The following is a 56,648-nucleotide window of genomic DNA, read 5'->3' on the forward strand; positions in this document are numbered from 1 at the left end:
TGATCGCGAAGGTGGTGCCCTGGATCTCGGTCGGATTGCGCTTGAGGTAGTCGACCAGTGCAGGGAACGAGTGCAGGGTGACTGTGACGATCTTCCCGGTGTCTCGGGAGAGCGCGCGGGCGAGTTGTTCGCTCTTGGCGCCGTGCTTGTCGTCAATCTTGACGACAAGGCCGTCGGTCTGGCTGAAACTGCCGACAGTTTCCCGGAGTTGAGAGTCCAGGTTGCGACGGTCCGTGATGACGATGACCTTGTCGAAGACCGGAGCACCGGGCTTGATGTAACCGGCCTTCAGCGCTTCTTGGTTGAGGATGCGCGGGTCGCTGTCGGCGTGGAGGTCGGACAGCCGGTGGGCGAGCCAGCCGATGGTGTTTGACTTGCCGGAGCCGGCGGACGCCATCACCAGGTAGTTGTGCCCCGTTCCGTTAACGGAAGCATGCGCGGTGAGCTTCTTGACGACGTCCCACTGGTGGAAACGGGGGAAGATCGTCGAGCGGGTGGAGCCACCGCCGGGCGTCTTGTGCTTCTGCTGGTGCACGTAGCGCTGGATGAGGTCGAGCCAGTTGTCCCGCTCCCAAACCTGTTCCCACAGGTAGGAAGTCGCGTACACACCGTAGGTGTTGGGGACGGGGTTGCCCGCGCCGCCGGGACGGCCGGGACCTTCCGAGCCCGTGTTGAAGGGCAGGAAGGCGGTGTTCTTGCCCTTGAGTTGGGTGGCGACGAAGACCAGGTCCGGGTCTATGGCGAAGTTCGCGACGACCCGGTGCTTGAAGATCAGCTCGGTCGGGTCGCGGTCGGTGCGGTACTGCTCCTTGGCGTGCTCGACGCCCTGCCCGGTGAGCGGATTCTTCAACTCGGCGGTGGCGAGGGGGATTCCATTGAGAAAGAGGGTCAGGTCGAGCCGGTTGTCCCAGTCGGCCTGCTTCGTGGCGTAGCGCAGCTCGCGGACGACGGTGAGGCGGTTGGCGCGGTAGTTGTCGAGAATGGAGTCCTCGGCGACGAGGTTCGGCTTGAAGTACGCGACGCGCAGCTTCACACCTCGGTCCTTGACGCCGTTGCGGAGGACGGAGAGCACTCCTTCCTCGGCGATCGCCTTGTCGAGACGGCGCGCGAAACCGTATTGGGCGTCGGCCTGTTCGCCGCCGTACACGTTGACGAGGTCGTGCCACTCCTGGGCCTGGGTCTTGCCGATGAACGTGAACAGTTCATTGGTGTCGAACCCGATGTCGGCCTGATAGTCCTGGGGTCGAGCCTCGCGCCAGCCGTGCTTGGTCAGGGCGGCGACTATGGCGTCGCCGAAGGCGGATTCGTTGTGTACGGCGGCCATAGCCAGTCTCCCCGTTGATCTCTACTTCTGGTTGCTGTTGTCTTGAAGCTTCATGGCTGCACTCCCTCAGTGCTGTTGCGACCGGAGGCAGTGGAGACCTCGAACTGGCCAGTAACGGCAGCGGTGATGATAGCTCGGAGGCGCTCCTTCAGCAGTGCAATCTGCCGGCTCACTTTGTCGGAGACGTTGTCGATTCGCGCATTCTGACTGCGGATTGAGTCAACAATGCTTACCTGTTCGGCCAACGGCGGCAGTGGGATGCGCAGCATCTGAAGATCTGGAACATAGATCGTCTTATGAGTGGACCCCATGGCCAATCGGCCCAGCAGGTCCGGGCGCATAGCGCGGAGGCACCACAGCAAGTAGTACGGGTTGAGGAGCGGTCCACAGGTCCATGTGACGAAGTCCTGGCTCGTGGCCATGTCCAACCCCATGACCCCGGAATACCCTGCGGAAGCGGTTCGGCAGAGGAAAACAGTTCCTGCCGGGTGCGTCTCGGCTGAGGAATTCTCGATCCCTAGTTCGCTGATCTTCTCGCGTGTTTCATACAGATCTTCCAGCCGGTCGTCGCGAACCTGCCTGACCTCACCAGTCGTGATCCACGGAATCGTGCAGTCCGTCCACCACTCTGGGCGAGACCGACTCGGAGTGTGTCCGCTGCCCATGCGAGCCAAGAGCCCAACACTTGCTTCCTTCCAAGCGCTGGGTACTGTTTCCAGCCAAGCGAGCGTCGACGGGCGACGCTCGGGTTTGTTGCCGCCCGAAACGGCATCGATCACGCCTGCTGACCGACGCTCAGAGAGCCGGTCCAGCACTCGCGATTCGACATTCAACAAACGATCAATGCGGGCGGTCTCGGCGTCGAGGTAGTCGGCGATGCGGCGCTGCTCCTCTAGTGGGGGGAGAGGGATTTCTGCGGACCGGAAAACATCCCAAGAAATATCGAACTGGTTGGGAGGCTGATTCTTGCCCAGCCGCTCATACTCCGCCACCATATGCCGAGATCGGAGTAGATGATGAAAGAAACGTGGCTCTCCAAGGTCGGAGTTCACTTTCATAACCCAGTAAGCAGGGCTTGTGATTCCAGCCCATCGAGACATACCCACGGATCCATGCGGCTTACCCAAGCGATTCATGATGATATCGCCAGGCTCAACTACCTTGTACCCGGAGAGGTCTTCGCTCGCAGCCGGACGTCCGTCGTCCACGCCTCGGCGAGTCACACCGGAGTGCAGACTCACCCCGAGCAGCGGGCGATTAGGGCAATTGTCGACCTTTGAATAGGACAGCAGTGAACGCAGCGCAACAGTAGTCCATTCCCGACAGTTTCCGTTAGCGGCAATCGCACCTTGCAGGCTCATTCGGTCACCTCGCCCAACAGCGTCTGGATCTCTGACTCCAGCGCCTTCAGTTCCGCGTCGATCTCTGCCAGCGGGCGCGGTGGCTCGTACACGTAGAAGTAGCGCGTGAACGGGATCTCGTAGCCGATCTTCGTCTTCGTGTGGTCGATCCAGGCATCGGGGACGTGGGGATGGACCTCGCGCTTGAGGTATGCCTCGACGTCTTCGCCGAGAGGGATGTTCTCGTAGTCGCGGAGGTCAGGGTCCGGCTCTGGGGAACCCTTGATGAGCTGGACTTCACCCTGCGGGTCTCGGATGCCGATTGCGTCGCGCAGAGCCTTCTTGAAAGCGGCGCCCTTGGGGAAGGTCAAGCCGGCCTCGGCGGCTGCAGAGGTGAAAGTGACCTGGGCTTCCGAGAGGGTGGGCCAGGTTTGGCCGAGGAGCGGGGTCAGGGCTTCGGTGAAGGGGAGGAGTTTCGCGCCCACCAGCTTCTGAAGTTCTGCTGCTTGTTCGTCCGTCAGCTTGCGGCGTGCTGCTACCAGCTTGGCAGTCTCCGGGAGGGACTTGAGTGCCGCCTCCTCGGCCAGCTTCTGCATCGGCTTCGAGGCGATGAGAGCCGCCAGTGTTCTGTCCGTCAGTTCGAAGCGCAGCTTCAAGGGGCGTTCGACCGTGATGCGCTGGTAGCCAAAGGCGGTGTTGTCGAAGACCTTCACCTTGGCGTGCATCGGGTGGCCCTCGTCCCCGGCCGCTGTGATCGCCTCGCCGTACAGGCGGGTGATGTCGGCGATGTGGTTCGGCTTGCCAGCCGTGCCGTCGCCCAGTTCCTTGCGCTTGTCACCGAGCGACTTGCGCATCTTGACCCACTGGTCGCGTGCATCGAGGAGGACAACCTTGCCCTTGTGATCCTTTGCCTTGCGGTTCGTCAGGATCCAGAAATACGTTGCAATGCCGGTGTTGTAGAAGAGCTGGTCAGGGAGAGCGACGATCGCCTCCAGCCAGTCGTTCTCCAGGATCCACCGGCGGATCTCAGACTCGCCCGAGCCCGCCGCGCCCGTGAACAGCGGTGATCCGTTGAAGACGATGGCCACACGCGAGCCGCCACCCCCGTTGACGTCCACCGGCTTCATCTTCGAGATCATGTGCTGGAGGAAGAGCAGCGACCCATCGTTGATCCGCGGCAGTCCCGCCCCGAATCGGCCGGCGTCCCCAAGCGACTTGTGCTCGTACTCGACGTCCTCCTTGACCTTCTTCCACTCCACGCCGAACGGCGGGTTGGCGAGCAGGTAGTCGAACTTCTCGCGGGCGTGGCCGTCGTCGGAGAAGGAGTTGCCGTACGCGATGTGCTCCGGGTCCTGTCCCTTGATCATCAGGTCGGAACGGCAGATTGCCCAAGACTCGGGGTTGAGTTCCTGCCCGTACACCTCGACGGTCGCGTCGGGGTTGCGGTCCTTGATGTGCTCCTCGGCGGCGCTCAGCATGCCGCCCGTGCCGCACGCCGGGTCCATGACCGTGCGCACCGTTCCCGGGATGGACAGCGCGTCACCGTCCGGCGCGATCAGCAAGTTGACCATGAGCTTGATGACTTCGCGCGGGGTGAAGTGCTCGCCGGCGGTTTCGTTGGACTGCTCCGCGAAGCGGCGGATCAGTTCCTCGAAGACGTAGCCCATGTTGTGGTTGGACACGGTCTCGGGGCGCAGGTCGAGGTCGGTGAACTTGCCGATGACCTGGTAGAGCAGGTTCGCATCGTCGAGCTTACGGATCTGCTGGTTGAACTCGTACTTATCCAGGACCTCGCGGGCGTTCTCCGAGAAGGCTCCCACGTACTTCTGCAGCAAAGTCGCCGCATTCTCCGGGTCACCAGCGATACTGCGCAGCGTGTACGTGCTGGTGTTGTAGAAGGAGTGGCCCGAGGCGCGCCGCAGGAAGTGGGCGGTGTCGATGTCCTGGCCCTTGAAGCGCTCGACAGTCTCGTTGACTTTCTCCCGGGTCGGCTCCAGGACGCACTCGAGGCGGCGCAGCACGGTGAACGGCAGGATGACCTTGCCGTAGTCGGACTGTTTGTAGTCACCGCGGAGGAGGTCGGCGACGGACCAGGCGTGGTTGGCCAGTTCCGTGTGCTTGCTGCTGTTCAAGGGGTCCCCGGTTTCCTTTCGATTCTGTGCGAGCGGGCCTGTGTGGGCGGCTCGGATGCACGTGGGGTGGGCAGAGCCAAGTTTGGTTCAGGAACGGCGACTTTGCTTCGATGGCGGCGAAGTTGGCTCAGTTGGCGTGTCCGTTGGGTGCAGGGCGCCGGAGGTCAGGCCGTCGAGCAGATCCTGTGCGGCCTTCTCGGCAGCATCAGCGGCGCCGCGGGCGGCGATACGAAGATCATGGACTCGGCGGAAGGCCGCGCCGTAACGGCGCTGCTCCGCGAGGGGGAGCAGCGGGACACGAAGCTTCGTGGGCTGAAGATTCGCGACGGTCACGCCTGTTGTGGCTCCGGCGAAGTTCGCCTCCGTGGTCAGGAACCCTGCGAGGAACCAGGCATCGATGCGCCCTGGATCAGGGCGTACGACAACCAAGTGGTGGCCCACTAGCGAGCCCGCGTCGTCCGCGTCCGCGACCCGGGCCAGCAGGCCGCTGCCGCCGCTGATCGTGCGGAGCAGCACATCGCCATCTTTGACGACAGGGGCGGTGGCCGCATGGATCGGCGTGTCGGCGACAGTGCCGGAGGCTCGAGTGCCCATGGCAATGTCTCTGCCGGTGAAGACACTTCGGGTACTCTCGGGCGTCTCGTCGTGCTTGCCCCGCGTTTCCTTCGGGCTGTGCCCCGCACCACGCTGAATGGAGACTGCGCCGCCTCGAGAGAGATCAGAGAGAGTTGCGGTGCGCCAATCCCTGGGAGACTCGACTGCCTGCAGGTCCTCGTAATCAGCCAACCGAGTCAGGGTATTGATGTGACCCAGCAGCGTGGCGCGGCTGCGTGCCGTGCTGTCCGCGGTTCGTTGGGGGTCGATGTCGCCAGGGCTCAGGCGCACCTGGCGGGCCGGAGTCAGGTCGACGTCGTCATCCAGTAGGTCGAGTGCGGCCACGGCCCGTGCCACGCCCGGTTCGTCGGCGAAGGCGGCGGGGGCCTCAGTAAAGGACGACCATGAACGCAATGCGGTTTTGGCCAGCGCATCCCAGGCGACGGAGAGGCGCGCGGAGCCGCGCTTTGCCTTCCAGGTCTCGCCCTCCTCACCCGCCGCCGTGTCGATGAAGAGCACCGAGGGAGGTTGCGCTCCGCCGGGTTCGGGACGCTGAAGAATCCACAGGTGTAGGGGGATGTGAAGTGGTTCTGCCACCCCTGCAGGCAAGCCCACAACGGCGCGCAGGGCTCCGCTGCGTACGAGCTCGGCCCGGATCTGACGACCGGAGCTGCGGGAGGCGATGGTCGGAGTAAGGAGCAGTACCGCGTACCCGGCCGGCTCCAGGTGTGCCAGTGCGTGCTGCACCCAGGCCAGCTCCGAGGCATTGCGCGGCGGGACACCGTACGTCCAGCGCGGGTCGTAGAGCAGTTCCTCGTGACCCCAGTCGCGTACGGCGTGCGGTGGGCTGCACAGGACAGCGTCGACGGTGAGGTCAGGGAAGGCGTCGTCGAGCAGGCTGTCTCCGGCGCGGACCGTTACCTCTGCATCGGAGTCAGTGAGGAGCAGCCGAACTGCGCTGCGCTGGGCCTGTACCGGTAGTAGGTCCTGGCCGTAGAGCTGTCGGGCGCCTCGCTCGGTCGCGGACGCCAGGAGGGTTCCGGCACCGCAGGTGGGGTCCAGCACGCTCTCCGTGGATTCTGGCAGGAACCGTGCCATCAGGTACCCCAGTCCCTCAGGGGTCTCGTAAGTGCCCGGCGCGGCAAGAGTGTCCAGGCCACGCGTGGCCAGCACATCGAGGGCGTCTTTGGCGCCCCCATCTCGTACGCAGCGAATGAGCGCCCGGATCACGGGCGCGTCCGCTTCGCTGAAGCTCGCTTTGTCCGCGTCCGGTACTTGTTCACGGAGCTTCGAGGCAGCCGCGGCAGCACGACGCAGAAGGTCGGCATCGTCCAGCTCGGCGATCTTGGCGAGCTCGTCCGTGGCCTTTCGCGAGGCGGCCAGCACGAGCGGCACCAGTCGCGTCGTGACGTCTTCCTCTGCCGGATGCAGGCGCAGAGTGGTGCGCAGCTCGGCGGATGGGGTTTCCACGGAGGGGTGGTTGCGCGCCTTCAGCCAGGCGCTGACGGCCGCCAGATCGTAGAGCGGACTCGATTCGGTTCCGCCCGCGGGGGCGGGAAAGTCCTCGTAGCGGCGGCGCCAGTTGCTGACGGTTGCGCGCGTGACGTCCGCGATGCGGGAGATCTCGGCAGCCGTCACCTGGGCTGATGACTTGGGCATGTGGTGAGGTCCTGACCTCTCGGGAGTGGACAGTACACACTCTACAACACCGCAGATGAGCGCTGTAGTGTTTGACAGTGCTTTCATGGCCGTGCTTCTCTAATCATGCTTGCCGACGAAGCGGCGCCTGAACCGGGTGTCGCGCCCGGCGGTGCGTCCTTCTGCCCCACCGCTCTATTCCGTCCTGGACCGGCGCAACCACACCCTGGAGGGCACCCATGGCCTCGAACACCGCGAAGCGCACCTTGTACCGGCTCTGCGGCGTCGTACCGACGCGCGAGGGCATGTTCGATGCGCTCGACCACGAACAGCTCGATGCACTGGGTGCTGACATCCGGCCCTGCCCCGACCAGCCCCTGGATGCACCTGCTTTGCTGGTCACGGCAGGTCTGGAAAAGGAGGAGGCCTCTTGGTGTCGGGACGTCGCCCGTACCACCGGGTGCGAGGTCTCCGAGTCCGTACGGCGTACTGCCGCGCTCCTCATGCTCGCGGTCGACGGGCAGGTGTATGCCATCGGCTACGACCAGGGGTATCGGCTGGTGCCCGATCACTTGAAGGACAAGCGCTTCGGCTTGGCCTTCGCGATTCGCCGGGTCGACCCTCAGCGGATCAGGGACCTGGTCGCGAACACCATGGGGCAGGCAAGGACCGACATCACGATCGTGCCCGGCGGCACTCCGATGTTCAGCCTCGGTGTCCGCGAGCATGCGCAGTTCGTACGCCGCCTGGGCGGCTACCTCGACGACGTACGTCTTACCCGCACCCAGAAGGACTCTGGCAACCGGGCCGTCGCCAGCGCCGAGGGCGGGGTCGGCCTGAAGCTGGCGCTCGGGATCGCGGCGCAGGACCTGGTCGCGGACATCCGTGAGATCGAGCGCGTCTGCCAGGAGGAACTGCCCCATGCGGAGCTGGAGTTCGTCGACCACATCGTGCCGGTGAAGGACGCCTCCACGCTCACTGCCCTGGAGCAGGAACTCGACGACATCCTCGGACAGCCCGCGGATGGACGTGTCGCGGCGGCACTCCCTGTGGACATTTGGCAGGACGTCGACGCGGCACGCGCCTATTCCATCAAGATCAACAGCCCTGAGCCGCGGATGACCGCTGACGGCTTCGACCTGGACTATGTCCTCGCTCGCGCTCGCATTCAGCGCCCCGGCCGGCGGGTTGAGGCTTTGAAGCAGGGCACGGTCACCCTCTACCGCCACCCCCGCGCTACGGCGACGGATGCGTTGGCCACCACGAGTACCCTCCGGTGGCTCGAAGCTGCCGTCTCACTCGACGCGCGGCGCTACTGCCTCATGGACGGCGAGTGGTACGAACTCGGCGCCGCCTACTTGGAAGTCATCCGCGTCACCGTCGCCCGGCTCATCGTTGACCAGCCGTCAGTCGACCTCCCCGCCTGGTACTTGGGCCACCGCGAGGGCTACTACAACGAGAAGGTCGTCCCCAGTCTGCGTGCCGGCTACGTCTCTCTCGACCGCAAGAACGTACGCAACCCCCTGAACCGCACCAACGGGGTCGAGATCTGTGACCTGCTGACCCCGGACAACACGCTCGTGATGGTCAAGCGCGCCTACGGCTCCGATCTTCTCAGCCACCTCTTCAACCAGGGAGTTGTCGCCGTCCAGCTGCTCCAGCAGTCGGCTCAGATGCGGGCCGAGTTCGCCGAGCGCGTCCTCAAGCAGAGCAACGGCGAGCGCGTACTCCCCAAGGACTACCAGCCCGAGGGCGTGGTGTTCGCCATCCTGCTCAAGAACGGCACGCCGCTGACCCCGGACACCCTCTTCCCCTTCGCCCAGATCGCGCTCGTCCAGGCCGCCAAGACCCTGGAAGCCAGCGGCGTCGCGGTGGAGGTCGTGGGCATCGAGGCGGACTCGCACCCTGCTACGGCTCTGCCGGGCTTCCGCGAGGCCGCGTAGCCGCAAGCGCTGCATTCAGGGTCGTGCGCCCGCCGCGCAGCATCTCCCGCAGGGGCCCGTTAGTGATTCCCTAGCGAGGGGCCGTCCCACCGCTCTGGACGCCGCCGTGCCCCGCCCTCCCCGTCAGAAGAGGACCCCACTTATGGCCGCTAATCCTAGGTACGACCAGCGCGCCGTGGCGTCGGTTGAACTACGCGGCACCCTAACGGATTTCGAACTGTTTGAGTCGGAACTGGCCACGCGTGATTGGCCAGTGTTGGAACGGAGAGGCGGCACGGCGACTCCCCTCACAGCAGTCCGCGCGTGGTACCTGATCGAAGTGCGCTTTCCCGGTGCACGCTTTCGAGCCTGCACTGGTGCCAGAGAACGTCTGGAAATGCTGGCGGACGAACTCCTGCTGGACCTCAACGTGGAAGTCGTGGATCTGGTTGACCGCGACCCCGAGAATCGTAGGCACTGGTACGTCTATGAGCGGCCCCTGGTGCATCCGCGCACGATTCCGCTTCCGGGCAGGGCGCGATGGCGCGAACGTTATTCACTGTGGACTGCCACCTGGTTCGGAACGCGAGACACCGGTCGCCAGATCACAGCGAGGTACCAAAGCGCCGCACTCCGGCTCGCAACCCGCCCACTTCCGGGCGCAGCACCCGTAGCCTCGCGCACTGCGGTGCGGGGTTTCCTCGGAGCCCCGGCGCCTGGGGTCTCGTCGCAGCCTCGCCCGCGGCGCCGAGCTTCCCAAAGAGACCAGCTCCGAATATTTGTTTTGGTCATACCCATGGGAGTGCTCGGGGCTTGTATCGCGGACCTGTGGGCAGGTGGCGTCGCGGCTTGGTGGCCATTGGGTGTGTTTGTGCTGCTGCTTGCCATGGCGACGGCAAGGAACTTGGACCGGGTCAACCCCGAGCCTCGCCGCAAGAGCATCCTGATGGCCAGCGTATTGAGCGGAATCCTGACACTGTTCGTACTGGGTCTTGGTGCGGGTGCCGCTCTTGCCGCCCCCACCCGCCCATACGGCTCCCGAATATTGCTCGTACTGGCTCTCGCTTTTGCGATGGTCAACGGTCTTCGACTGCTGGTGCGCCAAGTGAGCTGGCGCCATGCCTTGCCGTGGCTGCTGCCCGCTCTACTCCCAGTCGTCCTCGGCTTTGTGCCTGGAATCGGCATGGTTGTCCATTTTGCCTACCTGGATGCCTTCGGCCTGCACGTTGAAGACATCGACGTACCCAAGATCCACCAGTTCCTGGCATTCATGAAGATGATGGCAATGCTGAGCGGTGGACTGTTTCCCCTCTCCCTATGGGGATACGCCAAGCACTTCCACCTGATGCTGAGTGAGCGGACTACGGGATACCTGGTCCTCGCCGTCCTCGCCGTTACGGTCACTGCACAAGTCGTGTGGATCGTGCTCGCGCCGGCCTTTAACGCGGGGGCCCAGGCTGTAGCGGCCGCGGCAGCTGGGCGAACCCCCACTGGGTACTTTGGCATCGAGCCGCAGTGGGTCTGCGCTTCACCGGTCGGCATGGTAGATGAGGTACCGGTGGAGGGTGAGAGTCTTGCCCCCTCACGCCCCTACCTTCTGATCGGGGATTCGGCGGGCACAGCAGCGCTATGGGATAGCCGCAAGAGGGGGGTGATTAAAGCTCCCTTGAGTAAGATCCGCCTATTTCCTAGTGATGCCCCAAGGGGTCGTTGTGGTGGACAGTAGGATCGGGACACCACCTCCCCGAGTCGGGAGGTGCGGGCGGAAGTGCCCAGGCGGAGGCACCGAGCTGGTGTAGCCGAGCTCGGTATGCCTGGGGCGGGGAGCGAAGATGTTCGACGGTCATGCCGCTGCCGTCCCTCGCATGGGCCTTGGTGTCCGGCAGCCGTAACCGCGTGCTGGCGCGATCAGTTGACGGAGTCCAACTGGGCAAGAACCCGCGCGTTCGCCCGGCGCGACCGTGGTGTGCATGGACCGGAGCAGGTTCGCCGCCCCCACTCGGAGCTACGGCACAACAAGATCAAGCTCGGCCGTCAGAGGCGCGATCCGTGGGCCATTGGTCCAACTCCCCCCTCGGACACAACCAGTACACCAGTGGCGCCGATCGATTCGATCGGCGCCACTGGTGTTTTCGCAGGTCCAGGCAGTTCTGGTCCAGGCAGTTCTGGCGATTCCGGTGGGTTCAGCCCGCGGTGCGCGGTTCGATGCGGAAGGCGAAGGGGGCCGCGCCGGGGTCGAGGGCGGTGGCGCCGCCGTCGACGGTGAGGGTGGCGCCGTTGACGAAGGACGCGGCCGGTGACAGGAGCCAGGCGATGGCTTCGGCCACCTCCTCCGGCAGGCCGGGGCGGCCGGCGGGCAGGAGGCGGGTGGCTTCTTCGTAGGCCGCGTCGGCGTCGGCGAGTGCGGCCTCTTCCGCGAAGCGGGTCATACGGGCGTCGGCCATCTCGGTGCGGACCCAGCTCGGGCAGACCGTGTTGGCGCGCAGGCCGAGCGGCCCGTAGTCGACGGCCAGGGAGCTGCACAGCTGCAGCAGGGCGGCCTTGGACGTGGCGTAGGCGGCGTTGCGCAGGCCGTTGCGCAGGGCCGACACCGAGGCGACGGCCACGACCGCACCGCGGCTCTCCAGGAGGTGCGGCAGCGCGGTCCGCAGGAGCAGGAACGGGCCGGTCAGGTTGGTGCGTACGACCTCGTTCCAGGTCTCGTCCGACAGATCGCCGACCGCGCCGCTGCGGCCGATACCCGCGTTCAGGACCACGCCGTCCAGGCGGCCGTGGGCGGCGAGCACCGTGTCCACCAGGGCCTGGACCGCCTCCGGGTCACCGGCGTCGGAGGGCTGGGCCAGGGCTCCGGTCTCCTGGGCGACGCGCTGCAGGGGTTCGGGGCGGCGCCCGGAGATCACCACCTTGTGCCCGGCCGCGCCGAGCAGCCGCGCCGTGGCCGCGCCGATGCCGCTGCCGCCGCCCGTCACGAGGACAACTCGCTGGTCTGTCATGGATGTTCAGCCTCCGTCGGTGGTGAGCGGACGGGCACCTGCGAGCGGGCGCCCGGACCCGCAGCCGCGCCGCTGCGCACCAGCTGTGCACAATGAGCGGCATGTCTCGTCGTACGACCTCACCCTGCCCCTGCGGACGCCCCGCCACCTACGCGGAGTGCTGCGAACCGCTCCACTCCGGGCGGGCCGCCGCGGCCACGCCCGAGGAGCTGATGCGTTCCCGGTACGCCGCGTTCGCCGTCGGGGACGAGGCGTATCTGCTGCGCACCTGGCACCCGCGGACCCGGCCGCCGCGGCTCGGCCTCGGAGAGGGCGGCCGGATGCGCTGGGTGGGCCTGGAGATCCTGGGCACCTCGGAGGGCACCGCCTTCCACAGCACGGGCACGGTGGAGTTCCGCGCCCGCTACACCGAGGGTGGGCGGCCCGGGTCGCTGCACGAGCGCAGCCGGTTCGAGCGGTACGACGGGGCGTGGGTGTACGTCGACGGCGATCTCCACGAGTGAGGGCGGCCACCTCCGCGATGCCGCGTGAGCAGGGGTGCGCGCCGGGCCGGGTCACTGCCAGGCGGGCATGATCTCGTCGTGGATCAGACGCAGTTGGGCCGGTACGCCGGCCACGCCCTCCAGCTCGCGGCCGGTGAAGGCGTTCACCAGGCCCCGGTCGGTGATCGCGCAGATCATGTGGTTGACGCCGCTCGGCTCGATGTCGCGGCGGATCTTCTCCGGGCACTCCTCGGGCGTCCCGGCGACGGAGAGCCTCTCGGCGACCTCCGGTGAGGTCAGTTCGATGCCGCGGGCCAGGTCGCCGGCGCCGATGGCGTCGATGGCGGGCTTGAGCTCGGCCGGGTCGACGCCGTTGCGGCGCAGCTGCTCCTCCGGCATGGAGGCCGCGTAGATGCCGGCCATGGAGCGGGCGGCATCCTTGGTGGTGGCCGAGTCGGGCCCGGTGGCGAAGACCACCCAGGCGCCGATGTCGAGTGTCCGCCAGTGCTTGCCCGCCCGTTCGGTGCCCCGCTTTATGTGCCGCACGGCGTAGTCGTAGGCCTCGCGGGTGTAGCTGAGGGCGTGGTGACAGCCGTCGGACAACTCCCCGCCGCTTCGCAGGACTTGGGGCCCCGCATGGCGCCGAGCTTCGAGGGCAGCCGGTCCTGGACGGGGCGCGCGAAGGTGAACAGACCGTTGTACGTGAAGAACTCGCCGTCGTAGGTGATCGTGCCCTCGTCGAGGAGGGTGCGGACGACGTGGAGCGCTTCCTTGGTCCGCGACAGCGGCTTCTGGCGTGACCAGTCGATGCCGTACTGCGCGAGGAGCCCGAAGTTGCCGCTGGAGAGGACGCCTTCGGCGCGGCCGCCGGAGAGTTCGTCGAGGGTGGCGAGTGCCCGGGCGATGAGAGTGGGCTCACGCAGCACGACGGAGGAGAGGCTCGGGCCGAAGCGGTGTTGTGCGTCTCGCGGGCGGCCGCGGCGAACAGCAGCCACATGTCCTTGTGCCAGGTCTCGTCGGCGGCGTAGCAGGCGTGGAAGCCGAGTTCGTCGGCGAGCCTGATGGCGGTGAGCGACTCCTCGAGCGGGTAGTCGGGGAGCATCACATGGCTGAACTTCAACGGTCGGCCCTTCGTGGCGCGTTCCCCGGAGGGGGCGGCGCCCCCTGCGCCGCGCCCCGCAGCCTGTGCCCTGGCACGCACCTGTCCAGAGCGGTTCCCGGCCAGCGTCCGCGTCTCCGGCATCATGGAGGTGACGTGCGCAAACGCGGAGAGAGCGGGGAATGATGGAGTCCGGTCGGGTCGTAGTGGTGATGGGCGTGACCGGTACGGGGAAGAGCACCGTCGGGGAGCTGATCGCTGCCGGCCTCGCTGTCCCGTACGCGGAGGCGGACGACTTCCACCCGCAGGCCAACGTGGAGAAAATGAGATCCGGCACTCCGCTTGACGACGAGGACCGCCGGCCGTGGCTCGATGCGATCGGTCGCTGGGCGAAGGAGCGTACGGGGCTCGGCGGGGTGGTGAGCTGCTCGGCCCTCAAGCGGGCCTACCGCGACCGGCTGCGGGCCGCCGCACCCGGTCTCGTCTTCGTGCATCTGCACGGCTCGCGTGCGCTGATCACCGAGCGGCAGTCGGCACGCAAGGGGCACTTCATGCCGAGCTCCCTGATCGACTCGCAGTTCGCGACGCTTGAGCCGCTGGCGCCGGACGAGCGGGGGTTCGTGGTGGATGTGACCCCGGAGCCCCCGGTGATCGTCGAGCAGGTGCTGCGGGAGCTGCGGGAGCCGAACGGGGCCGAGTGAAGCCCGAGCCCAGAGGGCTGCTGCCGACAGCGTCAACGGTTACGGACAGCGTCAACAGCTGCGGACGGTGTCAACGGCGCAAGTAGCGCGCCGCCTGCGCCACATGGCCCGCGATCACCACGCCCACCGCCACGGCCAGCCAGTCGTGGACGAAGGTCGCGCCAGTGCGCCAGGACAGCGGGGCGAGGTGGGTGAACCACATCAGCAGACCCGTGCCCAGCATCACCAGGACCGCACCGGCGATCCACCCGGCGTAGAGCTTCTGTCCGGCGTTGAACTTGCCCTGGGGGCGCGGCCCGCGCCGACTCCTGCGCAGCACGGACCGCAGCATGGAACGCACCCAGACACGGTCGTGCGGGCCGAAGCGGTTGAGCCGGCCCACATCGGCCCGGAAGGCGCGGGAGGCGAGGCCCGCCAGGAACGGGACGGGGAGCAGCAGTCCCGACCACTCGTGCAGGGTGACCACCAGGGCACGGCGGCCCACGAGCTGGGCGAGCTGCGGCACGTACAGACAGGCCGCCGTGAGGATGCACAGGCCCATCAGGACAGCTGTGGCCCAGTGGGCGCCCTGCTGGGCCCGGCTGAACCGCTTTACCGGAAGGGGCAGTTCACGCGGCGGGCCAAGCACCGGGTCCGGGGGCGGTTCAGACGGTGGGGGCGTCGTCGCGGCCGTTGGACCGGCCGACCCAGGCGTCCACGTCATAGCCTCGCTCCTCCCAGTAGCCGGGGCGGACCTCGTCGGTCAGGGTGATGCCCGACAGCCATTTCGCCGACTTGTAGAAATACATGGGCGCGACGTACAGCCGCGCGGGCCCGCCGTGGGCGTGGCCAAGTGGCTTGTCCTGCATCCGCAGGGCGACCAACACGTCCTTTCTGCGGGCCTGTTCGAGGGTGAGGCTCTCGCTGTACGCGCCGTCGAAGCAGGTGAAGCGGACGGCCCTGGCTGCTGGACGCACCCCCGCGGCGTCCAGAAGCCGTGCCAGGCGCACACCCTCGAAGGGGGTGTCGGGGACCCGCCAGCCGGTCACGCACTGCACGTCGCGGACCAGTCGCGTCTGGGGCTCGGCGCGGAGCTCCGCGAGGGTGTAGGCGGCCGGGCGCTCGACCAGGCCGTCCACCTTCAGGCGGTAGTCGCGCTCGCCCTTGTGCGGCACGGAAGCGGTCACGGAGTAGTAGCGGAAACCGCCGCCCGCGGGCAGCACTCCGCTCAGGCCCGTGGGGTCCTTCTTCGCGACTGCCTCGACGCCACGCTGCAGGAGCGGCGCGGCGGCGACTCCGGCGACGCCGAGACCGAGCATGCCGAGCACGATGCGGCGGCCCACGGGGGCTCCGCGCTCGTCGTCCGGGTGCTGTGCACCGGTATCTTCCGGGTCTTCTTCGTACGGTGTGGGGCTCACGTCAACGAGTTGAGCACCCGTGGACCGCGCGGGCCAGGGGCCACGGGTGTTCGTCAGCGTTTCGTCATGCTTTCCGTGACGACGGCGACGGCGCCGGCGGCCAGGTCGACAGCTACTGCGACGGCGACGGTACGTCCGCTGCCTCCGTCGCCTTCTGCAGCTGGAACGCCTCGTTGCCCAGACCGATCCGCGCATGCACCTCGGGCCGCCTCGACCGCAGCACGGCGCCGTGTACGAGGCCGATCACCAGAGCGGCGCCGATGATGCCGGGCAGCACCCAGGCGAGGGCGGAGCCGGGGCCGGCGCCGACCAGGACGTCGAAGTCCTTGACCGTGTAGAAGGCGATCACGAGCAGCGCGAGGCCGGCGAGGGACGCGGCGGTCAGGCGCCAGGCCTGGGCGCGGGCGGCGCCCCTGCGGGTGAAGAAGACGATGACGGCGAGGGACGCGACGGCCATCAGGACGATGATGCCGAGCGCGCCGACATTGCCCATCCAGGTGAACAGGTGCAGGACCGGGGCGGTCGGGTCGCCGGCCGGCTTGCCGTCGGTCACCGCGAAGGCCACGACGATCACGACGGAGATCACGGTCTGCAGCAGGGAGCCGGTGCCCGGGGCGCCGCTGGCCCGGTTGGTGCGGCCGAACACTGCGGGCAGCAGTCCCTCACGGCCCATGGCGAAGGCGTATCGCGCGACGACGTTGTGGAAGCTGAGCATCGCCGCGAACATGCCGGTGACGAACAGGACATGGAGGACATCGGTGAAGGTCCCGCCGAGCCGGGACTCGGTCAGGGCGAAGAGCAGCCCGGGTCCCTGCTCCCGCGCGGAGGCGACGATTCCCGAGGGGCCCGCGGCCACCGTGAGCGCCCAGGAGCTCAGCGCGAAGAAGAGCGCGGCGAAACCGACCGCGAGGAACATCACGCGGGAGACGACCACGTGCGGACGGCTGGTCTCCTCCGCGTACACGGGGGCCTGCTCGAAGCCGACGAACGCGGCGATGCAGAAGCACAGGGCCGTGCCGAAGCCCGCGCCGGTGAGGGTGTCCGGGTTGAAGGCCTGCAGGGAGAGTCCGGCGCCTGCGGGTTCGGCTACGGCCGCGATGTCGAAGATGACCACGAGGGCCACCTCGATGAGCAGCAGAACGCCCAGCACGCGCGCGTTGAGGTCGATTTTCAACCAGGCGAGCACGGCGACCAGGAGGACCGCCGCCAACGCCGGGATCCACCAGGCGACTTCGACCCCGAGATAGGTGGCGAGCAGCCCGGAGACCTCGAAGCCGAAGATGCCGTAGATACCGACCTGCATGGCGCTGTAGGCGACCAGGGCGACGAGCGAGGCACCCGCGCCCGCGGTGCCGCCGAGGCCGCGGGATATGTACGCGTAGAAGGCGCCGGCGTTGTGCACATGGCGGCTCATCTCGGCGTATCCGACGCTGAAGAGGGCCAGGACGACACCGAGGATCACGAAGAGCAGCGGCTGGCCGACGATCCCCATCACGCCGAATGTGGTGGGCATGACACCCGCGACGACCATCAGGGGCGCGCTGGCCGCGAGGACCGAGAGGAGCAGCCCCGCGGTTCCGAGCCGGCCCGCGCGCAGGGCCCGTTCCTGGCCCTTATAGGTGCTGATTTCGCTGTGCGGGGCGCCTGGCCCTCTGCTCGTGCCGCGCGTAGTGCTCGAACTGCCCGTCGACATCGTGGAGTCGGGTCCTCTCGGGGTCGGTGCGGTCATGGCGGGGGAAGGGGCGGGACGCGTCCTGGGAGGCGCGTGGGGCACAACAGGAGCATCGCGGGTCAGGCGACTCCCAGGGCCGCCGTGCGTGCGGCGCGGAACGCGTCGGATGGGTCACGGTCCGGGTACGACCAGGGCTCCTTGGTCGCGTACTGCCCGATGCGGTGGAACAGGGCGGCGGCCTCGGCGGCCCGGCCCTCGCAGAACTTGGCGTGCGCGAGGAAGTTGAGGTCGATACGCCCTCGCGGGTGCTCCGCGCCGTCCCACTCCAGCCACCAGTCGAAGGCGGCCTTCATCACCAGGCGCGCCCGGCGCCCGGACCAGTGCCCGGAGCGCTCCGGCTGTGGTGGTTCGCTGCCCGCCTCGGCGAGAACGCGATAGCGCTCGGCGTGCGCGACGACCGGCAGGATCGCCAACGGCGAGTCGGCGGGGGCCTGTTCGGCCGCCCAGGACGCGAAGTCGTACACCTCGTGCAGCGGGTCCTGGCCCATGTCGGCGCGCCGCTCGGCGAGCCGGCCGACCATGAGGTGGTGGGCGTGGTGGTGCTCGGGGTGACGGTGGCGGACCTTGTCGAAGAGCCGGACGACCTCTTCCTCGGTGCCGAGGGTGCGGGCCAGAACGAGCAGGCCGAGCCAGGGCGTGGGGTCGTCGGGGGCGAGTTCGGCGGCGACCCGGCAGGCCTCCTTGGCCCGGTCGGTGCGCTCTTTGCCGCGCATCGCGCGAAAGACGGCGGCGCACGCGGACAGCGCGGCGGCGTCGGCGCTCTCCGGCTCGGCGAGCCGCCACTCCTTGGCCCAGGCGAACGTGGCGGGCGCCTGGCCGAGGACCACGAGACGGTGGCCGCGGCGGTCCCAGTCACGGCCGGTGGCGGCGAGCAGCGAGCGGACCTCGGTCCAGCGGCCGCGGTCCAACGCGGCGCGGGCGGCGGCGAGTTCGGCGTCGTCGAGCGCGGGGTCGAAGAGCCTTGCGGCACGCTTGCGGGAACGCCCGAGGGGAGGCGGCGGTGGGGGCACCTCGGGTAGTCCTTCCCAGCACGGTCGGTCAAGTGGACGGTGTGGACGGTCGGTGAACACTTGGAGCGGTTTCGCGGTCGGCGATGCGGTCCCGGGGTAAATGATCACGCACCGCAGAACACATGATCACGCACAGCTAAGCGGTAGGGGTGAGTCCGAGTCAAGGCCGGAGCCGGTGGCAAGCGCTTGCGCAACTCGCTTTGCGCCATGGCCCGTTCAGGCCCGCGCCGGTGGCTCACGGAGCTTCCGCTTGGGGCTTGCAGAGCTTCCGCTTAGGGCTCCGCCCGAGCTCCTCGGGGCCTGCCCGCATAGGCTCGGCGCCATGGTGAATCCGATCGAAACGCCCGTGCCGCGCGAAGAGCCCACGACGTACGAAGGGCCCGCGTCGCACGAAGAGCCCGCGTCGCGTGAAGAGCCCGCGTCGCCCGCCGGGGCCTCCTCGGCCGACGGTCTGGAGCCGTTCGAGCTGGCCTTTCCCGGGCCGCTGCGCGACGCCCTGGTCGCGGCGGTGCTCGCGGGCGCGAAGACGGCGACCACCGGGCTGCTCGCCGCCCATGAGGCGGAGAACGAGCCACTGCCCACGGCCGGACAGCGGTCCGCCCTGGTGGACTCGGGCGGCCGGCCCGTCGCGATCGTCGAGACCACGGACGTACGCGTGCTGCCGCTCGGCGAGATCGATCTGCGGCACGCGCGCGACGAGGGCGAGGGCTATGAGTCCGTCGGCCAGTGGAGGGCCGCGCACGAGGAGTTCTGGCACAGCGCTGAGCTGCGTGAACTCCTCGGCGATCCGGGGTTCACCGTCGACGACACCACGATGGTCGTGGCCGAGCGGTTCGAGGTCGTACGACGGCTGCACTGACAGCCTGCGCGCCGCCGGCCACCGCGTGGACCGTTCCTGGCACCCGCTCCCGACACCCGCCCCTGACGCCCGCCCCGCTTGCCCCTACCCCACCGCCTTCGCCGCCGCGCGGCCCGCTGCCCGGCCGGAGAACAGGCAGCCGCCCAGGAACGTGCCCTCCAGGGAGCGGTAGCCGTGGACTCCGCCGCCGCCGAAGCCTGCGGCCTCACCGGCCGCGTACACGCCCGGCAGCGGATCGCCGCCCTCGGTGAGGACCCTGGAGCTCAGATCGGTCTCCAGACCGCCGAGGGTCTTGCGGGTCAGGATGTTGAGGCGGACGGCCACCAGCGGGCCCGCCTTCGGGTCGAGGATGCGGTGCGGCGCGACGGTGCGGATCAGCTTGTCGCCGAGGAACTTGCGGGAGCCGCGCATCGCGGTGACCTGCAGGTCCTTGGTGAAGGGGTTGGCGATCTCCCGGTCGCGCGCGACGATTTCACGGCGCAGCTCGGCCTCGTCGATGAGCGGCTCTTTGGTGAGGGCGTTCATGCGGCGCACCAGCGAGGTGAGGTCGCTCTCCACGATGAAGTCGCTGCCGTGGTCCATGAACGACTTCACCGGGCCCGGTACGTCCGCCCGTGCCCGCCCGATGACATCGCGCACCGACTTGCCCGTGAGATCGGGGTTCTGCTCGGAGCCGGAGAGCGTGAACTCCTTGCCGATGATGCGCTTGTTGAGCACGAACCAGGTGTAGTCGTACCCCGAGTGCATGATGTGGTCGAGCGTGCCGAGGGTGTCGAACCCGGGGAACAGCGGCACGGGCAGGCGCTTGCCCCGCGCGTCCAGCCACAGGGACGACGGGCCGGGCAGGATGCGGATGCCGTGCCGGTTCCAGATCGGATTCCAGTTTTCGATGCCCTCGGTGTAGTGCCACATGCGGTCGCGGTTGATGATGCGGCCGCCGGCGTCCTCGGCGATCCCGAGCATCAGGCCGTCGACGTGCGCGGGGACGCCCGAGAGCATCTTGGCGGGCGGAGTACCGAGGCGCTCGGGCCAGTTGGCGCGTACGAGATCGTGGTTGCCGCCGATACCGCCCGAAGTGACGATCACCGCCTGGGCCTTGAGCTCGAACGCGCCGGTGACGGTACGGCTGCTCCCCTGCCCGCGCTCGATGCCGGACGGTTCGAGGACCTCGCCGGAGACCGTGTCGACCGCGCCGGCGCTGCGCGTGAGCCCGGTGACCCGGTGGCGGAACCTCAGCTGCACCAGACCGCGTGCGACGCCCTCCCGCACCCGGCGCTCGAAGGGCGCGACCAGGCCGGGCCCCGTGCCCCAGGTGATGTGGAACCTCGGCACCGAGTTCCCGTGCCCGGTGGCGTCGTAGCCGCCGCGCTCGGCCCAGCCGACGACCGGGAAGAACCGGACGCCCTGGCCGTACAGCCAGGACCGCTTCTCGCCGGCCGCGAAGTTCACATACGCCTCGGCCCACTTGCGGGGCCAGTGGTCCTCCTCGCGGTCGAAGGCAGCCGTGCCCATCCAGTCCTGCAGGGCAAGGGCATGGCTGTCCCTGATCCGCATCCGGCGCTGCTCGGGCGAGTCCACGAAGAACAGACCGCCGAACGACCAGTGCGCCTGGCCGCCGATCGACTGCTCGGGCTCCTGGTCGAGAAGGATCACCTTGCGGCCCGCGTCCACCAGCTCGGCGGTGGCCACCAGACCGGCGAGACCCGCCCCGATCACGATCACATCAGCGTCGTACGCCATGGTCATCCGTCCTGTTCGGCCGCTCGCTCCGGGCCCGGGCCCCGGTGCGCCGTCGGTGAGCTACTGGTGGGTCAGATCTTCGGGACGGATCCGCGGGGCGTCAACCGTCGCGCCCCGCCGGGCGGCGCCCCGTCCGGCTCCTGCGATCCCGTACGCCACACCCCTCCCGGTGGCACCGCGGACGGCCGTCCCGGTTCCGGCGGCGGAGAGGCGATCACAGGGGCACAGCGGCTATCGTCGCCGGGTCCGCCGTCGTCCCCCCTTGAGTCTGCTGCGGATCGTGTCAACTCCCGTGCCACCGAACGGTCTTGAGGTCTGCCCCGTGACCTTGCTCGTCTTCGTCTCCGCCGTGGGTGCGGCCTGCTGCCTCGGCCTCGGCTTCGTCCTGCAGCAGAGCGCCGCTCAGCACGCACCGCTCGGCGACTTCCTCTCCCCGCGCCTTCTGATCGACCTGGTCCGGGTGCCGAGCTGGCTGGCCGGGCTCGCCCTGATGATGTGCGGCACGGCCCTCGGGGCGCTGGCGCTGGCCTGGGGTGAGCTGTCCCTGGTCGAGCCGCTCCTCGCCACCCATCTGCTGTTCGCGATGGCGCTCTCGCGCTGGCGGACCCGGCAGCCGCTCGGCCGCCGTGGCTGGGGCGGCCTCGCGCTGCTCGCGGGCGGTGTGACGGCGTTCATCGTCGCGGGCGAACCGAGCGGCGGCGGCCACGACGCGGGTGCGCTCCGGCGCTGGCTGATCATCGGCGTCGTGGTGGGCGCGGCCCTGCTGCTCACCCTGTGTGCGCGGCGGCTGCGCCTGAGCCTCGGACCGGCCCTCCTCGCGCTCGCCGCCGGGCTGCTCTACGGCCTGCAGGACGCGCTCACCCGGGTCAGCGGGCAGCTGATGGCGGGCGGCGGCTGGTTCGCCCTCGTCTCGCACTGGCAGCCGTACGCCGTGCTCGTCCTCGGCCTGACCGGTCTGCTCCTGGTGCAGAGCGCCTTCGAGACGGCACCGCTGCGCAGCTCGCTGCCCGCCCTCACCGCCGCTCAGCCGCTGGCCGGGATCGCCTGCGGGGTCGGCTTCCTCGGCGACCGGCTGCGCTCCGACGCCGGTGCGATCACCTGGCAGTGCCTCGGGCTCGCGGCCGTCGTGACGGGAATCGTGCTCCTCTGCAGGCACCCGGCGATGCCCACGGGGCCGGCACCTCGCGAGCGTGCCGTGGCGCTCCAGGCGCGCTGAGCGGGCGTTGCCCGGCGAGCGGTCGGCGAACGGTGTCCGCGGCTGGACGCCGCGTGGGCCTTGCGGGTTGCATGGCGGCATGAGCGATGAGGACATCACCGAAGGCCAGAGCACCACCGAGGGCGTCGCGGAGGGTGGCGGAGAGAGCGTCGTGGAGAGCGACGCCTCCGGCAGGAACGCCGACGAGATCCTGGACATCGTCGACGAGCAGGACCGTGTCGTGGGGCAGTCACCGCGCGGTGAGGCCTACGCCAAGGGACTGCGCCATCGCTGCGCCTTCGTGCTCGCGCGCGACGGCGACGGCCGGATCTTCGTCCACCGGCGCACGCCGGAGAAGCTGGTCTTCCCTTCGCTGTACGACATGTTCGTCGGCGGTGTCGTCGGCGCGGGCGAGTCCTACGACACCGCGGCCCTGCGCGAGGCCGAGGAAGAGCTCGGGGTCAGCGGACTCCCGCAGCCCACACCGCTGTTCAAGTTCCTGTACGAGACCGATGAGCACAGCTGGTGGTCGTACGTCTACGAGGTCCGCTGCGAGCTGCCCGTCCACCCGCAGGCCGAGGAGGTCGCCTGGCACGCCTTCCTGCCCGAGGCCGAACTGACCCGCCGTCTCTCGGAGTGGCAGTGGGTACCCGACGGCCTGGCGGCGTACCGGCGGCTGCGGGAGTGGCGCGAGGAGTGAGGGGGCGACGCACGGCCGGCCGGGGGACGGGGGCGGCTGTCGCGCCGGAGGTGCGGGGGCGCCGGTAGGGTTCGGGGGGTGAGTGGGTTCGTTGAGGCGCTGCGGCTGTGGTTGTCGCCGGGGCGGGTACGGGAGCAGGGCGAGACGCCCGACTACCGCTTCTCGCTGGCCAATGAGCGGACCTTTCTCGCCTGGGTCCGCACCGCGCTCGCCCTTGTCGGCGGCGGCTTCGCCGTGGACCAGTTCCTGCCGGACCTGCGCTGGGGCTGGCGTGTGGGCCTTGCCCTCGCGCTGCTCGCGGTGGGTGCGATGTGCGCACTGCGGGCCGTGAACCACTGGGTGCGCTGCGAGCTGGCGATGCGGCGCGGCGAGGACCTTCCGGTGTCGCGCTTTCCCGCACTGCTGAGCCTCGCGGTCGGCGTGGTCGCGTTGATCATGGTCGCGGTGGTGCTCCTGGGGTGGGCCGACACGTGAGGCGCCCGCGGGCGGGGCGTCCATGAGCGGGAACGGGCCTCGGGCCACGGAAGCCGTACGCGATCCGGGACTTCAGCCGGAGCGCACCCGTCTCGCATGGCGGCGTACGACACTGTCGTGCACGGTCGCCGCCGTACTCGCGGGCAAGCAGGCGCTGCACAACGGCGCCACCCCGCTCGGCCTGCTCGCCGCGGCGCTCTCGCTGCTCCTGTGGCTGGCCTTCGTGGCGCTCGCCCACCGGCGCATCAGGGAACTGTCACAGGCCCGTCCGGGATCCATGCACCCGCGCACCGCCCTTGGCGCGGCGGCCTGCACGATCGCGCTCGCGGTCTTCGCGGTGGCCGTGGTGCGCTGAGGCCACCACCAGTGTGAGACGCCACCGCGGTGAGGCGCCACCGTGGTGAGGCGCCACCGCGGTGAGGCGCCACCGTGGTGAGGAGGCCCCGGACGCGGGACGCCACACCGGACTTAACGGGCATTCGGGACTAGCCTGGTGATGTCACCCACCCCGTGGAACCACACCGAAGGTGAGCAGCATGACCACCCTCCACCAGGAGCACCCCACTCACGAGCACACGCACGGTCCCGCCTGCGGCCACACGGAGGTACCGCACGGCGACCACGTCGACTACGCGCACGACGGGCATCTGCACCGCGAGCACTCCGGTCACTGGGACGAGTGCGAGCCCGCCGGGCACAGCACTCACGAGGGGCACGACCACACACACGGCGACGGCTGCGGCCACCCCGCGGTCACGCACGGCGACCATGTCGACTACGTCCACGACGGTCACCGGCACGCCGCCCACGAGGGGCACTGGGACGACCACTGAGTCACCCGCACCGCCCGCGCTTCCCCGGCCCGGGGCCAACTGGCAGGATCTGACCGACCAGTTGGACTCGGGACCCGGGGGGCGTCATGACCGCAGCGGAGCCGTACACCGTCGAGCTGGCCCCCGATGTGCACGCGTACGTCCAGCCGGACGGCGGCTGGTGCCTCAACAATGCGGGCTTCGTCAGCGACGGCAGCTCCACCGTCCTGATCGACACGGCCGCCACCGAGCACCGCGCCCGCGCCCTGAGCCGGGCCCTGACCGGGACCGGCGCCGCCCTGCCCGGCCATGTGATCAACACCCACCATCACGGCGACCACACCTACGGCAACTGCGTGTTCGCCGCCGGGGCGAGCGTCGTCTCGCACACCGACTGCCGCCGCGAGGCCCTGGCCGCCGGTGAGCATCTGCAGCTGGTGTGGCCGCAGACGGACTACGGCGACATACGCCTGCGGCACGCGGATCTGACGTACACCGACCGCATGACCCTGCACCGGGGCGGCACCGAGGTCGAGTTGATCCACCCGGGGCCCGCGCACACCGTCGGCGACTCCATCGTCTGGCTGCCGCACCGGCGGATCGTCTTCACCGGTGACCTGGTCTTCGAGGGCGGTACGCCGTTCGTTTTCATGGGCTCGCTCACCGGCTCCCTGCGCGCCCTCGACCTGCTGCGCGAACTCGGCGCGACCACCGTGGTGCCCGGCCACGGACAGATCACCGACCCCGGGGTGTACGACCGCGTGGAGCGCTATCTGCGCTTCATCGGCGAGACCGCACAGAAGTCGCGTGCCGCCGGGCTCACCCCGCTGCAGGCGGCACAGCGGACCGATCTCGGGGCCTTCGCCGAGCTGCGCGAGAGCGAGCGCCTGGTCGCCAATCTGCATCGCGCGTACGCCGAGCTCGACGGGCTCGCGCCTGGCTCCGGTATCGAACTGGTCGCCGGGTTCGGCGACATGGCCGTGCTCAACGGCGGGCAGATGGTGACCTGCCACGCCTGAGCCGGGTCGGGCGGGCGAGTCCGGTCCGGTCGCTTCGCGTGAGAGAGTCCGCTCGCTTCGAGCGGGAGATTCCGGTCGCTCGAGCGGGAGAGTCCGGTCACTTTCGGTCGGCGGGGTGGACGGCATACCGACTGGTCGGCATGATACTCACCGGAGTCAACACACAGGGAGCGAAGCATGGGCTCAGACCAGCAGCCTCCGGGCCTCGATCTCGACGCACTGCGCGGCCATCTGGAGCGCGAACGGCCCGGACTTGTGCGCGGACCGCTCGAGGGGCGGCTGATCGAGGGCGGGCGTTCGAACCTGACGTACGCCGTGAGTGACGGCACGTCGCGCTGGGTGGTGCGGCGGCCGCCGCTCGGGCACGTCCTGGCCACCGCGCACGACATGAAGCGTGAGCACCGGGTGATCAGCGCGCTGCACCCGACGGCGGTGCCGGTGCCCGAGCCGCTGCTGCTGTGCGAGGACGACTCGGTCGTCGGGGCGCCCTTCTACGTCATGGAGTTCGTGGACGGAACGCCGTACCGCACCGCCGACGAGCTCGCCACGATCGGCCCGGAGCGCACCCGCGCCGCCTGCCTCGGCCTGGTGGACACACTGGTCGAGCTGCACGCGGTGAACCCGGAGGCGGTGGGCCTCGCGGACTTCGGCCGACCCGAGGGCTTCCTCGACCGGCAACTGCGGCGCTGGGGCAAGCAGTTGGACGCCTCCCGCAACCGTGAGCTGGCCGGGATCGACGAGCTGCACGCCGCACTCGGCCGGGATCTGCCGCACTCTCCCGCCGCCACCGTCGTGCACGGCGACTACCGGCTCGACAACGTCCTGGTCGACGGGGACGAGCGGATCACCGCCATCCTCGACTGGGAGATGTCGACGCTCGGCGATCCGCTCACCGACCTGGGCCTGCTCGCGATGTACAGCGCACGCCTCGAGATGCCGGACTCCCCCATCTCCACGACCGCTTCGGCCGCCGGCCACCCCTCGGCACAAGAGCTGATCGAGCGGTACGCGCAGGGCTCGGGGCGCGATGTCTCGGCCGTCTCCTGGTACACGGCGTTCGCCTGGTTCAAGCTCGCCGTGATCCTGGAGGGCATCCACTACCGCTACACGCTCGGGCAGACCGTCGGCGCCGGCTTCGACCGCATCGGGGAGCTGGTCCCGCAGTTCATCGACCACGGCCTGACCACCCTCCAGGAAGGCTGACCCGCCATGGACTTCGCTTTCGACGCCCGTACCGAGGAACTGCGCGCCAAGCTGCTCGCCTTCATGGACGAGCACGTGTATCCCGCGCAGCCCGTCATGCGTGAGCAGCACGCACAGCTCGACTCCCCCTGGCAGACCCCGCAGATCGTCGAGGACCTGAAGGCCGAGGCGCGCAGGCAGGGCCTGTGGAATCTCTTCCTGCCGGACGCGGAGCACGGCGCCGGGCTCACCAATCTGCAGTACGCGCCGCTCGCCGAGATCACCGGGCGCGCACCGCAGCTGGCGCCGACCGCGCTGAACTGCGCGGCGCCCGACACCGGCAACATGGAGGTGCTCGCACAGTTCGGCAGCGAGCAGCAGAAGAAGCAGTGGCTGGAGCCGCTGCTCGCCGGTGAGATCCGCTCGGCGTTCGCGATGACCGAGCCCGAGGTGGCCTCGTCGGACGCGACGAATATCGAGACCCGGATCGCGCGCGACGGCGACGAGTACGTCATCACCGGCCGCAAGTGGTACATCTCCGGCGCGATGAACCCGAACTGCAAGATCTTCATCGTGATGGGCAAGACCGACCCCGAGGGCGCCGACGTACGCCGGCAGCAGTCCATGGTGCTCGTCCCGCGCGACACCCCGGGCGTCGAAGTACGCCGCGCGATGCAGGTGTACGGCTACGAGGACCACTGGCACGGCGGCCACGCCGAGGTCGTCTTCGACCACGCGCGCGTGCCCGTGTCGAACCTCATCGGCGAGGAGGGCGGCGGTTTCGCCATCGCCCAGGCACGGCTCGGCCCCGGCCGGATCCACCACTGCATGCGCCTGATCGGCATGGCCGAGCGCGCCATCGAGCTGATGTGCCGCCGTGCCGTCTCGCGTACGTCGTTCGGCAAGCCGCTCGCCCAGCAGGGGGTCGTACAGGAATGGATCGCGGACGCGCGGGTCGCGGTGGAGCAACTGCGTCTGCTGGTCCTGAAGACCGCCTGGCTGATGGACACCGTCGGCAACAGGGGCGCGCACACCGAGATCCAGGCCATCAAGATCGCGACGCCGCGCACCGTCGTCGACATCATCGACCGCGCGGTGCAGCTGCACGGCGCGGGCGGGGTGAGCCAGGACTTCCCGCTGGCCGAGCTGTGGGCCGGGGCGCGCACCCTGATGCTCGCGGACGGCCCCGACGAGGTGCACCAGCGCTCGCTGGCGCGGCGGGAGTTGAAGCAGTACCTGTGACGCGCCTTGAGGCCTGAGCGGTACGCCGTCAACCGGTAACGGTGTGGCGGGCCGCTCAGGGGCGCAGGGTCCGCAGCAGCAGATCGGCCAGGTGGTCGGCGAGCTGCTGCGGGGCGAGCGGGCCGTCGGGGCGGTACCAGGTGGAGAGGTGGTGGACGGAGCCGAAGTGGTAGTCCACCACCAGGTCGGCCGGTGTCTTCGTGGAGAAGATGCCGGCCTTCTGGCCCTCTTCGACCAGGGCACGGAAGCGCTCGTGGTAGCGGCGCCGCTCGGCGCGCACCTGCTTGTTCTTCTCCGGGCTCAGATGGTGCATGGAGCGGAAGAAGATCGCGGCGTCGTCGAGATTGTCGATGGTGGTCACGACCACGTCGGCGGCCGCGTCCCGCAGCCGCTGCTCCACCGGCGCGTCCGCGCCCGCGAAGGCGTCCAGGCGCTCCTGCTGGAGCCGCAGCACGCGCGCGTAGACCTCGTGCAGGAGGTCTTCCTTGGAGCCGAAGTAGTGGTAGAGCGCACCCTTGGTGACACCCGCCGCCTCGACGATCTCCTGCACCGATGTGCGGTCGTAGCCCTGCTCGGCGAAGAGCCGGGTGGCGGCGGCCAGGAGCCGCTGCGGGACGGGCGTGCTGTCGCCGGAGTCCGTCACCTTGGCCATGGCCGCCACCTTCCTTTCGTGCGTACGCGGTGTTGCCGCGCGGGGAACCGTATGCGATCTACGGGCGGGAGCGCAGCTCCCGACGGAGGATCTTCCCACTGGTCGTCTTGGGCAACTCGGCGAGGACGTCTATCTCGCGCGGGTACTTGTACGCGGCCAGGCGTTCCTTGCAGTACGCGACCAGCTCGGCGGGTTCCGCGGCCGCACCCGGGCGGAGGCTGACGTAGGCCTTCACCGACTCGCCGCGGTAGGCGTCGGGGATGCCCACGACGGCCGCCTCGCGGACCCCGGGGTGGCCGTAGAGGACGTCCTCGACCTCGCGCGGCCACACCTTGAAACCGGACGCGTTGATCATGTCCTTCTTGCGGTCGACGACGTACAGCCAGCCGTCGGAGTCCATGAAGCCGATGTCGCCGGTGCGCAACTCGCCGTCGGGGAAGCCCTCCTGGGTGGCCTCGGGACGGCGCCAGTAGCCGGGCACGACCTGCGGGCCGCGCACGGCGATCTCGCCCTGCTCGCCGAAGGGCACGTCGTGGCCCTTCTCGTCGACGATCCTGACGACCGTCTCGGGGCCGGGCAGACCGACCGAGAGGGTGCCGGACGCCGGGTCGACGGGCGCCTCGTGCTCGGGCGGCACGGAGGCGCAGGGGGCGGTGCACTCGGTCAGGCCGTAGCCATTTCGGATGTACGGGCCGAAGGCGGCGCGGAACTTCTCCACCAGGGCGGGCGGCAGCGGTGCGCCGCCCGAGGAGATCACCAGGAAGGAGGCGAAGTGCTCGCGGGTGGCCGCCGGGTGCGCGGCCAGGGCCATGAAGGCGGTGGACGGGCCCACGGTGTACGCCGGCCGGTGCTCGGCGAAGGCGTCCAGGACGACGCCGGCCTCGAAGCGGTAGGACAGCACGAGCGTGCCCTTGTTCGCCACGCAGGCCGACAGCTGGCAGACCATGCCCGTGATGTGGAAGAGCGGGGCGAGCGCGAAGTACACGGCCCCTTCGGGGAGGGGGTGACCCGCGCGCTGCCGCTCCGCGTTGAACGTGATGTTCCCGTGCCGGTTCATGGCGCCCTTGGGGGTGCCGCTGGTCCCGGAGGTGTAGCTGATCAACGCCACGTCCTCGGCGGCCGGTTCGCGGCCCTCGGGCGCCTTCGTGCCCGCGCGGGCGACGGTCAGCAGATCCTCGGCGTCCGCGGCCTGCGGGAGCCGCTCGAAGCCGAGGACCCGCGCGTCGTTGCGGGTCTGCAGGTCGAGCTCGCAGGCGGTGAGGGTGATCCGCACCGGTGAGTCGGCCGCCGCGTCCCGCAGATAGCTCTCCCAGGCGCGGTCCGAGCAGATCAGGGCGGACACTTCGGCGTCGTGCAGGACGTGCTTGACCTCCCCCGACTTGTACATGGGGTTGACCGGGACGACGGCGGCGCCCGCCTTCCAGGCGCCGAGGAGCGCGAGCACGAAGTGCGGGGAGTTCTGCAGCATGATCGCCACACGGTCGCCCGGGCCGAGGCCGCGGGCGGCCAGATGACCGGCCACCGAGTCGCTCAGGGCGTCCGCCTCCGCGTACCCGAGGCGGCCGTCGAAGTAGGCGAGGGCGGTGCGCTGCGGGGCCTCGGCGGCCGCGGCGCGGAAGGCGTGCACCACGGACGGGGGCGGGTCGACCGGTGCGCGCTGGGCCTCGCTCAGACGCCCGAGCCAGGGCTTGTCGGCATACCTCACCGTCACTGGGCGGCCTCCCACTTCTGCTGGATGTGGTTCATGTTGTCCAGCCAACGATCAGGAGCGGCCGCGCGTGCCCCGTAGTAGTCGGCGACCGCGGGGTGCGGCAGGATCAGGAAGCGGCCCTCCTCGATGCCGTCGAACAGCGCGTCGGCGACGTCCTCGGGCTCGATCGCGGTGGGCGCGAGAACGAGCTCGCCCGCGGAGCCCGCAGCGGTGAGCATGTCGGTGCGCACACCCTGCGGGCAGATCGCGTGCACCTTGATGCCGCGGTGGCGGTAGGTGAGCGAGAGCCACTCGGCGAAGGCGTACGCGCCGTGCTTGGTGACGCTGTAGGGCGCCGCGCCCACCATCGTGAGCAGGCCCGCGGCGGACACCGTCGAGACGAAGCGGCCCTCACCGCGCTCCAGCCAGCCGGGGAGCAGGGCGCGCGCGGCCCGTACGTGGGCCATCACGTTGACGTCCCAGGCGTCGGCCCAGATCTGTTCGTCGGCGGCTTCGGTGCCGCCGGAGGCGAGGCCGGCGTTGGCGCAGTAGATGTCGATATGGCCGCCGAGCGCCACGCGCGCGTGGTCGACGATTTCGGAGGCGTCACCAGGGACGGCGATCCCGTCGATCTCCGCCGCGACGGCCTCCGCCTTCGCGGCGTCCAGGTCGTTGACGACGACCCTGGCCCCTTCGGCGGCGAATCTACGGGCCAGGGCGGCGCCGATGCCGCCGCCCGCTCCGGTGACGACAACTGCCTTGTCCTGCACGGTGTCCACCATCAGTCTCCATTCGAGTCCCGCCTCGACCGTGATCGCAGACTAACCAGTCGGTATGGAGCGGGGGAAGGGGGTGGCTCGGACGCTGTGCACCTGCCCTGTCTCCCGCGGCGCGGCTGTGTGATTTCCGCGGGGCGACCGTCCGGCTCCCGCGGCGCGGCCGACTGTGCCGGGTTCGTTCCCCGAGGCCCGGGGGCGCGCTAGCGTGCGTGCGCATGACAGTCGGTGCGAGCGCGGAGGTTACGTAATGAATGTGTCCAGACGGGTCCTGCTCGCGGCCACCACGGGGGCGCTCGCCGCGACCACCGCCGCCACGCCGGCCACGGCGGGCACGGGCCGAAGCGCGAGCGCGGGCACGGGCCGAAGCGCGAGCGCGGGCACGGGCGGGCGCCGCCTCCGGACCGGCTTCGAGCGGCTCGCGGCGGACGGCTACGCCCGGCTCGAAGGGCAGCGCGTCGGCATCGTCACCAATCCGACCGGGGTGACACGCGAGGTCCGGCACATCGTCGACGTCATGCACGCCGACGAACGCGTGAACCTGGTGGCCGTCTTCGGGCCCGAGCACGGCTTCCGCGGCACCGCGCAGGCGGGCGGCTCCGAGGGCCGCTACGACGACCCGGCGACCGGTCTTCCCGTCTACGACACCTACCAGAAGAGCGGGCAGCCGCTGGCCGATATCTTCACCGCATCCCGGGTCGACACGGTGCTCTTCGACATCCAGGACGTGGGCGCCCGCTTCTACACGTACATCTGGACGCTGTACGACTGCATGGTGGCCGCCCGGCTCGCGGGCAAGCGGTTCGTGGTCCTCGACCGGCCCAACCCGGTGACCGGGCGGGCGGCCCAGGGCCCGGTCCTGCACAAGGAGTTCGCGACCTTCGTGGGGCGCGAGCCGATCTCCCAGGCGCACGGCATGACGGTCGCCGAGCTGGCCCGGCTGTTCAACAAGGAGTTCCTGGAGCGGCCCGTCGAACTCGACACCGTCCTGATGTCGGGGTGGCGGCGCAGCGAGTTCTACGACGCCTCCGGGCTTCCGTGGGTGCCGCCGAGCCCCAATATGCCGACGCCCGACACCGCGCTCGTGTACGCGGGGACCTGTCTCTTCGAGGGCACCAATCTCTCCGAAGGCCGGGGCACCACGCGGCCGTTCGAACTGCTCGGCGCCGAGGGAATCGACCGCAAGTGGGCCGAGGCGGCGGGCGCGCTCGATCTGCCGGGGGTGCACTTCAGAGAGGCGTATTTCGCGCCCACCTTCTCCAAGTTCCAGGGCAAGACCATCGGCGGCGTCCAGCTCCATGTGCACGACCGCGTGGCGTTCGACGCCGTACGCACCGGGATCGCGCTCCTGGTGACGGCGAAGAAGGTGTGGAGCGGCTTCGCCTGGCGCAGCGACAACTGGATCGACAAGCTCACCGGGTCGACACAGGTGCGGACGATGATCGACGCGGGGGCGGGCACGGACGACGTGGTGGCCGCCTGGCAGGAGGAGCTGGCGGCGTTCCGTGCGATGCGCGGGAAGTACCTCGCCTACCGCTGACACCGCACACACCGACGCCACACCCGCCGACGCCACACCGGCTGACACCACACCGGCTGACACCACACCGCCGACGTCTCACGATGCAGGACGCGGCGTCCCATCTATTGACTGTACGCTGCACGGATCGCCACAGTTCCGTCGTGCTCAAAGATGACCCCACCCCCACTTCAAGCGCGACGGACACCGCCACCGGCGCGGGCGAGAGCCCGGAGAGCCTGCGCCGCGTGGCGGTCGCCAGCTTCATCGGTACCGCCATCGAGTTCTACGACTTCTACGTCTACGGAACCGCCGCGGCGCTCGTACTCAACGAGGCCTTCTTCCCGAACCTCTCACCGGTCAACGGCACCCTGGCGTCGTTCTCCACCTATGCGGTGGCCTTCGCCGCCCGGCCGCTCGGTTCGCTGGTCTTCGGGCACTTCGGCGACCGGGTCGGGCGCAAGTCCGTACTCGTCGCCTCGCTGCTCCTCATGGGGCTCTCCACGGCGTTCGTGGGTCTGCTTCCCGGCTACGGCACCTGGGGCATCTGGGCGCCGCTGACCCTTGTGCTGCTGCGCTTCCTGCAGGGCGTGGGGCTCGGCGGCGAGTGGGGCGGTGCGGCGCTGCTCGCCGTGGAGCACGCGCCGCGCGGACGGCGCGGGATGTTCGCGGCCTTCCCCCAACTCGGGCCTTCCGTCGGGTTCTTCGCGGCCACCGGGATCTTCTGGCTGCTCTCCGCGGTCCTCGACGACGCGGCGTTCCGCAGCTGGGGCTGGCGCATTCCGTTCCTGCTGTCGTTCCTGCTGGTGGCCGTCGGGCTCTTCGTCCGCCTGAAGATCAGCGAAACCCCGGTGTTCTCCCGGGTGATGGCCGCGCAGGACGCCAGCAGGGCGCCCGCGCTCGAGGTGTTCAAGCGGCATCCGCGGGAGCTGCTGTTCGGCGCGGGCGGCATGGTCGTCGCGTACGGGCTCTTCTATACGGCGACCACTTACTGCCTGGCGTACGGCACCAACACCCTCGGTGTCTCGCGGAACTTGATGCTGGGCCTGTCCATGGTGGCCTGTCTGTTCCTGGCCGCGGGCACCTGGCTGGCCGCGACCCGTTCCGATGCCGGCGGGCGGCGCAAGCTGATTCTCGGGGGCACGGGCCTCGCGGTGGTGTGGGGGCTCGTGCTGTTCCCGCTGATGGACACCGAGCAGCCGGTGCTGATGGCGGTGGCGCTCGGCGGGACGCTGTTCTGCATGGGCGTGGTGTACGGACCCATGGGCGCCTATCTGCCGGAGCTGTTCGGCGCCCGGGTGCGCTACTCGGGCGCCTCCCTCGCCTACAACCTGGGCGGCGTGGCGGGCGGTGCGGTGGCCCCGCTGGTCGCGACCCGGCTGCAGTCGGCGTTCGGCTCGGCGGCGGTCGGCTGGTACGTCAGCGCCATGGCCGTGGTATCGCTGCTCTGCGTGCTCGCGCTGCCGGAGACACGGGAGCGCGAGCTCGGCTAGGCGGCGTTCGCCCGCCCACGACTGATGCGGCCCGCCGTACCCCCGGCCTGGGGAAAACCCCAGGGAAGGTGTGCGGCGGGCTTCATGGTGCGGCCTCCGCCCGCGGGCCAGGCTTGATTCATGCACTCCAACTCACCTCCCACACCCGGCACTTCACTGCGACTCCCCAGAGCGGTACTGGTCCTGCTGCTGGTCGTGGCCTGTCTCGGCCCCCTCCTCGCGGCAGGCCCGGCGCGGCCGGCGCACCGCACCGGCGGGGGCGACGCCGCGGCCGTACGGGCCCTCGCGCAGTCCGCGCGGCCGCTGACCTCCACCACGCCCGGCGCACCCGGGGCCGATCTGCGGCCGCTCGACCGGATGATCGGCACGGCGCGGATCGTGGGCCTCGGCGAGGCCACCCACAACTCCGGCGAGTTCTTCCGCATGAAGCACCGCGTCTTCAAGCACCTGGTCGAGAAGAAGGGCTTCACGACCTTCGCCCTGGAGGCCAACTGGAGCGCGGGACTGCGGCTCAACGACTATGTGCTGCACGGCAGGGGCGACCTCGACCGGATCATGCGCGAGGAGTTCCAGAACGCGTACCTGATGTGGAACGTACGGGAGTACCGCGAGCTCATCGAGTGGATGCGGGCCCACAACCGCACCCACGACCGCAAGGTCCAGTTCATGGGCAACGACCTGGGATACGCGGGCCCGGTCCTCTTCGACACGGTCGAGCGGTACGTCGCCGCGCACTACCCGCGCCTGGCACCGGAGTTCGAGAAGCTCTACCGCGCGTCCCGGCCCACCGCGGGCGTCGAGGAGACGATGTCGGCGTATCTGCGCAAGCCCCTGCCCGAGCGCCGGGCGATGGGCGCCCAGGTCGAGCGGGCCTACGACCTGCTCGCGCGGCAGCGGCCCGGCGCCGGACGCGAGGAGCACGCCTGGGTGCTCCAGCACGCCCGGGTGATCGCCCAGGTCGGCAAGGAGTACACGTACGACCTCTTCGACGACGAAGAGGTGGCCGACGCCATGCGCCACCGCGACGAGGCCATGGCCCGGAACACGGCGTGGTGGCAGCGGCACACCGGGCACCGCATGCTGCTCTCCGCGCACAACGGCCATGTGGGCCTGGAGACCAGCGACCCGGCGCACTACCCGAAGCTGCAGGGCGAGTTCCTGCGGGAACTGGTCGGCGACGGCGCGCACGGCGGCTACGTCAGCATCGGATTCACCTTCGGCCAGGGCTCGTTCAACGCCAACGACCTCACGGACCCGAAGGAGCCGATCCGTACCTTCACCGTGGGGCCCGCCGCCCAGGGCAGCAATGAGCGGACACTGGAACGGGTGGCGCGCGGCGACTACTACCTGGATCTGCGCACGGCGCCGGCCGCAGCCCGTGCGTGGCTCGGGGTGGCACGGCCGACACGCTCCATCGGCACCGCATGGCCGGCCGAGCCCGAACCGGTGCGCCTGGGCGCCACGTTCGACGTGCTGGTCCATCTGCACCGGATCACCGCGGCGGACCGCCTCTGAGGACCGCGGCGGACCGCCTCTGAGGCGCCACGCGGACCCTTCGGGTACTGGCCATTCCCCCGGGGCCGCAGGACGATGCCCGCACATCGAAAACCGGACATCGGACTGCGAGTTCAGGGGGACGGTCATGGCGGGTGTGGGTGTAACGCCTTACTGGGAGCTGACGTTCGACGCCGACGGAGACCCGGACCGGCGCCGGCGCGAGCGGCTCGTCGAAGAGGTGCGGGGGCGCGGGGTGAAGGACCTGCTGGTCTTCGCGCACGGCTGGAACAACGACCGGTCCGTCGCGACCAAGTTGTACGACCGGTTCTTCGCCCCGTTCCCGCAGCTCGCGCCGCGGGCCGGGCTCGGCTACACGGGCGTGGTGTGGCCCGCGATGCGGTTCTCGGACGAGCCGATCCCCGACTTCGACCCGGCGGTGCTGCCCGCCGGTGCCGCCGCGGCCGCGGGGCCCGCGCTCGACAAAGCCACCCGGCAGGCCCTGAACGAGGTCTTCCCCGGCTCGGGCCCGGTGATCGAGCAGATCGCCCGGCTCCTGGAGGAGCGGCCCGCGTCGCCGCCCGCCTTCGACGAGTTCGGGCGCCTGGTCCGGCAGTTGGTCGAACCGCCCGCCGATGCCATCGGGGCCGCGGCGGCCGCCGACACCCAGGAGGAGAGCCCGCAGGACGGTCCGGCGATGCTGTTCGACGACACCGCCGCGGTGTGCCAGGGCTTCATGGAGGCGCTCGCGCAGACCGGGGCCGTCGAGGAGTCGACGGAGGAGCAGGAGATCGGCTTCGGCCTCGGCCGGCTGTGGAACGGCGCACGCGAACTGCTGCGGCAGGGCACGTACTACGCGATGAAGCGGCGTGCGGGCACCGTCGGACAGCTCGGGCTCGGACCCGCGCTCGGGCAGCTCGCGCGGGAGGCGCCCGGTGTGCGGGTGCACCTCATCGGGCACAGCTTCGGCGGGCGGCTTGTCTCGTTCGCGCTGCGCGGGCTGCCGGACGGCGTCCGGAACGTGAAGTCGGTGACGCTGCTCCAAGGCGCCTTCTCGCACTACGCGTTCGCGGAGCGGCTGCCCCACCAGCGGCGCAGCGCCGGGGCGCTGCGCGGACAGCAGGGCCGGGTGGACGGGCCCGTGGTGTGCTGCTACTCGAAGCACGACACGGCGCTCGGGGTGCTGTACCCGATGGCGTCCCGGATGGCCGGGGACTCGGCGGGGCTGCTCGGCTTCGACCGCAAGTGGGGCGCCCTGGGGCACGACGGCATCCAGGCGGTGCCCGACACGAAGGGGTTCACGCTGCGCGAGGCGCTCGCCGCGGACCTGCCGGACAGCGGCTGCGTGAACATCGACGCGGCCCAGGTGGTGCGAAGGGGCGGCCCGCCGGCCGGCGCCCACAGCGACATCTGCCACGAGGAGCTGGCGCGTGTGGTGCTGGCGGCGGGCCGCATCAAGGGGTGACGGAGGTGGCAGGGGGATGAACTGGCCGGACCGGCTTGCGGTCCGGCCGCCCCCGCGTACACCGGTCAGCGGTGCCGGGGGAACTCCACCACCTGCTGGTACGTCGGACGGTTCTGCCACTGGATGGGCTGGTGGGTGAGACCGCCGACCGCCCGGTGGATGATCGTGTCCGAGCACCACTGGTCGCCGGCCTTGCAGCTGTCGTCGCCGGGATAGACCTCGGTGGCGGGCTTGGCGGCGGCCTGGGCGAGGGTGGCGAGCAGGGCGTCGCGGCAGGCGTCGAGTTCGCCGTCACCGCAGTAGGTGTCGCCGAGCTTGCCCTGGACCGGCTGCCCGAGCACGGTGCGCAGATCCTTGTCGACGTAGCCCCACCAGCCGTACTGGAAGGCAGAGCCCGCGTGCGAGCCGGTGGGGCCGTGGCCCGCGGAGGGTGACTCGTCCACGGCCAGCTGCGCCGTCAGCGACTTGTAGAGACCGTCGCCGAGACCCGGCTTGAACTCGGCTTCGACGAGGAGCGGCCACCAGGCGTCCATGAGGCGGATGGCGTCGGAGTGGGCGTAGGTCCTGGAGCCCGCGGCGGTCTGGTTGCGCTGGGCGCCCGCCTTGCGCCAGGCCTCCAACTGCTGGATGGCCTTGGCCAGTCGGGGATCCGTGACCGGCTTGTCGCGCAGCACCTTGAGGAGTTCGGGCAGCACCTGTTCGCCGCGCAGATCGGTGACCGCGGCCTCGGCCATGGCCTGGGTGAGCGAGGCACGGGTGACCCCGCCCTCGTCGACCAGCTTCTTGACCCGGTCGTCGAGGAGGTCGCCGCGGTGCACGGCGCCGTAGCCGAAGCCCGCGCCGCTGAAGTCCTCGGCCTGTTTGTTGTTCCAGGAGATGTAGTAGTCCTGGTTCACCGACTGCGGGTGCTCGGCGGGCGGGGTGTAGGCGGCGGTGTTGTGGGCCGGGTCGAAGTCCCGCCATTCGTAGTCGGGTTCGGCCCGTACGGGGAACGAGGGATCGACGCCGGCGGCGCGCACCGGGTTGGAGCCGCTGTTGTAGTACGCGGTGTCGCGGGAGTCGGCGTAGAACCAGTTGAAGGCGTAGCCGACACGGTCGGCGGCCTTCTGGAACGACTTGGCGTCCTTGACGTAGGACGGGTCGTTGAACATCTGGAAGCCGATGATCGAGTCGGCCTCGTGCCGGTAGGTGGAGCGCAGCGAGGTGTAGGCGACGGGCTTGCCGTCGACGGTGGCGCGATGCGTGACGGTGCCGTACTTGGTGCGGAAGACCTGGAGCCGGTAGGAGCCCGCGGCCGTGGAATCGGCGAGGGTGGGCTTCCAGGCGTTCTTCTTCTCCAGCTTCTCCATGGGCAGGCACTGGCCGCGGTAGCGGTAGTGCGTGGACTGTTTGGTGGGCGCCGAGCCGTCGGGCGAGCACAGTTCGACGGCGTAGGTGTCCGTGATGTCCTGTCCCGCGGAAGTGGCGCTCCACGCGTAGTCCTGGCCGCGGCCCAGCTGGATGTACATGCCGACACCGGCGAAGGAGACGCCGCGGGCGCTGATCCCGGGCCCGTCGAGTTCCTGCATCATCAGGAGCTGGGGCGCGAAGTAGCCGGTCTGCGGCCCGAAGACGGCGACCGGGTTGCCGCTCGCGGTGTGTTTGCCGGAGACGAGCAGGGCGTTGGACATGCCCTTGCGTGACGAGGAGTCGGCGCCGCTGAAGGTGTCGGCGGGCAGCACGCCCTTGTCGTACATGCCCTGGAGCTTCTTCAGCTTCCCGGGGGCCTTGACCGGGTCCTTGGGTGCGGCGCCCGAGGCGGCGGCGGTCTTCGCGGCGCCTTCGCGGTCGTATACGAGGGGTTCCTGCTCCACGGAGCCCGCGTCCGGCATGGCCTTGCCGCGCGCCTTCTCCGGCTTGCCCGCGTACGGGAAGCTCGAGCCGTCGTGGACGGTCAGGACGGTCTCGGGGTCGTTGCGCTGGCGGAAGGACTCCCAGACCTCGGTGCCCTTCTCCACGCCGTACTTCTGCTGCGACTTGAGCAGCGAGAGCGCCGCGTCGACCTCTCCTCCGCCGCCGCCTCCGAAGAGACCGCCGACGACCGAGGCGAGGGCGATCAGGTCGGTGATCTTGAACGGCTGGATCTCACCGATGTTGGTGATCGCGTCGACCTTGCCGGTCAGGACGTACTCACCGGGGAAGTAGCGGCCCTTCTTGGCCTTCTCGCGGTAGGCGTTGAGACCGTCGACATAGGCCTGGGCGTCCTTCATGGCCTGCTCGCCGCGCTCGCCGCTGTTCTTCCGCAGCCACTCGACCTGCTGTTCCAGGTCCTTCTCTGTGTACGGGGCCTGCGGCCAGAACTGCTGCTCCAGGCCCTGGTTGGCGGGGGCGCCGCCGGCGAAGGAGGTGAGCTCGCCGCGGCCGATGTGCCGGAACAGATCGATCAGCCAGAGGCGGTCCTGGCCGGCGGCGAAGCCCGCGCCGAACTCGGTGCCGTAGCGGGTGGTGCCCTTGATGTGCGGCACGCCGTTCTGCTTGTCACGGGTGATCGTGACGTCTTCGCGCGGCTTGGTGACGGAGGCGACCTGGTCGTCCGGCACACCGAAGGAGGATTCACGGAAGAAGTCGGTGAGGGTGTCGTCCGTGAGGGACGGGTACCCGGAGGACAGGGCGTCGTAGGGGCCCAACTGGTCGTCACTGTGGGCCGGTTTGGTGCCGAAGAGGCGGTGGCCGAGGATCTCGGCGAGTGTGGCGCTGCCGTTGGCGCCCGGCGGCAGGATGTCGGCGCACTGGGTGCCGCAGTAGTCGTCGGTCGGCGTGGGTTCGGCCGCCGCGGCCTGCGGGAGCGGCGACAGCAGGCCTCCCATCAGGGCCGCGGCCGCGATCAGTGCGCCGCTGCCGCTGCGGACACCCTGGCTCGCGATACGTGGGATGCGCCGTCGCATTCCTGCTCCTCCCGAAGTCGGTGGCCGGGAGGTTACCGGCGGTAGGACAGCGACAGAAGATGAACATGCGTCACCTTTTCCGAATCACCACAGACGGCCGCGGCAGCAGGCCGCGAATGGCGCAGCGCGTGCCATGACGTATTCGCGCGGGCGTTTACGCCGATCCCACCGCCTCTGTGATGGACTCCCCCGCACAAGGCGTGGCGCACGTGCAAGACAAGCTGATGGCTGCCATCGGAAATCGGATGGAGCCGGATCGCCGGTCGATACGTCTATACGCCGACGTCATTTCGCCGACGCCGAAGTAGCCGCAGCAGGAGCGACGGAGGTGCGATTGCGATGGCAGGATTCAGAAGCCTGGCGAGACAGGTCAGGGACGGACGCAACGACCTGGCGCTACGGCGCTATTCGCTGCGCAAGTGCCTTGAGCGGTTCGCCCCCTACGGACACCGGGCGACCTGGAACCATCTGTGCACGAGGGCCGGTTTCGGACCAGAGGACCGGTCACCTGATCCGGCGCGGCTGATGGCCGCGCTCGACGAACTCGAAGAGGCGCGGGCGGTATGGCTCGCGTACGAAACGGAGTTCGCGCTCCGGCGCAAGCAGGAGAAGCACGACGGCCTGCGCCGCCCCGGCAGCGTGGACGACTGGCACCGGCTGACCTGGGGCGGGCACGGCGTCGCCTGGTGCGACGACCCGGAGACCCACCCCGGTGAACCCCTCGCCGATGTGCTCGGCAAACTGATCACGGCTCTGGAGCGCGATCCCGGACACCGCTGTCCGGTGTGCGACTCGGCCGACATAGCCTGGAAGTACGACTTGGCGCACGAGCCGTCGGCGGGTCCGGTGTGCACCGGCTGCGGCATCGTCGTCCCGCAGCCCGTCCTCGCGCCCGGCGCCCTCTCGAAGGCCCGGCACGGACGGACTCTCATCTCCGTGTGAGGACGACGGGGGTGCGCCGAAGCCGCCGCACCCCCGTGCGCGTACGGCTCAGGGTCTTTTCACATCCGTGTGGATCGCCAGCTTGAACTGAGCGTGGACCAGCGGGGTCTTGATCTTGGTGTCGCCGCGTCCGCGCGCCGAGACCTTGAAGCCGACCGGCGTGCCCGGGTGCACGAACATCTGCCAGTTGTACTGGCGGTACTGACCGCCGCCGGTGGGCGCCGAATCCGTGGTGGCCGTGGAGTCGGGACCGTCGCCGGTGCCGAGCGGGTCGCGTACGAAGCGTGCTCTGTACTCTCTGGGATCGGAGTCGGCCCCCCAGAAGACGAGGGCAGACACCACTCCCCAGCCGTCGTGGCTCGGCCATATCAGTCCGGAGCGGGCGTCGGGGTACTTCGACGGCCTGCCGCCGCCGTGCGCCGGGTCGTGCATCTTCCAGGGGTCGTAGGACTCCTGGCTCTCCGTGTAGGGGAACCGCACCAAGTGGTAGCCGTCCCTGTCGTAGACGATCTGCTGCTTCCCTGCCTGTGCCGCGTCCCACAGGAGCGAGCAGATGACGAGGCTCATGGAGCCCTCCCTTAGCATCGGGGCCATGGTGCAGGTCTGTCTGAACGGTGCCCGCGCGGCGGCCGGAGGTACCGCGGTACCGATGTCTCCCGAGGCGATGGCCGAGGCGGCGGAGCGGGCGGTCGCCGCAGGCGCCACGGATGTTCACGTGCACCCCAAATCCCCCTGCGGCGAGGACACCCTGTCCCCGCGCGCGGTCGCGGCGACGCTCGAAGCGGTACGCGCCCGGGTCGGCGTCTCCGTCGGGGTGACCACCGGAGCCTGGGCCGAGCCGGAGCCGCGGCGGCGCGTCGAGCGGATCCGCTCCTGGACGGTGCTGCCCGACCACGCCTCGGTCAACTGGCATGAACCGGGCGCCGAAGAGGTCGCGGCGGCGCTGATCGAGCGGGGCGTGGCCGTCGACGCGGGGATCTGGTCGGGCACGGGCGGCGCCCGGCGCTTCCTCGCTTCGCCCCTCGGACCCGAGGTGTCACGGGTCCTGGCCGAGGTGACCGAGCAGCACCCGGAGCGGGCCGAGGCGGCGGCGCGGGCGCTCCTCGACGAACTCGGCGCCGCGCACGGGCGTCCTGTGCTGCTGCACGGCGAGGAGTCCGGGGCCTGGCCTGTGCTGCGGCTCGCGCTCCGCCTCGGGCTTCCCACCCGGATCGGCATCGAGGACGTACTGGTGCTGCCGGACGGGCGGCCGGCCGCTTCGAACGCGGAGTTGGTGGCGGCGGCGCTCGCGTCCTACTGACGGACGGCCGCCATCGTCACCTCGCCACTACGCCACTACGCCACTGTGTCACCGCGTCACTTGCGCTTGTCCGCGAGCAGGCGCGAGCCCGTGAGCCGCTCGCCGAAGACATCGTCCGGGTTGGAGAGCACACAGGTCTCCAGGGACAGACAGCCGCAGCCGATGCAGTCCGTCAGATGGTCGCGGAGGCGGCCCAACTGCTTGATCCGCTCGTCGAGTTCCGAGCGCCAGGCCTCCGAGAGCCGGGCCCAGTCGTCACGGTTCGGGGTGCGCTCCTCGGGGAGTTCCGCGAGCGCGTCCCGGATCGTCGCGAGCGGGATGCCCACCCGCTGGGCCGCGCGGACGAAGGCCACACGGCGCAGCGCGTCACGGCCGTAGCGGCGCTGGTTCCCGCTGGTGCGCCGGCTGCTGATCAGGCCCTTGGACTCGTAGAAGTGCAGGGCGGAGACGGCCGCCCCGCTGCGCGCGGACAGCTGGCCGACGGTGAGCTCATGGATCTTCTCTGGAATCTGCGGCACCCGACGGACCCTACCTGCGGCGCTCCGTTGACACGCGTCCACACCGGCGACCATGCTGAGCAAGCGCTTAGACACACTCATCCGGGAGGCATGGGACATGGCAGAGCCAAGGATCTTCACGTCGGTCGAGGAGTTGAAGGCCGCCGTCGGCGAACAGCTGGGCACCGGCGACTGGCTGGAGGTCGACCAGAAGCGGATCGACCTGTTCGCGGAGGCCACGGGCGATCACCAGTGGATCCACGTCGACCCGGAGAAGGCGGCACAGGGACCCTTCGGCACCACCATCGCGCACGGTTATCTGACACTGTCGCTGCTGCCCACGCTCGTGCCCCAGATCATGCGCGTCGAGAACGTCAAGATGGGCATCAACTACGGCACGAACAAGGTCCGGTTCCCCTCCCCCGTGCCGGTCGGCTCGCGGCTGCGGGCGACGGGCACCCTTACGGACGTCACCGAGACCAAGGACGGCGGGGTGCAGCTGACCACGACCGTCACCGTCGAGCGCGAGGGCGCCGACAAGCCCGCCTGCGTCGCCGAGTCCGTCTCCCGCTTCTACTTCTGAGAACCCCGGGGGCCCTGGGCCCCCACCATGCGCAGGACGAGGTCGGCGTACATCGCGCCGACCTCGTCGGGCGTCCTGCGCCCGGCCACGTTGAACCAGCGCGCCACGTCGATGCACAGGGAGAGCACGGCGAGGGTGGTCCCGGAGACATCGGGGACGTCGAACTCCCCCGCCTTCACACCGTCGTTGAGGATCCGGCGTACCGCCGCGTCACACCTGCGGCGCAGCTGGACGACCTCCGCGCGGTGCTCTTCGCCGAGCGCGTCCAGTTCGTACTGCACCACGCGCGCGGTGGTGTGGTGTCCGGCGTGCCAGACCACGAAGGAGCGCACGGCCTCGGCCAGCCGGTCCGCGGCGTCGCCCGGGCCGTCGGCCGCGGTCTCCAGGATGTCGAGCGCCTTGGTGTGCCCGATCGCGCTGATCTTGTGGAGCAGCTCTTCCTTGGTCTTGTAGTGGATGTAGAGGGCGGCCGGGCTCATGCCCGCGCGGCCCGCGATGTCCCTGGTGGTGGTCGCGTGGTAGCCGCGTTCGGCGAAGGCCTCGACGGCGGCGACGAGCAGCCGCCTGGCCGCGTCCGGCGTCACCTCGCCCCACGGCATGTCCTCGCCGCCGGTCTCCTCCGCCGTGCCCGCCGAACCCATCGCAGACCCCTTCCCTACTCGCAGGACGAACACCATACCCCGCCAGTGAGCAAGCGCTTAGGGGTACGGGTCACAGCCCGCTGAAGGGGTCGGCCGAGCGGGCCGCCTCCTGCTTGTCCCTGATCACCTTGGCCAGGTTGAAGGCGGAGGTCGTCAGATAGAGGATCGCGATGCCCAGGAAGGCCCGCACCCAGACGTCCACGTCCATGTACAGGACGGCGACGGTCACGGCGAGGAGCGAGACGGAGAAGGACGCGATGGCCATGGCGTAGTACGCCGAGGTGTTCTGCGGCTTGCTCGGTGCGTCTGTCATGCCGAACAGGGTCGCGGGCGGCGCCCGCGGGGGCCATCCGTACGGATACTCAGTCCGTACTCAGAAGGCCGAAACCCCGGTCAGGGCGCGCCCGATGACCAGCTTCTGGATCTGGCTGGTGCCTTCGTAGAGGGTCATCACGCGGGCGTCGCGCAGCAGCTTGCCCACCGGGTACTCGTCGATGTAGCCGTAGCCGCCGTAGACCTGCAGGGCATTGTTGGCGGCGCGGACGGCGGCCTCCGAGGCGAAGAGCTTGGCCTTGGAGGACTCCGTGGCGAAGGGCAGGCCGCGGTCGATGAGGTCGGCGACGCGCCAGGTGAGCAGGCGGGCGGCGTCCACGTCCACCGCGATGTCACTGATCAGCTCCTGCACGAGCTGGTGGTGCGCGATGGGCTTGCCGAACTGCTCGCGCTCGCCCGCGTATCCGACGGCCGCGTCCAGGGCGGCCTGGGCGATTCCCACACAGCCCGCGGCGACGGACATCCGGCCCTTGGCGAGCGCGGACATGGCCACCGAGAAGCCCTTGCCCTCGGGCGCCATCATCGCGCTCGCGGGCACCCGTACGTCTTCGAGCACCAGCTCGGCGGTGGCCTGGCCGCGCAGACCGAGCTTGCCGTGGATGGTGCGTCGGGTCAGGCCGGGGCTTGAGGCGGGCACCAGGAAGGCGGAGACACCGCGGTGCCCCGGGGCGTCGTTGGTGCGGGCGAAGAGCAGCACCACATCGGCCCAAGTGCCGTTGGTGATGAACATCTTGGAGCCGTTGATGACATACGAGTCGCCGTCGCGTACGGCCTTGGTGGTGAGGTTGCCGGCATCGGAGCCGGTGCCGGGTTCGGTCAGGCCGAAGCAGCCGACGTACTCGCCGGAGGTGAGCCCCGGCAGCCACTGGTGCTTCTGCTCCTCGCTGCCCCAGGCCGCGATGGTCTTGGCGACCAGGCCGAGCGAGACCGAGACGATGCCGCGCACCGAGGAGTCGCCCCGGCCGAGCTCCTCGGTCACCAGGCAGTAGGCGAGGTGGTCGCCGCCCGAGCCGCCGTACTCCTCGTCGATGGTCAGACCGAGGAAGCCGACCTCGCCGAGCTTCTTCACAAGGGCGCGGTCCACGCTCTCTGCCCGGTCCCACTCCACGACGTGCGGCCTGATCTCGCCGTCGACGAAGTCCTCGGCGAGCTGCCGGACCGCGGTCTGTTCCTCGCTCAGCTCCAGGTTCACGCGGCTGCACCCCACTTTTAATTACCACTGCTAGTTTTTCGTTGGCAGGCCCTACTATGAGCGGCATGGCCCGACCGCGCAAGCCCCTCCTCAGCCGCGATCTCATCGTCGACACGGCTCGCGCGCTCGTGGACGCCGAGGGGCTCGCGGCCGTCTCCACCCGCCGTCTCGCCGCCGAACTCGGCGTCAGCGGACCGTCCCTCTACAACCACTTCCGCACCAAGGACCAGATCCTGGAGGCGGTCGCGGACTCGGTGAGCGCCCAGGTCGACCTGTCGATGTTCGAGGACGGCCGGCCGTGGCGCACCGCCCTGCACGACTGGGCCGTCTCGTATCGCGCCGCCCTCACCGAGCACCCCAACATCGTCCCGGTGCTCGCCCAGGGCCCCGGGCGGCGCCCGGCCGGACTGCGGGTCGCGGACGCGGTGTTCGGGGCCATGACCGCGGCGGGCTGGCCGTCCGCGCAGGCGACCTCGATCGGCGCCCTGATGCGGTACTTCGTCATGGGGTCGGCGCTCGGCTCCTTCGCGGGCGGCTTCGTCGACGACGAGACGGCGTACGACCCGGCCGACTATCCGCACCTCGGCCAGGCGCATCTGCTCGCCGAGCGGCAGGAGAAGATCGACGAGCGCGCCTTCGAGACGGGGCTGCGGGCACTGCTCGACGGGCTCGCGGTGCGGTACGAGGCACTCGCCGGTACGGCGCGCCGCGAGTGAGGGGGGTCGTCGGTACGGCGCTCCACGAGCGAAGAGGGCCGTCGCTACCGCACGCCACGAGTGCCGGTGACCGTCGTTACCGCACGCCACGAGTGCCGGTGGCCGCCGGTGCCGCACGCCACGAGTGCGGTGACCGTCATTACCGCGCGCCACGAGTGCCGGTGGCCGCCGGTGCCGTGCGCCACGAGTGCGGTGACCGTCGTTACCGCACGCCACGAGTGCGGTGACCGTCATTACCGCGCGCCACGAGTGCCGGTGGCCGCCGGTGCCGTGCGCCACGAGGCCGCCTGTGCCCGCATGAGGACCGAAGGCTGCCGTCGACTCGCTCCCGCCGATTGACGGTTGTCGTTAATTCATTCGGCGCCGAAGCTTTTCGGCCGTAAGTTCGCCGTCATGACATCCCCTTCCCGGTCCGCACGCCGCCCCGAGGTTCTCGCGTTCGCCGCCGCCGCGGTCACCGTCGTGCTGTGGGCCTCGGCCTTTGTATCCATCCGCAGTGCCGGCGAGGCGTACTCGCCGGGGGCGCTCGCCCTCGGCCGGCTGCTCGCGGGCACCGTGACGATCGGCCTGATCTGGGCGGTGCGCAGGGAGGGCCTGCCGCCACGGGCGGCCTGGCCGGGCATCGCCGTCGCGGGCGTGCTGTGGTTCGGCCTGTACATGGTGTGCCTCAACTGGGGCGAGCGCCTCGTCGACGCGGGCACGGCGGCCCTCGTCGTGAACATCGGCCCGATCCTCATGGCCCTGCTCGGTGCCCTGTTCCTCAAGGAGGCCCTGCCGCCGCGGCTGCTCGCCGGGATGGCGGTGTCGTTCGGCGGCGCCGTGGTCGTCGGCCTCTCGATGTCGGGCGAGGGCAACGCGTCCCTGCTCGGCATCGCGCTCTGCCTGGTGGCCGCGCTGACGTATGCGACCGGTGTGGTCGTGCAGAAGCCCGCGCTGCGGCACGCGAGCCCGCTGCAGGTCACGACGTTCGGCTGCGCGATCGGGGCGGCGGCCTGCCTGCCGTTCGCCGGGGTCCTGGTCGACGAGGCCGCCCACGCCCCGCTCTCCGCCACGCTCAACATGGTCTACCTGGGCGTCTTCCCGACCGCCCTGGCCTTTACGACCTGGGCCTACGCCCTGGCCCGTACGACCGCGGGCCGGATGGGCGCGACGACCTATGCCGTACCCGCGATCGTGGTCCTGATGTCCTGGATCGCCCTGGACGAGGTGCCCGGGTGGCTGACCCTCGGCGGCGGCCTGATCTGCCTCGCGGGCGTGGCGGTGTCGCGCTCCCGGCCGCGCCGGGCCCGCGACACCGCCGTGCCGGCCGAGACCGCCGCTGCGGATCAGGGCGCGGCTCCGGACCGCGCGGACGGCGAGAAGGTCAGCGCGCCTTCGCCCTCCCGGCAAGGATCTTGATGCTGATCAGCGCGACGACCGCGAGCAGGATGATGTACGCCGCCACCGACATCGATGTGCCTGTGGCCTCAAGGAGCAGCACCATCACGAAGGGCGCGAGCCCACCGCCGCCGACGGCCGCTATCTGGTAGCCGAGCGAGGCCCCCGTGTAGCGCATCTCGGCCGTGAACAGCTCGGCGAACAGGGCGGCTTGGGGCCCGTACATGATGCTCAGGAAGCAGCTGGTCACGAAGGTGCCGAGGGCCAGCCAGAGCAGGGAGCCGGTGTCGATGAGCAGAAACATCGGCACCGCCCACACCGCGAGTCCGGCCGCCCCGAGCGCGTAGATCCTGATCCGTCCGATGCGGTCCGAGAGGGCCGCGGAGAGCGGGATCAGGGCGAGCTGGGTGAGGCTGACGCCGAGCGAGACCATGAGCACCGAGCTGCGCTTCATGTCGAGTTCGCGGGTCGTGTAGTCCAGGACGCCGGTGATGATGATGTAGAACGTCGCGGTGTTCACGGCGAAGGAGCCGCCCGCGAGGAAGACCGTGCCGAGGTGCTCACGCAGGATGGTGCGCAGCGGCGAACGCTGCTCCCCCTCGCCCTTCTCCTGCTCGGCGAGCGCCTTCTCGGCCTCCTTGAACTCGGGGGTCTCCTCCACGCGCGCGTGGATGTACCAGGCGAGTGCGAGCACGAACAGGCCGACCAGGAACGGCAGTCGCCAGCCCCAGGACGCGAAGGCGCTCTCACTGGTGAGGCCGCCCGCGACGAGGAAGACGGTGTTGGCCGTCACCACCCCGATGGGGACACCGAGTTGGACCAGGCTGCCGTAGAGGCCGCGCTTGCCCTCCGGCGCGTACTCGGTGGCCATGAGCATCGCGCCGCCCCACTGGGCGCCGACCGCGACGCCCTGCAGGATGCGCAGGACGACAAGCAGCAGCGGGGCCGCGATGCCGATCGTCTCGTACGTCGGGAGCAGCCCGATACCCGTGGTGGCCAGGCCCATCAGGGTCAGGGCGAGCACCAGCATGGGCTTGCGGCCGCGCTTGTCGCCGAGCTGCCCGGCAATGATGCCGCCGATCGGCCGGGCCAGGAAGCCGACCGCGAAGGTCGCGAACGCGGCGAGCACGCCGGCGGACGGGCTGCCCGCCGGGAAGTAGAGGTCGCCGAGGACAAGGGCCGCGGCGATACCGAAGACGAAGTAGTCGTACCACTCGACGGCGGAGGCGAGCGCCGCCGCGGTGGCCACCTTGCGGCGGTGGGAATCCGCCGGTGCGGTGGCGGTGGAGGGCGTGACTGCGGAAGGTGCCGAATCCATGCGGGTGCACACTCCGGTGGGTGCGGGGACGGAGATCAGGGGGGCGGCGCCGTGATGTCCGGGGAACGTACCGACCAGTCGGTGCGGGGTCAACGGGTCGTGCGGTCACAGTTTCTGCCTGCGTATTGCACGCCTCCTTCAGCCACTTGACCTGGAGCTCTGCGCGGCGAGCAGCACGAACACCTCGGAGCGGGCAGCACAAGCGCCCCGGCCGCCGCGGGGGCGTCCGGGGTAGGTCTTGTGGAGTGGGTCTTGTGGGTTGTGCGGCTGTGGCGCGGGGCGGGCCGCTCGCTAGTGGAAGACGACCAGTGCCCTGCCGCCCTTGCCCGCGACCATGTTCTCGAAGGCGGCCGGGATGCCGTCGAGGCCGATGTGCTCGGTGACCAGGGAGCCCAGGTCGAGCCGGCCCGCGCGGATGTGCTCGGCGAGGACCGGCAGATCACGCTCGGGGTCGCTGTTGCCGTAGACGCAGCCGGAGAGCGTGCGGCCCCAGTGGAAGATCTCCAGGGCGTTGAAGGTGACTTGCTGGTCCTTGCCGCCGATGCCGACGACCGTCGTGCGGCCGCCGCGCCGCGTCGACTCCCAGGCGGTACGGATGGTGGCGGCGCGGCCGACGCACTCCACGGCGACGTCGGCGCCCTGGCCGCCGGTGAGCTTCCTGATCTCCTTCGCGGTGGTGTCGGACGCGACGACGTACTCGGTGGCGCCGGCCGCCCGGGCCAGCTCCTCCTTCTGCGGGGAGACGTCGACGGCCACGACCGGTCCCGCGCCGGCGATCCTGGCGGCCTGGAGCGTGGCCAGGCCGACCCCGCCGACCCCGAAGACGACGACCGACTCGCCCTCGCGCACGCGCGCGGAGTGGTGGATCGCGCCGTAGCCGGTGAGCACCGCGCAGCCGAGCAGGGCCGCGTCGGTGAGCGGGACGCCGTCGGGCACGGGCAGGACACAGTTGGCCGCGACGACGGTCTCCTCGGCGAAGGCGGCGACGTTCAGGCCCGGGTGCAGCTCGGTGCCGTCGGGCCGTTTGGCGTAGACGGCGGCGGCGCCGGCCAGCGCGTTGTTGCAGAGCCAGACCTCGCCGAGCGTGCAGGGGTGACAACTGCCGCAGGACGGCGCCCAGTTGAGGACGACACCGTCGCCCGGGGCGACCCGGGTGACGCCCTCGCCGACGGAGACGACGGTGCCCGCGCCCTCGTGGCCGAGCACGCACGGGGTGGGCACCCGCATCGTGCCGTTGGACAGGGACAGATCGGAGTGGCACACCCCGGCTGCGGCGAGGCGGACCCTGACCTGGCCGGGACCGGGCTCCGGAAGGTCGATCTCCGTTAGTTCCAGGGGGGCGTTGACGGCGGGCAGGACGGCGGCGCGGACCACGGTGACGTACTCCTCGGAGAGGTTCAGAACCGGTCGGTCATGCTCAGGACTGGCTCAACTGGCTCAACTGGCTCAACTGGCTCAGAACTGCAGGGACTTGGTCTGGAGGTACTCGCCCAGGCCGTGCGGCCCCAGCTCACGGCCGACGCCCGACTGCTTGTAACCGCCGAAGGGCGCCTGCGGGTTGAAGCGGCCGCCGTTGATGTCGACCTGGCCCGTGTCCATCCGGCGCGCGAAGGCCACGGCCTCCGCCTCGTCACCGGCCCAGACGGCGCCCGCCAGGCCGTACACCGTGCCGTTGGCGATGGCCAGGGCCTCGTCCTCGTCGGCGTACTTCAGGATCGACAGGACCGGGCCGAAGATCTCCTCCTGGGCGATGGTCATGTCGGGGGTGACGTCCGCGAAGACGGTGGGGGTGATGAAGTACCCCTTGTCCTGCGGGGATTCGGGGCCGCCCACGACGACGCGGGCGCCCTCGGCGGTGCCCCTCTCGATGTAGCCGCGCACCCGGTCCTGCTGCTTGGCGTTGACGACCGGGCCGATGCGGTCGCCGTACTTGGCCGCGGCCGCGGCGGCGAGCGTGACCGCCTCGTCGTACTGGTCGGCGTGGACGAGCATGCGGGTCCAGGCGCTGCAGGTCTGGCCGGAGTTGGACATGACGTTGGCCACGCCGACGTTCACCGCCTTGGCCAGGTCGGCGCTCGGCAGGATGACATTGGCGGACTTGCCGCCGAGCTCCAGGGCGACCGGCTTGATGGCGGCGCCCGCGGTGGCGCCGATCTGCTTGCCGACCGCGGTGGAGCCGGTGAAGGAGACCAGGTCCACGCCGTCGTGCTCGGCGAGCGCCTGGCCCGCCACGGGTCCGAGTCCGGTCACGAGGTTGAACACGCCTGCGGGTACGCCCGCTTCGTGCGCCGCCTCGGCGAAGAGCTGGGCGACGAGCGGGGTGTCCTCGGCGGGTTTGAGGACAACGGTGCAGCCGGCGGCGAGCGCGGGAGCCACCTTGGCAACGATCTGGTGCAGCGGGTAGTTCCAGGGCGTGATCGCGCCGACCACGCCGACCGGTTCGAGCAGCACCGTGGAGTTGCCGATCTTCTCCTCGAAGGAGTACGAGGCCGCGAGTTCGGCGTACGAGCCGGCCACGGCGATGGGCACGCCCGCGTGCACCATCTGCGAGAACTGCAGCGGCGAGCCGAGCTCGGCCGTGACGGTCTCGGCGATTTCGTCCTTGCGCGCGACGAGCACATCGCGCAGGGCGGCGATCTTCGCCGCGCGCTCGGCGGGCGGTGTGGCGGCCCAGGCCGGGAAGGCGGCGCGGGCGGCCTTGACCGCGGCGTCGACATCCTCGGCGGTGCCGGCCGGGACATGGGCGATGACCTGCTCGTCGGCCGGGTTCACCACCGCGATCGTGTCCTGCCCCGCGGCCGGGCGCCAGTCGCCGCCGATGTACATGCCGTCGTGCGCCTTCATGGCACTCCTTCCGAGCCTGCCTGCGTCGTCCGCGATCTAAACTAGCGCCGTTAGTTTTTTGGCGCCAGGGGCGATCCGGCCGCCGCTCCATGTGCGGGGCACGGTGCAGCCGATGTGCGGGGCACGGTGCAGCCGATGTGCGGGGCACGGTGCAGCCGATGTACGCGTCACGGTGTACGCGTGGCCCGGCCGGTGCCGACGGCGCGCGAGGGCCCGGCGGCGTGCTGCCACCGGGCCCTCGACCCGGCAGCAGCGCGCCACCGGGCCCTCGCGCCAAGGGTGTTCAGGATCCGCCCACTGCGGCCTTCACCCGCACCGGCGGGATCTCGGAGGCGACCGCCAGGGCGTTGTGCCGCTCCTCCCAGGTGGCGAGCGCCATCGCGCAGGCGTGGTCGACATGGCGCAGACCGCTGAGGTCTATGTGCAGCTCACGGTCGGTGGGCAGCGCCTCCAGGGAGTCGAGGAGCTTGGGCAGGCGCAGGAAGGTGGCGTTGCCGAGCACCCGTACCCGAAGGGGAGCACGGACACAGGCAGACCCGCCGACTCCGGCGACCTCGACCGAGCCTTCGACGACCTCCACATGCACATGGGAGATTTCCCAGGCCGTCTTCGCGACCGCGAGCAGCAGGCCGAGCAGCACTCCCTCGAAGAGGTTGCCGACCACGACGGCGACCGCGGTGATCACCAGGATGGCCAGCTCGCCCCGGTGCTCGCGCCACAGCGGGCCGAGGTCCTTCCAGGGGATGAGCTTGAACCCGGCGTGCACCAGGACGCCCGCCAGAGCGGCGACCGGGATGACGCCGAGCGCGGCGGGGAAGGCGGCCGCGAAGACGAGCAGCCACACGCCGTGCAGCACACGGGACGCCCTGGTCTTGGCGCCCGCCTGCACATTGGCCGCGCTGCGGACGATCACGGCGGTCATCGGCAGGGCTCCGAGGACACCGCAGACGGCGTTGCCCGCGCCCTGGGCGATGAGCTCCTTGTCGTAGTCGGTACGCGGCCCCTTGTGCAGGCGGTCCACCGCCGCCGCGCTGAACAGCGACTCGGCGGAGGCGATCAGCGCGAACGCGATGACGGTGCCGATCATGCCGACCTCGAGGAGGCCGCTGAACTCGCTGCCGCCGGGCGGCTGGATGGCCGCGATCAGCCCCTGCACCTCCACGCGCGCGACGGGCAGGCTGAAGGCGGCGACGGCCACGGTGGCGCCGGCGACCGCGACGAGCGGCGCGGGCACGATCCGTGCGGCGGCCTTCCAGCGCGGCCACACCACCAGGACCACGATCGTGCCGACGCCGATGCCGAGCGCGGCCAGCGCCTTGTCCGAGGCGAGGATGTCGGAGACGAGGCCCGGCAGTCCGGCCAGCTTGTCGAGGCCGCTGCTGGGGGCCTTCAGATCGGCGAGCGCGTACACCTGCCCGGCGATCAGGACGAGACCGATACCGGCGAGCATGCCCTGGACGACGGCCACGGAGATGGCCCGGAACCAGCGGCCGAGGCGCAGCGCGCCCATCGCCACCTGCAGCAGCCCGGCACAGAGCACGAGCACGCCGAGCGCGGCCAGGCCATAGCGCTCGACCGCCTCGTACACGAGCACGGTGAGGCCCGCCGCGGGCCCGCTGACCTGGAGTGAACTGCCCGGCAGGAAACCGGTGAGGAGGCCTCCGACGATGCCGGTGATGAGGCCGAGTTCGGCGGGCACGCCGGAGGCGACGGCGACGCCGACACAGAGGGGGACGGCGACCAGGAAGACCACGAGGGAGGCCGTCACGTCCTGCCGGATGGTGCCGCGGGTGCCACGGCCGTCGCCCTTGGAGGCGCCGGTATCGGCGCCGGGTGCGGTTGCAGACATGCTGGTGGTTCCCTTCACAGCGGCAGGAAGGCGTCGGCCGACGCGTCGTGCTCCATGACGAGGCCGGTGTCTATCGCGTAGTACCAGCCGTGCAGTCGCAGCTCGCCGGCCGCGAGCCGCTCGCTCACACAGGGGTACTGCCGCAGCCGCTCGAGCTGGGTCTTGACGTGGCTCTGCACGGAGGCGGCCACATGAGCGGCGTCGTCGACGCCGTCCGCGGGGGCCTCGCCCACGGGCAGGTGCGGCAGCTGCCGGTCGAGCCAGCCGGCCACCGCGGGCACGGCGGCGAGGTCGTCGCCGTGGACGCGCGCCCGTACCGCACCGCAGTGCGAGTGGCCGCAGACCACGATGTCCGGTACGCGCAGCACACTGACCGCGTACTCGATGGTGGCGGCCTCGCCGCTGGCGCTCTCGGCGGCGCCGTAGTCCGGCACCGCGTTGCCCGCGGTGCGCAGTTCGAAGAGCTGGCCCGGCTCCGCCCCGGTGAACAGGGAGGGGATCACCCGGGAGTCGGAGCAGGTGATGAACAGGGCTTCGGGCGACTGGCCCTGGGCCAGCCTGCCGAAGCGTTCGCGCTCCTCCCCCGTGGCGGCGATCCGGCCGGGGAAGCGACGGGCGTGGTCGATGAACGAATGCATGAGGGTTCCTCCAGACGCCCCGCACAAGGCAGTTCAGGCAAGGGGGTACCGCGGAAGGTGCCCTGCCGGATGTGCCCGCGCGAGACGGGTGGTCGGTCGCTGCGCTGCGTACGGATCACTACAAAGGTTGTCCGGCGTCGGTGGAGAGACGCTGGAGCTGCCTTCGTCCCGTATCAGCAGCGGAAGATCTGCAGGAGTACCTGACGCTCGCCCGGTCTCGGCGGCACGGCCTCGGTCGTGCACCGGGGCACTGCCGGTGCGCTCGCGGCGCGGCCGGACGGGAGGACGGCGCCGCACAGGTCGCCGGACTCCGGTTGGGGGGCGGGGGCGGCGACCGAGGCGCGGGTGGCGCGGCGGTGCCTGCAGTCGTCGAAGGGGCCCCGGTGGTCGCCGGGCACGGAGACGGCGGCCTGCGGCCTGGCATCCGGGACTTGGGGCGGCGTGGAGGCCGCAGAGGCCGCAGCGGATGCTGTGGAGGCCGCAGCGGGCGCTGTGGAGGGCGCGGCTTGCGGCTCCGGTGCGGCGGCCGCGACCGGGGCGGGATCGCCCGCCCTGGTCTCCCCGCCGGGATGGGCCGCGGCGGTGTCCGTGGCGAGCACGAAGGCGAGCAGGGTGCACAGGGCGGCGATCAGCGTGCCGAACACCTCACGGTGTCTGCCGCGCATCTCGACCTCCCTGCCACTGACGTAGGTTCACCCGGTCCACGGCATACGCCGTGCACGCCGCGAGCGGCACTTGCGCCGCAGGGCGATGATCACCATTGTGCCCAAGACCTGTGCCCAGTTTGCGCGTTGCTGTGTGAATGATGGGTTAACGCGGGGGCGCAGTGTGGCTGGATTCACCCTGGTCAGTGCCGCGCGTGAGCCTTACTTGCGGCGCCTGCGCCCTTTGCGCCCCGGCTGCTCTCCGGGCGCGCCCCGCCTCGCAGACCGAGTCCGGCGGCGGCCACGAGGAGGGCGCCCAGCATCAGGAACGGCGCCGCGGCGCCCGCGACACCCGCGACCAGACCGGCCGACGCGGGCGCGGCGACCTGGCCGAGCCGGTTACCGGTCAGGCGCAGTGCGAGCGCGGTCGACTTGGACTCGGCGGGGGCGGCCTGGACGACGGTCGTCATGGACAGCGGCTGGCCCACGCCGAGGCAGAAGCCGAGCACGGCGAGCATGGCGGCGAGGCCCCACACCGGCACCGGCAGGGCGATGCCCGCACACAGCAGACCACCGAGCAGGCAGGTGATCACGAGCAGGGCGCTGCGGCCGACGATCCGGATCATCGGGGTCATCACCAGGCGGCAGGCGATGGTGGCGGCTGCCCGCAGGCTGAGCAGCAGTCCGACGGTGGCCGGTGCGATACCGCGGTGCTCGCCGACGACGGGCAGATAGGCGGTGAGGATGTCGGTGGCCGACAGGACGGCGAGGCTGATGAAGATGCCCGCGGGTACGCCGCGGGTGCGCAGGATGCGGTGGACGGGGACCTTGGCGCCTTGCGCGGTACGGGACTTGGCGGCCGTGCGGTGCTCGATGCGCCACAGCGAGGTGAGGGCGACGGCGGCGACGGCCGCGGCGACGATCAGGGCGAGCGCGCTGGTGCGTGTCATCGCTCCGTTCCGCTCGGAGATCACGTATCCGGCGGCGATCGGGCCGATGAGCTGACCGAGCGAGGCGCCGATCGTGAAATGGCCGAAATTGCGGTCCTGTTCGGCGGGCGCGGACTGGCGGGCGACGAGCGACTGGGCGCCGATCACGAAGCAGAGATGGCCGAGGCCCATGACACCGCTCCACGCGGCCATGGCGGCAAGCGAGCCGGCGATGCCGCTGAGCGCGCAGCCGCCGGAGATGAGGATCACGCCGACGGGGAGCAGGGGCGCGCACCTGCCGTGGTCGGTCCTGCGCCCCAGGGGTACGGCGGCGAACAGCGGGAGCAGCGCGTACACACCGGCGATCACGCCGATCGCGCGTTCGTCGGCGCCAAGGGCGAGGGCCCGGTAGGAGACGGCGGGCCGCGCCATCGACACCGCCCCCTGCGCGAAGCTGAAGGCGATGACGAGGCGCAGCAGCCATGTCCTGCCGGGCCCTGAACCGTCTTTCCCCATCGGTCAGATGATCCCGAAGAGAAGTCCCGCGCACAGCACCACGAGCGAGGTGAGTGCGGCCCATTTGACGGTGAACTTGGTGTGGTCGCCGAATTCGACCTTGGCCATGCCGACGAGGACGTACACGGCGGGCACCAGCGGGCTCGACATGTGCAGGGCCTGGCCGACGAGGGAGGCGCGGGCGATCTCGACGGGCGCGATGCCGTGGGCGGCGCCGGCTTCGGCGAGCACCGGGACGATCCCGAAGTAGAAGCCGTCGTTCGACATGAAGTAGGTCAGCGGGATGGAGAGCAGGCCGGTGACCAGGCCCATGTGCGGGCCCATGCCGTCGGGGATGGCGGAGACCAGCCACTTGGCCATGTGGTCGACCATGCCGGTGCCCTGCAGGACGCCGGTGAAGACGGCGGCGGCGAAGACCATGCCGGAGACGTTCAGGACGTTCTCGGCATGGGCGCCGATCCGGGCCTTCTGGTCGGGCATGTGCGGGAAGTTGATGGTGAGGGCGAGGGCCGCACCGAGCAGGAACAGCACCGGGATCGGCAGCACCTCCATGATCATCGCGGTGAGGAGCGCGACGGTCAGCAGGGCGTTGAACCAGTACAGCTTGGGGCGCAGGGTGGGCCGGTCGGGGTCGAGGCCCTGGAAGCCCTCGTCGTCGCCGTCGCCGTCCTTGGCGCTTTCCGCGCCGTCTGCCGTGGGGACGGCGGAACCGCCGCCCGCGGCCGGGGA

At 70.1% G+C, this 56,648-nt stretch carries 48 protein-coding genes and 2 pseudogenes (2 of these 50 cut by a window edge); 22 read left to right on the forward strand and 28 right to left on the reverse strand.

Annotated elements, in window-relative coordinates:
* The 4 genes from ACFQVC_RS21785 to ACFQVC_RS21800 all read right to left on the reverse strand — a co-directional run.
* Positions 1-1,324 carry the beginning of a type I restriction endonuclease subunit R gene (locus tag ACFQVC_RS21785; RefSeq protein ID WP_381832682.1) on the reverse strand. It extends 1,883 nt beyond the left edge of the window, so the window shows 1,324 of its 3,207 coding nt (coding positions 1-1,324); it begins with the start codon at positions 1,322-1,324; its stop codon lies beyond the left edge, outside the window.
* A gap of 50 nt (positions 1,325-1,374) precedes the next feature.
* On the reverse strand, positions 1,375-2,319 hold the full coding sequence (locus ACFQVC_RS21790; protein WP_381832685.1) for a restriction endonuclease subunit S: 945 nt from the start codon (positions 2,317-2,319) through the stop codon (positions 1,375-1,377).
* 362 nt (positions 2,320-2,681) lie between these two features.
* Positions 2,682-4,796, reverse strand: a complete 2,115-nt coding sequence (locus ACFQVC_RS21795) for a type I restriction-modification system subunit M (protein ID WP_381832688.1) — start codon at positions 4,794-4,796, stop codon at positions 2,682-2,684.
* A gap of 87 nt (positions 4,797-4,883) precedes the next feature.
* Positions 4,884-7,049 carry an N-6 DNA methylase gene (locus ACFQVC_RS21800; RefSeq protein WP_381832691.1) on the reverse strand — a complete coding sequence of 722 codons (2,166 nt, stop codon included), beginning with the start codon at positions 7,047-7,049 and terminating at the stop codon, positions 4,884-4,886.
* 218 nt (positions 7,050-7,267) lie between these two features.
* Here ACFQVC_RS21800 and ACFQVC_RS21805 point away from each other — a divergent pair, with 218 nt between their 5' ends.
* Both ACFQVC_RS21805 and ACFQVC_RS21810 read left to right on the forward strand, forming a co-directional pair.
* Positions 7,268-8,971 carry a DUF6119 family protein gene (locus ACFQVC_RS21805; protein WP_381832694.1) on the forward strand — a complete coding sequence of 568 codons (1,704 nt, stop codon included), beginning with the start codon at positions 7,268-7,270 and terminating at the stop codon, positions 8,969-8,971.
* A 775-nt stretch (positions 8,972-9,746) separates the two neighbouring features.
* A complete protein-coding gene (locus ACFQVC_RS21810) occupies positions 9,747-10,676 on the forward strand; it encodes a hypothetical protein (RefSeq protein WP_381832697.1) in 930 nt (309 codons plus the stop codon).
* A gap of 457 nt (positions 10,677-11,133) precedes the next feature.
* Here the strand turns inward: ACFQVC_RS21810 and ACFQVC_RS21815 are convergent, their stop codons facing one another.
* On the reverse strand, positions 11,134-11,943 hold the full coding sequence (locus ACFQVC_RS21815; RefSeq protein WP_381832700.1) for an SDR family NAD(P)-dependent oxidoreductase: 810 nt from the start codon (positions 11,941-11,943) through the stop codon (positions 11,134-11,136).
* A gap of 101 nt (positions 11,944-12,044) precedes the next feature.
* Between ACFQVC_RS21815 and ACFQVC_RS21820 the strand changes: the two genes are divergently transcribed.
* The gene (locus tag ACFQVC_RS21820; protein WP_381832703.1) at positions 12,045-12,446 is read left to right on the forward strand and encodes a YchJ family protein; all 402 of its coding nucleotides are present in this window, start codon (positions 12,045-12,047) and stop codon (positions 12,444-12,446) included.
* Between the two features lie 51 nt (positions 12,447-12,497).
* On the opposite strand, the pseudogene ACFQVC_RS21825 reads toward ACFQVC_RS21820, so the two are convergent.
* A pseudogene (locus ACFQVC_RS21825) lies at positions 12,498-13,545 on the reverse strand (LLM class flavin-dependent oxidoreductase).
* A 164-nt stretch (positions 13,546-13,709) separates the two neighbouring features.
* Between ACFQVC_RS21825 and ACFQVC_RS21830 the strand changes: the two are divergent.
* Positions 13,710-14,225, forward strand: coding sequence for a gluconokinase (locus tag ACFQVC_RS21830; RefSeq protein ID WP_381833148.1), 516 nt, complete (start codon positions 13,710-13,712; stop codon positions 14,223-14,225).
* A gap of 91 nt (positions 14,226-14,316) precedes the next feature.
* Here ACFQVC_RS21830 and ACFQVC_RS21835 read toward each other — a convergent pair.
* The 4 genes and pseudogenes from ACFQVC_RS21835 to ACFQVC_RS21850 all read right to left on the reverse strand — a co-directional run.
* Positions 14,317-14,928 (reverse strand): annotated as a pseudogene (locus ACFQVC_RS21835) (cytochrome b/b6 domain-containing protein); the annotation flags it as partial.
* On the reverse strand, positions 14,870-15,523 hold the full coding sequence (locus ACFQVC_RS21840) for a molybdopterin-dependent oxidoreductase (RefSeq protein WP_381833151.1): 654 nt from the start codon (positions 15,521-15,523) through the stop codon (positions 14,870-14,872). The pseudogene ACFQVC_RS21835 and the gene ACFQVC_RS21840, both read right to left, overlap by 59 nt.
* A gap of 211 nt (positions 15,524-15,734) precedes the next feature.
* The gene (locus tag ACFQVC_RS21845; RefSeq protein ID WP_381833154.1) at positions 15,735-17,315 is read right to left on the reverse strand and encodes an APC family permease; all 1,581 of its coding nucleotides are present in this window, start codon (positions 17,313-17,315) and stop codon (positions 15,735-15,737) included.
* A gap of 98 nt (positions 17,316-17,413) precedes the next feature.
* A complete protein-coding gene (locus tag ACFQVC_RS21850; RefSeq protein ID WP_381832706.1) occupies positions 17,414-18,364 on the reverse strand; it encodes a hypothetical protein in 951 nt (316 codons plus the stop codon).
* A gap of 322 nt (positions 18,365-18,686) precedes the next feature.
* Here ACFQVC_RS21850 and ACFQVC_RS21855 point away from each other — a divergent pair, with 322 nt between their 5' ends.
* On the forward strand, positions 18,687-19,223 hold the full coding sequence (locus tag ACFQVC_RS21855; RefSeq protein ID WP_381832709.1) for an ASCH domain-containing protein: 537 nt from the start codon (positions 18,687-18,689) through the stop codon (positions 19,221-19,223).
* An 84-nt stretch (positions 19,224-19,307) separates the two neighbouring features.
* Here ACFQVC_RS21855 and ACFQVC_RS21860 read toward each other — a convergent pair whose 3' ends face one another.
* Entirely contained in the window at positions 19,308-20,963 is a 1,656-nt protein-coding gene (locus ACFQVC_RS21860) for an FAD-binding dehydrogenase (RefSeq protein WP_381832712.1), read from the reverse strand.
* 322 nt (positions 20,964-21,285) lie between these two features.
* Here ACFQVC_RS21860 and ACFQVC_RS21865 point away from each other — a divergent pair, with 322 nt between their 5' ends.
* The 8 genes from ACFQVC_RS21865 to ACFQVC_RS21900 all read left to right on the forward strand — a co-directional run bounded on the left by ACFQVC_RS21865 (position 21,286) and on the right by ACFQVC_RS21900 (position 27,587).
* Positions 21,286-22,179 (forward strand): DMT family transporter, encoded by an 894-nt coding sequence (locus ACFQVC_RS21865; RefSeq protein ID WP_381832715.1) that lies wholly within the window; start codon positions 21,286-21,288, stop codon positions 22,177-22,179.
* A gap of 79 nt (positions 22,180-22,258) precedes the next feature.
* Entirely contained in the window at positions 22,259-22,858 is a 600-nt protein-coding gene (locus ACFQVC_RS21870; RefSeq protein WP_381832718.1) for an NUDIX hydrolase, read from the forward strand.
* A gap of 78 nt (positions 22,859-22,936) precedes the next feature.
* Positions 22,937-23,332 carry a YidH family protein gene (locus tag ACFQVC_RS21875; RefSeq protein WP_381832721.1) on the forward strand — a complete coding sequence of 132 codons (396 nt, stop codon included), beginning with the start codon at positions 22,937-22,939 and terminating at the stop codon, positions 23,330-23,332.
* 22 nt (positions 23,333-23,354) lie between these two features.
* Complete coding sequence (locus ACFQVC_RS21880) at positions 23,355-23,687, forward strand: DUF202 domain-containing protein (protein WP_381832724.1); 333 nt, start codon at positions 23,355-23,357, stop codon at positions 23,685-23,687.
* Positions 23,688-23,868: 181 nt separating this feature from the next.
* On the forward strand, positions 23,869-24,165 hold the full coding sequence (locus tag ACFQVC_RS21885) for a hypothetical protein (protein WP_381832727.1): 297 nt from the start codon (positions 23,869-23,871) through the stop codon (positions 24,163-24,165).
* Positions 24,166-24,251: 86 nt separating this feature from the next.
* Positions 24,252-25,163, forward strand: coding sequence for an MBL fold metallo-hydrolase (locus tag ACFQVC_RS21890; RefSeq protein WP_381832730.1), 912 nt, complete (start codon positions 24,252-24,254; stop codon positions 25,161-25,163).
* A gap of 177 nt (positions 25,164-25,340) precedes the next feature.
* Positions 25,341-26,366, forward strand: a complete 1,026-nt coding sequence (locus tag ACFQVC_RS21895; RefSeq protein WP_381832733.1) for a phosphotransferase family protein — start codon at positions 25,341-25,343, stop codon at positions 26,364-26,366.
* A gap of 6 nt (positions 26,367-26,372) precedes the next feature.
* Positions 26,373-27,587, forward strand: coding sequence for an acyl-CoA dehydrogenase family protein (locus ACFQVC_RS21900; RefSeq protein WP_381832736.1), 1,215 nt, complete (start codon positions 26,373-26,375; stop codon positions 27,585-27,587).
* 55 nt (positions 27,588-27,642) lie between these two features.
* On the opposite strand, the gene ACFQVC_RS21905 is transcribed toward ACFQVC_RS21900, so the two are convergent.
* Genes ACFQVC_RS21905 through ACFQVC_RS21915 form a run of 3 tightly spaced genes read right to left on the reverse strand, consistent with a single transcriptional unit; the run spans position 27,643 to position 30,711 of the window.
* On the reverse strand, positions 27,643-28,239 hold the full coding sequence (locus tag ACFQVC_RS21905; protein ID WP_381832739.1) for a TetR/AcrR family transcriptional regulator: 597 nt from the start codon (positions 28,237-28,239) through the stop codon (positions 27,643-27,645).
* 58 nt (positions 28,240-28,297) lie between these two features.
* Positions 28,298-29,950 (reverse strand): AMP-binding protein, encoded by a 1,653-nt coding sequence (locus ACFQVC_RS21910; protein WP_381832742.1) that lies wholly within the window; start codon positions 29,948-29,950, stop codon positions 28,298-28,300.
* Positions 29,947-30,711 carry an SDR family oxidoreductase gene (locus tag ACFQVC_RS21915; protein WP_381832745.1) on the reverse strand — a complete coding sequence of 255 codons (765 nt, stop codon included), beginning with the start codon at positions 30,709-30,711 and terminating at the stop codon, positions 29,947-29,949. Before ACFQVC_RS21915 ends, ACFQVC_RS21910 begins: the two co-directional genes overlap by 4 nt.
* A 244-nt stretch (positions 30,712-30,955) precedes the next feature.
* Between ACFQVC_RS21915 and ACFQVC_RS21920 the strand changes: the two genes are divergently transcribed.
* From ACFQVC_RS21920 to ACFQVC_RS21935, 4 genes are all read left to right on the forward strand, one after another.
* Positions 30,956-32,245 (forward strand): exo-beta-N-acetylmuramidase NamZ family protein, encoded by a 1,290-nt coding sequence (locus tag ACFQVC_RS21920; RefSeq protein ID WP_381832748.1) that lies wholly within the window; start codon positions 30,956-30,958, stop codon positions 32,243-32,245.
* Between the two features lie 218 nt (positions 32,246-32,463).
* On the forward strand, positions 32,464-33,717 hold the full coding sequence (locus tag ACFQVC_RS21925) for an MFS transporter (RefSeq protein ID WP_381833157.1): 1,254 nt from the start codon (positions 32,464-32,466) through the stop codon (positions 33,715-33,717).
* 120 nt (positions 33,718-33,837) lie between these two features.
* On the forward strand, positions 33,838-35,232 hold the full coding sequence (locus tag ACFQVC_RS21930; RefSeq protein ID WP_381832751.1) for an erythromycin esterase family protein: 1,395 nt from the start codon (positions 33,838-33,840) through the stop codon (positions 35,230-35,232).
* Between the two features lie 127 nt (positions 35,233-35,359).
* Positions 35,360-36,676: a serine-threonine protein kinase gene (locus tag ACFQVC_RS21935; protein WP_381832753.1), complete on the forward strand. Its 1,317-nt coding sequence runs from the start codon at positions 35,360-35,362 to the stop codon at positions 36,674-36,676.
* Positions 36,677-36,741: 65 nt separating this feature from the next.
* Here the strand turns inward: ACFQVC_RS21935 and ACFQVC_RS21940 are convergent, their stop codons facing one another.
* The gene (locus ACFQVC_RS21940; protein ID WP_381832756.1) at positions 36,742-39,600 is read right to left on the reverse strand and encodes a penicillin acylase family protein; all 2,859 of its coding nucleotides are present in this window, start codon (positions 39,598-39,600) and stop codon (positions 36,742-36,744) included.
* A 339-nt stretch (positions 39,601-39,939) separates the two neighbouring features.
* On the opposite strand from ACFQVC_RS21940, the gene ACFQVC_RS21945 reads away from it, so the two are divergent.
* A complete protein-coding gene (locus tag ACFQVC_RS21945) occupies positions 39,940-40,542 on the forward strand; it encodes a hypothetical protein (protein WP_381832759.1) in 603 nt (200 codons plus the stop codon).
* Positions 40,543-40,590: 48 nt separating this feature from the next.
* Here the strand turns inward: ACFQVC_RS21945 and ACFQVC_RS21950 are convergent, their stop codons facing one another.
* Positions 40,591-41,109 (reverse strand): hypothetical protein, encoded by a 519-nt coding sequence (locus ACFQVC_RS21950; protein ID WP_381832762.1) that lies wholly within the window; start codon positions 41,107-41,109, stop codon positions 40,591-40,593.
* Positions 41,110-41,134: 25 nt separating this feature from the next.
* On the opposite strand from ACFQVC_RS21950, the gene ACFQVC_RS21955 reads away from it, so the two are divergent.
* Positions 41,135-41,842: a 3-keto-5-aminohexanoate cleavage protein gene (locus ACFQVC_RS21955; protein WP_381832765.1), complete on the forward strand. Its 708-nt coding sequence runs from the start codon at positions 41,135-41,137 to the stop codon at positions 41,840-41,842.
* A 56-nt stretch (positions 41,843-41,898) separates the two neighbouring features.
* On the opposite strand, the gene soxR is transcribed toward ACFQVC_RS21955, so the two are convergent.
* On the reverse strand, positions 41,899-42,360 hold the full coding sequence (soxR, locus tag ACFQVC_RS21960) for a redox-sensitive transcriptional activator SoxR (RefSeq protein ID WP_381832768.1): 462 nt from the start codon (positions 42,358-42,360) through the stop codon (positions 41,899-41,901).
* A 97-nt stretch (positions 42,361-42,457) separates the two neighbouring features.
* Here soxR and ACFQVC_RS21965 point away from each other — a divergent pair, with 97 nt between their 5' ends.
* Positions 42,458-42,922, forward strand: a complete 465-nt coding sequence (locus ACFQVC_RS21965; protein ID WP_381832771.1) for a MaoC family dehydratase — start codon at positions 42,458-42,460, stop codon at positions 42,920-42,922.
* Here ACFQVC_RS21965 and ACFQVC_RS21970 read toward each other — a convergent pair.
* The 3 genes from ACFQVC_RS21970 to ACFQVC_RS21980 all read right to left on the reverse strand — a co-directional run bounded on the left by ACFQVC_RS21970 (position 42,913) and on the right by ACFQVC_RS21980 (position 45,088).
* Positions 42,913-43,563: a TetR/AcrR family transcriptional regulator gene (locus ACFQVC_RS21970; RefSeq protein WP_381832774.1), complete on the reverse strand. Its 651-nt coding sequence runs from the start codon at positions 43,561-43,563 to the stop codon at positions 42,913-42,915. The genes ACFQVC_RS21965 and ACFQVC_RS21970 overlap by 10 nt on opposite strands.
* Before the next feature lie 70 nt (positions 43,564-43,633).
* Positions 43,634-43,876: a YiaA/YiaB family inner membrane protein gene (locus ACFQVC_RS21975; RefSeq protein ID WP_381832777.1), complete on the reverse strand. Its 243-nt coding sequence runs from the start codon at positions 43,874-43,876 to the stop codon at positions 43,634-43,636.
* Between the two features lie 60 nt (positions 43,877-43,936).
* Entirely contained in the window at positions 43,937-45,088 is a 1,152-nt protein-coding gene (locus ACFQVC_RS21980) for an acyl-CoA dehydrogenase family protein (protein WP_381832780.1), read from the reverse strand.
* A 65-nt stretch (positions 45,089-45,153) separates the two neighbouring features.
* Between ACFQVC_RS21980 and ACFQVC_RS21985 the strand changes: the two genes are divergently transcribed.
* Positions 45,154-45,804 carry a TetR/AcrR family transcriptional regulator gene (locus ACFQVC_RS21985; RefSeq protein WP_381832783.1) on the forward strand — a complete coding sequence of 217 codons (651 nt, stop codon included), beginning with the start codon at positions 45,154-45,156 and terminating at the stop codon, positions 45,802-45,804.
* A gap of 393 nt (positions 45,805-46,197) precedes the next feature.
* Positions 46,198-47,202: a DMT family transporter gene (locus ACFQVC_RS21990; RefSeq protein ID WP_381832786.1), complete on the forward strand. Its 1,005-nt coding sequence runs from the start codon at positions 46,198-46,200 to the stop codon at positions 47,200-47,202.
* On the opposite strand, the gene ACFQVC_RS21995 is transcribed toward ACFQVC_RS21990, so the two are convergent.
* The 8 genes from ACFQVC_RS21995 to ACFQVC_RS22030 all read right to left on the reverse strand — a co-directional run.
* A complete protein-coding gene (locus ACFQVC_RS21995) occupies positions 47,168-48,499 on the reverse strand; it encodes an MFS transporter (protein ID WP_381832789.1) in 1,332 nt (443 codons plus the stop codon). The genes ACFQVC_RS21990 and ACFQVC_RS21995 overlap by 35 nt on opposite strands.
* A gap of 291 nt (positions 48,500-48,790) precedes the next feature.
* Positions 48,791-49,873: a Zn-dependent alcohol dehydrogenase gene (locus tag ACFQVC_RS22000; protein WP_381832792.1), complete on the reverse strand. Its 1,083-nt coding sequence runs from the start codon at positions 49,871-49,873 to the stop codon at positions 48,791-48,793.
* An 81-nt stretch (positions 49,874-49,954) separates the two neighbouring features.
* Positions 49,955-51,343, reverse strand: coding sequence for an aldehyde dehydrogenase family protein (locus ACFQVC_RS22005; protein ID WP_381832795.1), 1,389 nt, complete (start codon positions 51,341-51,343; stop codon positions 49,955-49,957).
* Positions 51,344-51,626: 283 nt separating this feature from the next.
* A complete protein-coding gene (locus ACFQVC_RS22010) occupies positions 51,627-53,192 on the reverse strand; it encodes a SulP family inorganic anion transporter (protein ID WP_381832798.1) in 1,566 nt (521 codons plus the stop codon).
* Positions 53,193-53,206: 14 nt separating this feature from the next.
* A complete protein-coding gene (locus ACFQVC_RS22015) occupies positions 53,207-53,830 on the reverse strand; it encodes a carbonic anhydrase (protein WP_381832801.1) in 624 nt (207 codons plus the stop codon).
* 173 nt (positions 53,831-54,003) lie between these two features.
* Positions 54,004-54,495, reverse strand: coding sequence for a hypothetical protein (locus ACFQVC_RS22020; protein WP_381832804.1), 492 nt, complete (start codon positions 54,493-54,495; stop codon positions 54,004-54,006).
* 182 nt (positions 54,496-54,677) lie between these two features.
* The gene (locus ACFQVC_RS22025; RefSeq protein ID WP_381832807.1) at positions 54,678-55,919 is read right to left on the reverse strand and encodes an MFS transporter; all 1,242 of its coding nucleotides are present in this window, start codon (positions 55,917-55,919) and stop codon (positions 54,678-54,680) included.
* Between the two features lie 3 nt (positions 55,920-55,922).
* A protein-coding gene (locus tag ACFQVC_RS22030; RefSeq protein WP_381832810.1) for a CitMHS family transporter crosses the window boundary here: on the reverse strand, positions 55,923-56,648 show its 3' portion. It continues 744 nt past the right edge of the window; only the last 726 of its 1,470 coding nucleotides appear in the window; the start codon falls outside the window, past its right edge; its stop codon occupies positions 55,923-55,925.

Source organism: Streptomyces monticola (genome assembly GCF_042665355.1).
Taxonomy (GTDB): domain Bacteria; phylum Actinomycetota; class Actinomycetes; order Streptomycetales; family Streptomycetaceae; genus Streptomyces; species Streptomyces monticola.

Excerpts from the sequence above, each read along its gene's own strand:
- ACFQVC_RS21790 (WP_381832685.1), bottom strand. The coding sequence starts at position 2,319 with ATGGTGGCGGAGTATGAGCGGCTGGGCAAGAATCAGCCTCCCAACCAG.
- ACFQVC_RS21800 (WP_381832691.1), bottom strand. The coding sequence starts at position 7,049 with ATGCCCAAGTCATCAGCCCAGGTGACGGCTGCCGAGATCTCCCGCATC.
- ACFQVC_RS21805 (WP_381832694.1), top strand. The coding sequence starts at position 7,268 with ATGGCCTCGAACACCGCGAAGCGCACCTTGTACCGGCTCTGCGGCGTC.
- ACFQVC_RS21810 (WP_381832697.1), top strand. The coding sequence starts at position 9,747 with ATGGGAGTGCTCGGGGCTTGTATCGCGGACCTGTGGGCAGGTGGCGTC.
- ACFQVC_RS21815 (WP_381832700.1), bottom strand. The coding sequence starts at position 11,943 with ATGACAGACCAGCGAGTTGTCCTCGTGACGGGCGGCGGCAGCGGCATC.
- ACFQVC_RS21820 (WP_381832703.1), top strand. The coding sequence starts at position 12,045 with ATGTCTCGTCGTACGACCTCACCCTGCCCCTGCGGACGCCCCGCCACC.
- ACFQVC_RS21830 (WP_381833148.1), top strand. The coding sequence starts at position 13,710 with ATGGAGTCCGGTCGGGTCGTAGTGGTGATGGGCGTGACCGGTACGGGG.
- ACFQVC_RS21840 (WP_381833151.1), bottom strand. The coding sequence starts at position 15,523 with ATGCTCGGTCTCGGCGTCGCCGGAGTCGCCGCCGCGCCGCTCCTGCAG.
- ACFQVC_RS21845 (WP_381833154.1), bottom strand. The coding sequence starts at position 17,315 with ATGTCGACGGGCAGTTCGAGCACTACGCGCGGCACGAGCAGAGGGCCA.
- ACFQVC_RS21855 (WP_381832709.1), top strand. The coding sequence starts at position 18,687 with ATGGTGAATCCGATCGAAACGCCCGTGCCGCGCGAAGAGCCCACGACG.
- ACFQVC_RS21860 (WP_381832712.1), bottom strand. The coding sequence starts at position 20,963 with ATGGCGTACGACGCTGATGTGATCGTGATCGGGGCGGGTCTCGCCGGT.
- ACFQVC_RS21870 (WP_381832718.1), top strand. The coding sequence starts at position 22,259 with ATGAGCGATGAGGACATCACCGAAGGCCAGAGCACCACCGAGGGCGTC.
- ACFQVC_RS21880 (WP_381832724.1), top strand. The coding sequence starts at position 23,355 with ATGAGCGGGAACGGGCCTCGGGCCACGGAAGCCGTACGCGATCCGGGA.
- ACFQVC_RS21885 (WP_381832727.1), top strand. The coding sequence starts at position 23,869 with ATGACCACCCTCCACCAGGAGCACCCCACTCACGAGCACACGCACGGT.
- ACFQVC_RS21890 (WP_381832730.1), top strand. The coding sequence starts at position 24,252 with ATGACCGCAGCGGAGCCGTACACCGTCGAGCTGGCCCCCGATGTGCAC.
- ACFQVC_RS21895 (WP_381832733.1), top strand. The coding sequence starts at position 25,341 with ATGGGCTCAGACCAGCAGCCTCCGGGCCTCGATCTCGACGCACTGCGC.
- ACFQVC_RS21900 (WP_381832736.1), top strand. The coding sequence starts at position 26,373 with ATGGACTTCGCTTTCGACGCCCGTACCGAGGAACTGCGCGCCAAGCTG.
- ACFQVC_RS21905 (WP_381832739.1), bottom strand. The coding sequence starts at position 28,239 with ATGGCCAAGGTGACGGACTCCGGCGACAGCACGCCCGTCCCGCAGCGG.
- ACFQVC_RS21915 (WP_381832745.1), bottom strand. The coding sequence starts at position 30,711 with ATGGTGGACACCGTGCAGGACAAGGCAGTTGTCGTCACCGGAGCGGGC.
- ACFQVC_RS21920 (WP_381832748.1), top strand. The coding sequence starts at position 30,956 with ATGAATGTGTCCAGACGGGTCCTGCTCGCGGCCACCACGGGGGCGCTC.
- ACFQVC_RS21930 (WP_381832751.1), top strand. The coding sequence starts at position 33,838 with ATGCACTCCAACTCACCTCCCACACCCGGCACTTCACTGCGACTCCCC.
- ACFQVC_RS21935 (WP_381832753.1), top strand. The coding sequence starts at position 35,360 with ATGGCGGGTGTGGGTGTAACGCCTTACTGGGAGCTGACGTTCGACGCC.
- ACFQVC_RS21940 (WP_381832756.1), bottom strand. The coding sequence starts at position 39,600 with ATGCGACGGCGCATCCCACGTATCGCGAGCCAGGGTGTCCGCAGCGGC.
- ACFQVC_RS21945 (WP_381832759.1), top strand. The coding sequence starts at position 39,940 with ATGGCAGGATTCAGAAGCCTGGCGAGACAGGTCAGGGACGGACGCAAC.
- ACFQVC_RS21950 (WP_381832762.1), bottom strand. The coding sequence starts at position 41,109 with ATGAGCCTCGTCATCTGCTCGCTCCTGTGGGACGCGGCACAGGCAGGG.
- ACFQVC_RS21955 (WP_381832765.1), top strand. The coding sequence starts at position 41,135 with ATGGTGCAGGTCTGTCTGAACGGTGCCCGCGCGGCGGCCGGAGGTACC.
- ACFQVC_RS21965 (WP_381832771.1), top strand. The coding sequence starts at position 42,458 with ATGGCAGAGCCAAGGATCTTCACGTCGGTCGAGGAGTTGAAGGCCGCC.
- ACFQVC_RS21970 (WP_381832774.1), bottom strand. The coding sequence starts at position 43,563 with ATGGGTTCGGCGGGCACGGCGGAGGAGACCGGCGGCGAGGACATGCCG.
- ACFQVC_RS21975 (WP_381832777.1), bottom strand. The coding sequence starts at position 43,876 with ATGACAGACGCACCGAGCAAGCCGCAGAACACCTCGGCGTACTACGCC.
- ACFQVC_RS21985 (WP_381832783.1), top strand. The coding sequence starts at position 45,154 with ATGGCCCGACCGCGCAAGCCCCTCCTCAGCCGCGATCTCATCGTCGAC.
- ACFQVC_RS21990 (WP_381832786.1), top strand. The coding sequence starts at position 46,198 with ATGACATCCCCTTCCCGGTCCGCACGCCGCCCCGAGGTTCTCGCGTTC.
- ACFQVC_RS21995 (WP_381832789.1), bottom strand. The coding sequence starts at position 48,499 with ATGGATTCGGCACCTTCCGCAGTCACGCCCTCCACCGCCACCGCACCG.
- ACFQVC_RS22005 (WP_381832795.1), bottom strand. The coding sequence starts at position 51,343 with ATGAAGGCGCACGACGGCATGTACATCGGCGGCGACTGGCGCCCGGCC.
- ACFQVC_RS22010 (WP_381832798.1), bottom strand. The coding sequence starts at position 53,192 with ATGTCTGCAACCGCACCCGGCGCCGATACCGGCGCCTCCAAGGGCGAC.
- ACFQVC_RS22015 (WP_381832801.1), bottom strand. The coding sequence starts at position 53,830 with ATGCATTCGTTCATCGACCACGCCCGTCGCTTCCCCGGCCGGATCGCC.
- ACFQVC_RS22020 (WP_381832804.1), bottom strand. The coding sequence starts at position 54,495 with ATGCGCGGCAGACACCGTGAGGTGTTCGGCACGCTGATCGCCGCCCTG.
- ACFQVC_RS22025 (WP_381832807.1), bottom strand. The coding sequence starts at position 55,919 with ATGGGGAAAGACGGTTCAGGGCCCGGCAGGACATGGCTGCTGCGCCTC.